Consider the following 57,671-nt stretch of genomic DNA (forward strand, 5'->3'; position numbering starts at 1 on the left):
GGAAATGGCGCGGCGGGCACACCTGTACCCATCCCGAACACAGAAGTTAAGCGCCGCAGCGGCGACGATAGTGCGCAAGTGCGACAATAGCGCTCTGCCAGGTAGGCAAAGGACCGGAAGGTCCTTTTTCTTTTGCTTAAATTTCTGGCGCTTTAAATAATCGTGGGGTTTGACGAATTTCGCTATAAGAAATCGTGGGGTCGAAGCTGATAAAATTTAAATTCGCTATAAAAAACTGTGGGGTCAGTATGCACCTGATGCATATGATTCCACAGTTTTCTAGCTTCAATACTTATATTATTTTGAAAGTCGTTCAAGTTATTTTTGCTTTCCATTCATGATGTAATATTTCATTTATTTGATGAGTACAATAATATAACCCTTTATGAATGAATATCATTTAATACATTGATCAATAGAATAAGACCTCAAATTACATTAAATAGGCAGTATTTTTGATTATTCATAAATTTTGATCTCAGGCTGAATAAATAGCAATTCACTTTAGCAATATACTTAATGAATACATGCTGATTTTCTCTAAAACAATCAAACTGAAAATGATTTCACACATATCAGGTTCTTATGACCCCACAATTATTTAAAGGGAGATCTCGACCCCACGATTATTTAATATACCAAATTTCTTTTCATGAAAATATCGATATCAAATTACGATAAAGGATATAATAAAGTTAAGAATGGAGGTAATAATATGAGTGGATTTCCAAAGGGGTTTTATTGGGGTGGTGCTACTGCTGATTTCCAATATGAAGGTGGCTTTAATGAAGGTGGTCGTGGACTACTGTCCCATGATTATGAGACAGATGGTTCCTTAGAACATCCTCGTCACCATACAATGCAATTATCAGATGGATCAGTTAAGAACTATCGTTCTAGTTTCTTTTATGCTGACCCCATTCCTCAAGATGCCAAACCAGTATTCTTAGATAATGAATATTATCCATCACATCAAGCTGTTGATTTCTATCATCATTACAAAGAAGATATTAAACTTATGGCGGAAATGGGCTTTAATATCTATCGTTTTTCTATTTGTTGGAGCAGGATATATCCATTGGGGGATGAAGAAGAACCTAATATAGAAGGTATAGCTTTCTATCGTAATGTCTTTGAAGAACTTAAAAAATATCATATTGAACCTATGGTTACGATATGTCATGATGAAATGCCTATGCATTTGGCACTTAAATATAATGGTTGGGCTGATCGTCATCTTATTGATGCCTATGTGAAATATGCGGAAACATTATTTAAAGAATTTGGTTCTTATTGTCACTATTGGCTGACCTTTAATGAAATTAATGCCGTAAGAGGCTTTGGTCCTTGTGGGACAAGGGAAAGTGATGGTTACACACGTTATTTAGCTGATCATCATATGTTTATAGCTTCAGCTAAAACAGTGATTCTTGGCCACAAATACAATCCTCATAACAAGTTTGGAGCCATGTATGCCATGAGTGGCCTCTATCCAAGAACATGTAAACCGGAAGATATGCTTCAGTCACAACTGGCCAGAAGAGAAAATTGGTATTTCATTGATACGATGTTACGTGGCTATTATCATCCCTATGCGAAGAGTGTCTGGCAACATCATGGCTTTACATCACTTGAAATAAGTGAAGAAGATCAAAAAATACTCCGTGATGGACAGCTTGATTTCTGTTCTTTCTCCTATTATCGTACAAATACAACACAGGCTGGTGATGCCTGGTTTAATGTAGGTGGAAATGACAATCCTTACTTAGAAAAAACACCTTGGGGATGGGGAGTTGATCCATTAGGATTACGTTATGTTTTAAATGAAATCTATGACCGTATTCAAAAGCCAGTCTTTGTCGTTGAAAATGGTATGGGAGCTATTGATGAGCCAGATGAAAATGACTATGTAGAAGATGATTATCGTATTCAGTATCTCAATGATCACTTTAAAGCTATGCGTGATGCTATTACGATTGATGGAGTGGATTGTTTTGGTTATACTATGTGGGCACCAATAGATTTAGTTTCATTATCAACAGGGGAAATGAAGAAGCGTTATGGCTTTGTCTATGTTGATATGGATGATAAGGGACATGGTACACTTAAACGTACGCCAAAGAAATCATTCTACTGGATGAAACATATTATTGAAACGAATGGGACTGATCTCAAATAATGATGCAAACAGAACAACTTGCGACAAAGAATATTCGCAAACTTCTATTAGAATTAGCTATTCCTTCAATCATAGCCCAGCTTGTCAATGTAGCCTATAATATGGTTGATCGTATTTATATTGGCCAACTTGCCAACGGTACGAAGGCTATGGCTGCATTATCCGTTACCTTGCCTATTATTACCTTTATTACCGCTTTTACACAGCTCTTTGGAATTGGTGGTGCACCTATTGCGGCTATTAGATTAGGTGAAGGGAATAAAGAAGAAGCAGAACGGACAATGATGAATAGCTTTGTCATGCTTGTCGTATGTGGTCTTATTCTCACTGCTATTATCCTTTTCTTTCAAAAACCCTTATTATATATGTTTGGGGCAAACAAAGAAACGATTGATCTTGGTTCATCCTATATTACTATTTATGCATTAGGGACAATCTTTGTGATGATTACACTGGGAATGAATGCTTATATTAATACACAAGGTAATGCAAAAATGGGCATGATGACAGTCTTAATTGGCGCAGTCTTAAATATTATCCTTGATCCTATTTTCATTTTTAAGCTTCATATGGGTGTTGCCGGTGCTGCACTTGCTACGATTATTTCTCAAGCTGTAAGCTGTATTTGGGTTATCATATTCTTGTTGGGTCAAAAAAGTATCTTACATTTAAGAAAAAAGTATATTCATCTCAAATATAAAACAGCTTTTGCGATTATTGCCTTAGGCATATCACCATTTACGATGAATGCGACAGAAAGCTTATTACAAATGGCATTTAATAATAGTCTCAAGCTTTATTCAGGAACAATTGGTGTTGCTGCAATGGCGATATTAGTAAGCTTATGGCAGTTCATCATGTTGCCTCTACAGGGATTATGCCAGGGGGCACAACCGATTATGAGCTATAACTATGGCGCTAAGAACTATCAGCGTGTCAAAGATACCTTTAAGCTTTGTTTGGCTTTATGTGTAGGTTTTGGCTTTATTGCTCAAATCATCATGATTCTTTTTGCGAATACATTTGTCGCCATCTTCTCTAAAGCCCCATCGACAATACGCTTTACATCATGGGCATTACGTATTTATCTTATTGGAGCTGGATTATTTGGTGCACAGATTACCTGCCAACAATCCTTCATGGCCTTAAACCAGCCTAAAATCTCCTTATTAATGGCACTGACAAGAAAGATTATTTTACTGATACCATTGATCTATATTCTACCTTATCTTATAGGTACAACACCATTTGCCTTGTCGATGAGTCATTCTATTGCATCGTTTGTATATGATGGAGGAAGAACATTTAGTGTATTGTTGGCTGAACCTATCTCTGATATTCTTGCTGCTACAATTACAACAACAATGTTTATGCGTTTTTATAAAAAGATGGATTAAAAAAGATATGGGTCACCATATCTTTTTCGTTAGAATACTTTTTCTTCCAATACTTTTGAACGATATTGCATATTCGCAACCTTATAAACTGTGATAAAGGCATCTTCATCAATTTCATGGACAAAATTCATCAGTTTCCTAAATTCTGCCTTATCTGTAATACAGACAATTTCATCATGTACATCACCATGATAGGCACCAATACATTTGTAGATTGAAGCACCAGAATGTAATTCATTAAGAATGAAGTCGCGTATTTCCTCTATCTTTGGTGATACGATACAGACCCTTTTCTTCATATTCTGATCAAAGATAAAATGATCAAGGACGATACCATTGAGATAAGATCCAAGTAATGACAAAATGACCGTCTTGGAATCATAGGCTAACAGGCTTGAAAAAGAAATCAGCAGGCCAGCAATGGATACAGCTTTACCTAGCTCAACATGAAAATAAACATTCATTATCTTAGCAATAATATCAATACCACCAGATGAAGCATTCATATTAAAGAGAATAGCTAAGCCAATACTCACCACAAATATATAGCAAACTACATCCAACAAGGCATCATGAGTAAAGGATGTAAAGTGTGGGAAAAGCATTTCAAACATCCCAATAAAGAGGGGAAGAAGAATGGATGTATAGACAGTCTTATAGCCAAACTCCTTACCCACGGTGAAAAAGCCAATAATTAATAATGAGATATTCAGAATCATCGTAATAACAGATATGGGCAGATGAACAAATTGTCGAATGACAATCGCTAATCCAGAAACAGATGAAACAGCGGCATGACTTGGAACTAGGAAGAAAAAGACAGCGGCACTAATAATGAGTGTAGCGAAAGAAAGCATCATAAGTTCTTTGAATAATTGTTTAGTTTTCATAATATTCCCCTTTTCCATGCATGATAGAATATTTTTTAAGATTCTACAATAATATATAGTATTTCAAGGAGAAAAAAGTCATTTGTGTTAAAATATAATTACTGGAGGAATACATATGAAATATGATTTTACGACGATTATGGATCGTCACAATAAAGATGCGCTTGCAGTTGACGGGCTAGGGTTAAATCCAGGCTTCACCCCTGATCGCCCAAAAGAAGGCTTTGATATTATTCCAATGTGGGTGGCAGATATGAACTTTCCGACCGTTCCAACTATTACAGAAGCCATCATTGAGCGTGCAAAACATCCTGCCTTTGGCTATTTTAGACCGACAAAAAAATATTATAAGTCTATTATTGACTGGCATAAGAACCGTAATGGGGTAACAGATTTAAAGGCAGAATATATTGGCTATGAAAATGGTGTGCTTGGGGGAGTTGTCTCTGCTGCAAATGTTCTTTGTTCTAAGGGCGATAATATTCTTGTCAATGCTCCTACTTATATTGGTTTCACAAATGCTCTCGCCAAAAAGAATGGCTATCATCTTATTGCTTCAAAATTGATAAAAGATGAAAAAAATATTTGGCGTATGGATTATGAAGATATGGAAAGAAAGATTGTGGAGAACCATATTCATACAGCTATTATTTGTTCACCCTATAATCCAGCTGGACGTGTCTGGGAGCGTGAAGAATTAGAAAAGATTATGGCAATCTATGAAAAACATAATGTCTATATTATTTCTGATGAGATATGGTCAGATCTTATTCTAGAAGGGCATAAACATATCCCAACACAACAAGTGAATGCCTATGCGAAATCTCATACTATCGCTTTCTATGCCCCAAGTAAAACATTTAATCTGGCAGGTCTTGTTGGTTCCTATCATATTGTCTATGACACTTGGCTGAGAGAACGCTTGCTTCGAGAAAGTGCCACTAGTAATTATAATGATATGAATGTACTAAGTATGCATGCACTCATTGGTGCCTACAAGAAAGAGGGGTATGAATGGCTTGATGAATTAAGACAAGTACTCACTGCCAATGTTCAATATGCCTATCAACATATTCAAGATCATTATGAAGGAATTGATGTTTCTATGCCCGAAGGGACTTATATGTTGTTTTTGGATTGTCAGGAATATCTAGAAAAGCATCATATGTCTTTAGAAGAACTTGAGAAGAAAGGCTGGGATGTTGGTGTAGCTTGGCAGGATGGTAAGATGTTTGGTGATCCTTATGGCATTAGAATGAATCTCGCTTTACCTCTTAGCCGTATTCAAGAAGCATTTAAGCGCTTAGATACATATGTTTTTAACGATTAAACCACAAGTTAATGTGGTTTTTTTCTTGAATGCATTTTGTGTTTTTTCTATTAGTGCTATGATGTTGTTATGATGAAGGAGGCTTGAAGGCAATGAAACGCGCACGTAATCAGCTTAAAAAAGATATTGTCATGATATTTATTGCAGTGATTATGATTGTGGCTGTCTTTTTTTGGAATCAAGGCATTATTGCGTCTCGTAAAGCTAATGTGCGTTATCATATTGATACGATTGCTCAATATAAAATCAAAGATGCTGTGAATGATTATATTGAAGAAAGTAGTGAATGGGCTGATTTATTTATTGATCAGAATGGCCAGTTCAATCAAAAATTTTTTGAAAAAAGCTATCATAAACCTGCCGTCCTACGCATCAACCTCTTACATGAACAACAATATCATACCGTTTACCAAACTCAAAACACACATTTAAAGGAACCTATACAACTCACTTCTTCACAACAAGAAGATATGCGCAAGAGCGCTCAAGCTATGCTTTTTGGCCCAATAGAAAATATCTGTGTCATCTATAATCCTCTTTATTATTATAATACATACAATGAAAAAGTCTTTTGGGGATTTGTCTGCTTTGAATTACGCTTTCCAGAAATGTTGGAAATTGTAAAACATGAAAATCAAATGTATGATTATACACTTACATCCAACCATCATGTCATTTTAGCCTCCTCAAAAAAACAATTACAAAATCCTGTCTCAACAACCATCCCGCTCGCAAACACAACATGGGTGATGAAGGCGTCATGGAAAGGAGGCTGGATGAATACACTTGAATATGGATTTGAAGCTCTGATTGTCGCACTCATTCTATTTTTAATCTATTATTTCATGCATGTCTATGGCAAAATCCATGAAAATGAAAAAGCAACAGCCGCCATCATTAATAATAGTAATGATGCTCTCAGTATTGTTGTGGCTGATGGGGAAGAAGTTGTGATTTGTAATAAGGGATTTAAACATTTATTGCAGGTCCATGTACCACTTACGAACGGCATCTCTTTTGGCGACTATTACCTAAACTGTCCTCTTAGCTTCCATGAAATTATAGAAAATGGTTTATCCATTATTGATATTAATAATCAATCAAAAATTGTCATCCGTTCAACAATGACTTCATGGAAAGGAAAGAAGGCCTATATCTTAAGAGCCAAAGAATATGATCCAGATTACTTTGATAGTTTAACCCTACTCCCTAATCAATATTACTTCGAAAAAGAAGCACCAAGTCGTATTACAACAATGACAAATGGTTGTGTTGCTTATTTTGATGTCTATCAAATGAAACTCTACAATATCGAAAATGGCTTTGCGGCCGGGGACTTACTGTTGAAGCATGCAGCATTCGTCATTCAAGAAATCTTCCCTCAGGACCTCTTAGCCCGTTTTACCAATGACCGTTTTTGTTTACTTACAACAACACAAGACATTATCATGAAAATCAAGAAGGTCAATGAAGCAATGAATCAATTCAGTGGTCTTTCTAAAGCTAACTTTAAGTGTGGCATCTATCTCATTACGAGCGGTGACACATTAACGGTTGCCCAAATGTGCGATCGCGCAAAGATGGCCGTTGACAGCATTCATGATGACCAGGATACAGAATTCCGTTTCTATGACCAAAAGCTCCAACAGGATATCCTGACAGAAAAATATATCACGGATCATATTGAAGAAGCCATCAAAGAAAAAGAAATCAAACTCTATTATCAGCCTCTTGTCAATACAAAAACCAAGAAGCTCATAGGCTTTGAAGTCTTAACACGCTGGCAAAGTAAAGAGCTTGGCTTCTTAAATCCTTCAAGATATATACCAATACTTGAAAAGAACCACAAGATTACCAAGCTGAATTGTTATGTGATTCATGAATTATGTCGAAGATATCAGGAAATAAGCACTTCGTTATTCCCTGTTGTACCAGTTTCCTTTAATCTCTCTTTACTTGACTTGCAGATGGCAGATATGTGTCACTATCTGATTGAGGAAACAAAACAATACCAAGTCCCTCATGATTACTTCCATATTGAATTTACAGAGAGTATTTTCTTTAAAGACAAAGAAAAAATGCTTTTTGAAATACAACGTTTTCATGATGCAGGCTTTGATGTCTGGATGGATGATTTTGGTTCAGGTTATTCAACGTTGAATCTTTTAAAGGACTTTGATTTTGATTTGATTAAAATTGATATGGAATTTCTTTCATCTAATACCAATAAATCCAAAGAAATCCTACAATCCCTTATTGATCTGATTAGGAAAATAGATGAAAAGAGTTTAGTAGAAGGCTGTGAAACAGAAGAACAGGTGCAATTATTAACGGAGTTGGGTTGTGATTATATTCAAGGTTATTACTATGGCAAACCACTTCCACTTAATGAAGCACTAGCCAATGCCTTAGAAAAACATCTTATAGAAAAATAGCTTCGAGCGTGTTCGAAGCTATTTCTTTTGGCGTTTTATACAAGATTCTCTTTCCAACAATGTACATGGAAGTGTAATTCTTCTTGGGAAAGTGATATTGTTGATGACTAAATAATGAACGAGATTGGCACCAGTTTCGCCCATTTCTTTAGAAGGGGCATGGACTGATGTAAGGGGTGGATTGGTATAAGATGCATCATCAATATCATCAAAACCAACCACAGAAATATCTTCAGGAACACGAATATGGTTCTCTTTAAGAGCGCGCATAGCACCAATCGCAATAGGATCACTGGCACAGAAAATGGCATCAGGTAATTGATGATCACAAATCATTTCAATCATCATTGAATAACCGGATTCACGGCTAAAATCCCCTTGCTTAATATAATCTGCGCATTCCAAACCTCTCACTTTACAAAAGTGCTTGAAATAATCTAGGCGTTGATCTGGATAGATTGACCCATCACTTAATTTCTCTATTCCCCCTAAGAAACCAACTTTCTTGTTGTTGAGGACATATAAGTAATTGACTACTTCTTTAATCGCATGGAAGAAATCTAAGTTAATAGTATTATAGGCAATTAAGTCAATATTCATATCAATAAAGACAATCTTCGGATTCATTGTATGCAATGTTTCCATCTCGGCATAAGAGAATTTTCCAATACATACAATCCCATCAACACGATTAAGCTTAGAAAGATAATCACCATCAGTCTTAAAGATTCGAATCATATTAATGTTATGAGCAGTACAATAACGCTCAACACCTGTTCTGATCATGAGATAGAAGGGATCATGAGATTCCTGTTCAAGAGAATACCACTGTAAGATTCCGATTGTTATATCAGCTTGTTTAGCTTTCTTTCTTTTCACATAACCTAATTCTTTTACAGCAGTATAAATTTTATTTTTTGTTTCGTCGGGCAAAATAAGTGCAGGGTCATTATTAAGTAATCTTGATACTGTGGCAGTTGATACACCTGCCTTATTTGCGACATCTTTTAAAGTTGCCATAAGCCACCTCACTACTAGTATTATACAAGATTTTAGGAAAATGAAAAGCTTATATTTAGTAAAATTATACTATAATGTTATTCTTTATATTTACTAAACATATTGACATTAATTTAGTAAATAATTATACTGTAATTGTTGGAGGTTCTATTAGAAATGAACAAATATATCAATCAAATCATTAAATATGCCCTTGAAAATCACTTAATCGAAGAAAATGAAGTAAATTATTCAGTAAATTTACTATTGGATATATTTCACTTAAATGAATTTCATGAGGAAGACGTTGATGCTGATAGCCTATATAACATCTTAGATCACATGTTAGATTATGCTATTAGTCAACATCTAATTGAAGATAGCATTACGCAAAAAGATCTCTTTGATACAAGAATCATGAATGCCATCATGCCTCGTCCTTCTACTGTCCAGCATACATTTGACACTCTTTACCAACAAAATCCTGTTGATGCGACAAACTATTTTTATGATCTTGCAATAAAATCTAACTATATTCGTAAAAATAGGGTTGATCGTAATATTAAATTCACACGCAACAATCAATATGGACATATAGACATTACCATTAATCTATCAAAACCAGAAAAAGACCCAAAAGCTATTGCAGCTGCTAAGCTCATTAAGAAGTCAAGCTATCCAAAATGTCTTCTTTGTAAGGAGAATGTAGGTTTTGCAGGTACATTAAATCATCCTGCGCGTCAGACACTGAGACTTATTGAACTTGATTTAAGTGGGGATACATACTATATGCAGTATTCACCATATGTTTACTACAATGAACATTGCATCATCCTCAATAAGAATCATGTCCCAATGAAGATTGATCATCATACCTTCATGCACCTTTTAGACTTTGTGACAATTTTCCCTCATTATATGCTTGGATCAAATGCTGACTTACCTATTGTAGGTGGATCAATATTGACACATGATCATTATCAGGGTGGTCGTTACCACTTCCCAATGGAGGATGCTAAGGTGATTAAAAGTTATACGTTTGATGGTGTGCAGGTGGATATGATGTACTGGCCATTATCAACATTACGCCTGACATCTTCTTCAAAAGAAAAGATTGTGGAACTAGCTGATAAGATTTTACTTAAATGGCGTAATTATAGTGATGAGGAAGTTGGTATTTTGGCCTATACGGATGCACCACATAATACCATTACACCAATCGCAAGAAGACAGGGAAAACTGTATCAGTTAGATTTAGTTCTACGTAATAACCGTACTACAGAAGAATATCCTTTAGGAATCTTCCATCCACATCAGGAACATCACCATATCAAGAAAGAAAATATTGGTCTTATAGAAGTTATGGGGCTTGCGATTCTTCCTGCTCGATTGAAAGAAGAATTAAATGAAATCAAGAGCTGCTTACTTCAACAACATCAGTTTGATGAATTTGAAGACTTAGACAAACATCGTGATTGGTATAAGTATCTTGAAACACTTGATATCAATGAAGAAAATATTGATGATGTTATTGAAGAAGAAGTTGCGAAAAAGTTTACGGCTGTCTTAGAGAATGCTGGCGTATTTAAGATGGATGAAAATGGTATCGAGCACTTTATGCGCTTTGTTGAAAGTTTGGAGGAGACATATGATTGAAGTCGTAAAAAGCTATGAAGACGGTAAAAAGATTTTTCGCTTAAAAAATGAAAAGCTCAGTGTTGATGTGAGTAATTATGGTGGTACTATCTTAAGTATTGTCGTTGTTGACAAGAATGGGAAGAAACAGGATGTTGTATTAGGCTATGATCATTTAGAGGACTATGCTCATTATGATGGCTATCTTGGGGCACTCGTAGGCCGTGTAGCCAACCGTATCGCCAAGGGAACATTCACGCTTAATGACAAGACTTATCAGCTTGCCATCAACAATGGTCCTAACTGCTTACATGGTGGTGTAAAAGGGTTCTCCTATTGTATCTTTGATGATGAAATTAAGAATGATCAGCTTATTCTGCATTATTTCTCTCCTGATGGAGAAGAACATTTCCCAGGAAATCTTGACCTTTATGCCACATATGAACTAAAAGAAGATGCCCTTGTCATCAACTATCATGCCACAAGTGACCAGGATACCCTGATCAATATCACGAACCACTCTTATTTTAATCTTAATGGATACCCATCATCCATTGATAATCACACCTTACAAGTACAAGCACAGTATTTTGCCTGCAGCGATGAAGATGGACTTGTCACTGGAGCACTCAGAGATGTTGATCATACACCATTTGATTTTAAAGAAGAGAAAACCATTGGTTCACAGATTCATCGAGAGGATGAACAGCTTACAATTGGCCATGGCTATGATCATCCTTTCATCTTCAATGCCAACGAAGCCCAAGTAAAACTCTATTCACCATTAACAGGTATTGAACTCACAGTCTCAACAACATTACCACAGGCACAGCTCTATAGTGCTAACTATCTTGATGGACGCCTAGGCAAGAATGGCCAACCGATGAATGCCCGTGATGCATTGGCTATCGAAACACAATATATGCCCGATAGCATTCATAAAGAAAGAAACTCAAAAACAATATTAAGAAAGGGAGAAGCCTATGATGAAACAACATCATATTGCTTCAAAGTAAGATCATGAAAGCAACAGAAATAAAAAACTATATCCTTAACCATCAGCTTGATGAAGAATTAAAAGAACTCTATGTTGATGAACATCTCTTAGAAAAACAATATCAACGCTATATCCAAGCATTGGACAAATTTATTGAACTTTATGGAGATCAAGACGTTCATATCTTTACAACATCAGGAAGAAGTGAGGTTGGTGGTAACCATACAGATCACCAGCATGGTCGTGTCCTTGCGGCTGCACTTAATTTGGATATGATTGGTATCGCCGCTAAAAATGAAGATACAATTAAAATTCTCTCTGATGACTATGATATCAAAGCAATCAACGTCAATAATTTAGAAAAGAAAGATGATGAAGCAGGTACTTCTGAAGCACTTATTAGAGGTGTGAGTGCTAAGTTGAAAGATCTAGGTTATCAGGTAGGTGGCTTCAATGCTTATTTGACTTCTGATGTTCTACAAGGTTCTGGTATGAGCTCATCAGCTGCTTTTGAAGACATGATTGGGGTTATTCTAGATGGTCTTTATAATGATATGAAGATTGATATGGTCACAATTGCGAAGGTTGGTCAGTATGCCGAAAATGTTTACTTTGAAAAACCATGTGGTTTGATGGACCAGTGTGCATGTGCTGTAGGTGGTCTTATTGCGATTGACTTCAAAGATCCATCGCAGCCTGTTGTTACACCAGTTGATGTGGATTTTGCTTCATTCCATCATTCATTATGTATCGTTGATGCCAAAGGCTCACATGCCAAGCTTACCCATGAATATGCAGCTATTCCTGAAGAAATGCATGCCGTCGCACAGTATTTTGGCAAGGAATACTTACGTGATGTGGATTTCAATGACTTCATTAGTCATTTAGCTGATGTAAGAGAAGCTCTTGATAATGATCGTGCTGTTCTTCGTGCTTATCATTTCTTTAAAGAAAATGAACGTGTTCCAAAGCTTGTCAATGCCTTAAACAACAACGACTTTGATAGTTTTAAGAAGTATATTAAAGAATCAGGTGATTCTTCTTATAAAGCCTTACAGAATGTCTTTGCGGCAAGTGATCCTATTCATCAGTCTGTTGCCTTAGCTCTAGTACATTCAGAAGCTATTTTAGGTGATAAGGGTGTTTGCAGAGTTCATGGCGGAGGCTTTGCAGGTACAATGCAGGCATTTGTGGAAGATGACTTTGTTTCAACATATAAAGAAGAAATAGAAAAGCTCTTTGGTGAAGGAAGCTGTCATGTTTTAAAAGTAAGAAAATATGGTGGCAAACAGGTATTATAAGGTCGTTGGTGCTATGTGTAGACATAGCACCATTTTTTTTAAAATGATTTTCAAATTCTGCAAGTAAGTTGTTGAAAGGAAAATGATTACATAAAATAGTGTTGTATGAAGGAGGAGATATTCATGAGTTTTCCTAAAGGATTTTTATGGGGCGGTGCAGTAGCTGCCAACCAATGTGAAGGAGCGTACTTAGAAGATGGTAAAGGCTTAAGTGCGGCTGACATGCTTCTTGGTGGAGATGTTCATACACCACGTACTTTCTTCCCATCGATTATTGAAGGTAAGTTCTATCCATCACATCAAGCAATAGATTTCTATCATCATTATAAGGAAGATATTGCCTTATTTGCAGAAATGGGCTTTAAAACATTCAGAACTTCTATTAACTGGTCACGTATTTTCCCAAATGGTGATGACCAAGAACCTAATGAAGCTGGCTTAAAATTCTATGAAGATATGTTTACAGAATGTAAGAAGTATGGCATTGAGCCATTAGTGACATTATGCCATTATGAGATTCCATGGAATATTGTGAAGAACTATGAAGGTTTCTATTCAAGAAAGACAATTGATCTTTATGTTCGTTATGCCACAACAGTTATGGAAAGATATAAGGATCTCGTTAAGTACTGGCTGACATTTAATGAAATTAATGGGGCTAGTCAGCCATTTGGTGGCTATATGGGTGTTGGCTTAGTTGCGAAAGAAGACTTAGAAACAACAGAGCCTATTCCAACATCAAAACTAAAAGATCAGCCACAAAAGAGATATGAAGCTTTACACAACGAGCTTCTTGCTAGCGCTAAGACGGTTATTGAAGGACATAAGATTAATCCTGATTTCATGATTGGCTGTATGCTTATTAATATTCCTTGGTATGCTTTAACACCAAATCCACAGGATGAACTTGCGACACAGGAAATGGATATTATCTTTAATGACTTCTGTGGAGATGTACAAGTCTTAGGACATTATAATCCAATAGGTTTAAGAATTTTAGAAAGACAGGGCATTGATACATCTTATATTACAGAAGAAGACAAGGCTTTACTTAAAGAAGGTACTGTAGATGTGTATACATTCTCATACTATATGAGTAACTGTATCACAATTGAAAAAGATTTAGAAAAGACTGCTGGTAACTTCATTGGTGGGGTTAAGAATCCATATTTAAAGGCTTCAGACTGGGGCTGGCAGATTGATCCACAGGGCTTAAGATTCAACTTAAAGAGAGTCGCTTCAAGATATCCTGGTATTCCAATCATGGTTGTAGAAAATGGTTTAGGTGCTGTTGACAAGGTTGAAGATGATGGCTCTATTCATGATAACTATCGTATTGATTACTTACGTTCACATATCGAAGAAATGAGTAAGGCTATCGATGAGGGAGTGCCACTTATTGGCTATACAACATGGGGCTGTATCGATGTTGTTTCCGCAAGTACAGGGGAATTCCATAAACGTTATGGCTTTATCTATGTCAATCGTCATGATGATGGCACAGGAGATTTTGCAAGAAGCAGAAAAGACTCTTTCTATTGGTATAAGAAAGTCATTGCCTCTAATGGTGAAGATTTAGCTTAATTAAAGAACACATCCTAGATGGGGATGTGTTTTTCTTTAGAATCATTTCATCAATTAATTAAAACAAGGCGTAATAGGGGACAGGAGTGTATTTGATTAGTATAATAAAGCTATGATTAAAGAAATAGAATATACTCAAGAAGTTCATGATTTAGTTTTAGAAGTCTTTGAGGACTGTATAGCCAAGGATTATTCTCTTGAAGGACAGGCTTATTTTAGGGCTGTGATTGATGAATATGCATATGTGAATGATCATCATGTCTTCTATGGTCTCTATGAAGAAAGTAAGATTGTCGGGGTTGTTGGATATCAGGATGATGTCATTACTTTCTTCTATGTGCTTAAAGACAAACAGGGAAAAGGCTATGGCAGACAGTTAATCACATATGTCTTAAAGAAGATGAAAGGTGAATATGTTTATGTGGATGCATCACCGTATGCTTTGGCTATCTATGAACATCTTGGCTTTAAGAAAATGGAAGAAATGAAGATTGTTGATGGGATTAAGACGATATCAATGGTCTATGGAGGTAAAAGATGAATACGTTGATTTGTTTTGAAAGATGCAGTACATGCAAGAAAGCCGAAAAGTGGCTAATAGCCCATGATATTGCTTATACAAAAAGACCTATAAAAGAAGAAAATCCAACAGTTGAAGAACTGAAGGACTTTAAAGAAAGAAGTGGCTTGCCACTCAAGCGTTTCTTCAACACATCAGGACAGCTTTATCGTTCACAGAATATCAAAGATAAGCTCAAAGATATGAGTGAAGAAGAGCAGTATGCGCTCTTGGCAAGTGATGGGATGATGGTCAAAAGACCTATTTTCGTGACTGATCAAGGTGTCCTGGTTGGTTTTAAGGAAGCAGAATGGGAAGAAATGTTAGGATAGTTTTCAAATATTGAAATTAACTTTGAAAACTCCTGTAATGCCTTACAATGTGTGTAGATATTGAAGGAGGCATAATATGGGATTTCCTAAAAACTTTTTATGGGGTGGCGCTGTTGCTGCCAACCAGTGTGAAGGAGCTTACTTAGAAGATGGTAAAGGCTTAAATGTGCCAGATATGCTTTTAGGGGGCAATGTCACAACACCAAGAACATTCTGTCCACAAATTCAAGAAGGCGTCTTCTACCCTTCTCATGAAGCTGTAGACTTTTACCATCACTACAAAGAAGATATCAAGCTCTTAGCAGGTATGGGCTTTAAAGTCTTCAGATTGTCATTAAACTGGGCACGTATCTTCCCAAAGGCTACTTTGGATGAAGAACCTAATGAGGCTGGCTTGAAGTATTATGATGATGTATTTGATGCTTGTCATCAGTATGGTATAGAACCATTAGTGACTCTTTGTCATTATGAAATACCATGGGAACTTGTGAAGAATCATCATGGTTTCTTAGATCGTGAATCGATTGATATTTTCTTACACTATGTTGAAACAGTCTTTACGAGATATAAAGACAAAGTCAAATACTGGTTAACATTCAATGAAATCAATATTGTCACACATGACTTACAGATGGGTAATCTCTATGGAACAGGCTTAGTTGAAGATGAGGACTTGGCACGTACAAAACCATGTCGAGTCAATGAACTCAAAGTCAATAAACAACATAGCTATGAAGCTTTACATAATGAATTTGTTGCTTCAGCCAAAGCTGTTATTCTAGGACACAAAATCAATCCTGAATTCAAGATTGGAAACATGATTGCTTATTCAGCAACATATCCACTTACAGCCAATCCAAAAGATATCCTATTAGCTCAAGAAGCTATGCATTATAAAAATGATTTCTGTGGTGATGTCCAGGTTAGAGGAGCTTATCCAGACTATGCCATAAAGTTCCTAGAAAGAGAAGGTATTGATCTTTCCTATATTACTGAAGAAGACAAGAAAGTCTTAAAAGAAGGTACTGTTGACATGTATACATTCTCTTATTATGCTTCTTCAGCAGTCACTGTTGATCCAAATGTAGAAAAGATTGGTGGAAATCTTTCTCATACTGCTAAGAATCCATATTTAAAGGCAAGTGACTGGGGCTGGCAGATTGATCCTGATGGCTTAAGATGGTCATTAAATAACTTGCATGACCGTTATCCAGATATACCATTGATGGTTGTGGAAAATGGCTTTGGGGCATTTGATGAAGTAAGTGAAGATGGCGCAATTCATGATCCATATCGTATTGATTATTTCAGACCTCATATTGAAGCAATGAAAGCAGCTATTGATGAAGATGGCATTCCTCTTATTGGTTATACAACATGGGGACCAATTGACTTAGTATCAGCTGGTACAGGAGAATATCGTAAACGTTATGGCTTTATCTATGTTGATCGTCATGATGATGGTACGGGTGATTTCTCAAGAAAGCCAAAAGATTCTTATAACTGGTATAAGAAGGTTATTGCTTCTAATGGTGAAGATTTAGCTTAATGTTGAGCAGGATGTAAATCCTGCTTTTTTGCGTAAAAAAACACCTTGCTTCAAGGTGCTTTAAGAATTGTGGGTTATAAATTTGTGGCGAAAAAACCACATGCTTGCGTGTGGGATGAAAGCCGCTTTTCTTTGACTTGCTAAACACATAGAACAGGTATATAATCTATGTATAATATAAACACAGAAAGGAAGTATATGTTTACTTTAAAATGTGAATATTGTGGTTTTGAGCAAGTAATCAAAAAGCGAATAGATAAATATACATACTACGAATTAACACATTGCAAGCATTTGTGGTGTCCTTGCAATAAATGCAAAAAGGAACATCCAAGACCAAGGCAATTAGAAAAAGGAATGGTTAAACATGGCTGGGTGCTGGGAGAATGGGACTGCTTACTTACTGAAGAAGATGCTGCATACGTTCAACCTCGTCAGAATTATGGAATTTGGAGCAAAATAGTAAATCCAACCATTGAAGATTGCAAAGCAATTATAAGAGCAAGAGAATTAAGAGATATAGGATTAAGGATATTACAGGAGGATTCTAATGGCAAGACCTAAGAGCGATAATGTACAAATCAATATTTCCATTCCTTCCGAATGGAAAACAGAGCTTGAAAACCTTGCGCGTATCTATTCTGTTGAGGAAGGTGAAACTATCACATTCCTTGACTTGATGCGTAGAGGTATTCAGGAAAAATATCAGTTAGGAGAAAAAGGCAATGAGCGAAGAACAATATCATAGCGCTTCGCATTGCAAGTATCTGATACAGTATCATATTATCTGGTGCCCGAAATTCAGGTTTTCAGTATTAAAGGGTAATGTAGAAGATACACTTAAACAGATACTACATAAAATCTGCGATGATTATAGCTATCATATTAAGTCACTTGAAGTAATGCCCGACCATATACATATTTTTATAGATGTCCCACAGACTGTCGCTCCGTGCGATGTCGTAAGAACCCTTAAAAGCATCAGCGCTATTGAATTATTTAAGACATTTCCGCAATTAAAACAGTTCTATGCAAGATGCGGCGTTTTATGGTCAAGAGGATATTTTGTATCGACAGTAGGTCACATAAGCGAAGCTACGGTAATTAAGTACATTGAGGAACAGAAAGATCATGATTGATGAAGAGTACAATAAGATTCTGAAACAATATCATAAACTATCTGGCAGGCATATTTTAGTTGCTGAGACCGATATGCCTTATTCCGATGTGCTAAAAGTCGTGGCTCTTTCTGATAAAATTCGTAAAGCAGGCAATGAACTTGTAGGTATTATGAGAAAGAATTATGACCAGCTTCTGCGTACAAAAAGATATCGCAAACTGCTATCTTTATATGGTAATACAGAAGGCAAGGATAAACGTAAGATGCTTGCCAATCAACTCAATGAGATGCAGAAATCTTATGATGTAACATGGGATTATTGCAGAAAGTCCATGATTCCGATAGGCAAGAAATATGGAATAGATGCTGTATTTGCCTTGACTAAAGCCGAAGATGTATGGCGCGGTATCGAAAAATGTTTATACGATAATGGCAAAATTATTCATTTTTCAAAATATGGAGAACTGCCTTGTATCAGAGCAAAACAGATAAATCGTGGCATTCCAATGTCTGTTAAAAATGGCAAACTGCAATTCAAGCTTGGTAAGACCGTCTTTGGGATACAGATAAATGACAGATTCCAACAGGATGAAGTAAATTCGGTTCTATCATATCTTGCTGAACCTGAGATTACGGATAACAAGGCGGTCAACACTCTCATAGAAGATGCTTGCTGCATAGATACATACAGACCTTGCTACGTTACGCTTGTTCCAAAAATGATAAGAGGTAAATACAGAGTGTATCTCCATCTTACTATCGAGGGCAGAGCAAAGCCCAAATATGATAAGCATGGCAATCCTCGTCACGAGTATGGCAAAGGGATGATAGGTGCCGATATTGGAACACAGACGGTTGCTTACACATCTGATACGGAAGTCGGTCTGAAGAATCTATCAGAGCGTGGTAATAGTATTCGGACTTCCGAAAGAAAAGAGCGACTGCTCTATCGTGCTATGGACAGGTCGAGACGAGCAGCTAATCCTCAAAATTATAATGATGATGGCACTGTTAAGAAAGGTCGCAAGACTTGGAAGCATTCAAACCATTACAAGAAGTTAAAAGCAAAACATTCTGAATTATGCCGTATCAATGCTGTAAACAGGCAACTTGCAATCAATGAAGACGCTAATCACCTGCGAAGTCTTGGAGATACATTCGTCACAGAGCCTAAAAATGCAAGCAAACTCATGAAACGAGCTAAAGAAACCGCTAAAAACGATAAAGGCAAGTTCAACAAGAAAAAGCGGTTTGGCAAATCCATAAAGAACCGATGTCCATCTGGATTCCAAACAACGGTGGAAAAGAAATTCAAAGTAACAGGCGGCACATATATAGAAGTACCAAACAATTATAGAGCCTCACAGTACGACCATACGGTTGATGACTATATCAAAAAGAAACTATCTGACCGATTGTATAAGCTACAGGATGGTACTGAGGTACAAAGGGATTGGTATTCATCATTCCTGCTCTATTGTTACAATTATAAGACGCAAGATATAGATAAAAATAAATGCATTACAGAATTTGATGATTGCTACAAGAAAGAAAAAGCTCTAATCACATGGATTAAGGCTCATAAAATTAAAGTATTAAACAGCGGGATTAAAATAGCTTAATAACTTAATAATAAGGGAGATTGACTGTACTTCCTTGCTGAAAAGCAGAAATTTACCGCTAATGTGGTCGTTGGGCTGCTTGGTAATGAAAGTTCTGATTCAAATAGATTTACACTTGTAACTCCAAAGTCTGAGAATGATGTACGATTACAAGCTACACTTGGCAATCAGAACCCCACGGGCTTGCCCGTGGGAGCAGTCAGGATTGTATTCTTATTATGATGATTTTTAGCATAATGCTTAGAGTAAATCATCGCATAAAGTGTATTGAGGATGTAGTCAAAAGCTATTTGTGAGTAGAAGGTTCCAATGGAATCAGAGCTTCTTTCTAAATCTTCAATAAGAATGTACTCATCTGCATAGTCCATAAGCTTTGAATTACGATGGGCAGTGATGGCAAGAATCTTTGTATTTTTCTTTTTAAGAATCGACAAATATTCTTTAAACCCCTCACCTGAATAACTAATAAACAGAGCACAGTCATCTTTTGAAGCATATTTTGCGTAAGGCAATGGGTCGGATAAATAATTCACATCAAGCATATGTTTACCAAGCTTAATCATCTTATTCGCAAAGCTCTGTCCCCTTATTTCCGAGTCGCCAATTGAATAGAAGTAGATCAGATGCGCCTCATCAAGCAAGGCTGTCATGCGCTCAAGGGCGTGTCTGTCCAGCTCCTGATAACAATGATCGATGGTTGCTTGAGTAAGATTGGCCATCTTGTGGGCAATTGTTTGTGCCGACTCAGTGGAATCAATGGGATAGTTGAAATCAACATAGCTTTGTTGATGGCGGGCTTTTTCAAGCTCCTGGACAAAAGTTAAACGAAAGTCTTTGTAGCCATCAATACCAATACGCTTACAAAAACGTATGATTGAGGCATTGGATGAATAGGTTGCCTTGGCAAGATCATTGATGGATAATGTCGCAATCTCCTCTTGATGTTCTAGAATGTAATTGGCAATCTCCTGTTCACTGTTTGAGAAAGAGGTTGTCTTGATCTTATGTAATATACTCATATTATCACCTAATTTATTAAACCATTTTTTGAAAGAAAAGTACAAATATTCAAACTTTAAAGTCGTGAATATTGTACTTTCTTTTCAGAATCACCGATTTTGTAGAAGGGTATTTTTTTCTATGTTAGGGTGTTAGCGAGGTGAGAGAGATGTATAAGAATTTCGCAAAATTTACGAATGAAGATGCCTGGCATTTTGGTGAAGAAGTTCTAAATATTGTCAAACAAAGACAACTCAAACCTGTAAGAATCAGAGTGGTCAAAGATGGCGATATTATTTTCCAGTATATGATGGAGGGCAAGAAGGGTGACGAATGGTTGAACAAGAAACAAAGAACAGTTGAACATACACATCAGTCATCACTCTATGTTTATAACCACCAACAGTACTATCCAGAGCTTCTACAAGAAGACTATGCAATCTGTGGTGGGGGATATCCTTTATTGATTGAAAATGTGTATCGAGGCTGCTTGATTGTTTCAGGTCTTGATCATCAAGATGATCATAAGTTGATTTTAGAGGCGTTAGGAGGAATGGATAAATGAAACTCGGTATTTTAGGAACAGGTATGATTGTTAAAGACTTATTATCAACTATCCATGAACTTGCTTTTGATAAAGTTGTCTTGTTGGCAACAGAACAAACACAAAAAGAAGCGCAGGAGATGGTTGAAAGTTATGGCTTAGATGATGTTTATGTTAATTGTGATGAACTCTTAAAGAGTGATGTGGATACGATTTATGTGGCTTTACCTAATCATCTACACTATGCCTTTGCGAAGAAAGCACTTGAAGCAGACAAGAATGTCATTGTTGAAAAGCCCTTTACTTCCAACAGTAAAGAAGCACAAGAACTTGTGGATCTTGCTAAAAACAAGCAATGCTTTCTCTTTGAAGCGATGACTGTGCATTATATGCCAGCCATGCTACAGCTTAAGAAAGATGTTATGCAGCTTGGCAAAATGAAAATCATCTCATTGAACTATTCTCAATATTCTTCACGCTATGACGCATTCAAGCAGGGGCAAATACTCCCAGCATTTGATTATCATAAATCTGGTGGTGCGCTCTATGATCTTAATGTCTATAATATTCATTTTGTCCTAGATTTATTTGGCCAGCCAAAAGAAGTCAACTATTATCCTAATATTGAAAGAGGCATTGATACATCCGGTGTATTAATCCTCGATTATGATAACTTCAAAGCCGTCCTTATAGGGGCAAAAGATTGTCGTGCACCACTCATGAACACCCTTCAGGCTAACCAGGGACATGTTGTTATCACAACACCCGTCAGTAGATTGAGGGATTATCAGGTTTCCCAAAATCAACATGAAGAACATAAAACATTTACTTCGCAAACACATGCAATGTACTATGAATTTAAGGAAATGAAGAGAATGATTGAAGATAACGATCATGTAAAAGCAGACGCAATGTTGAAGCTTTCATTAATGGCAAGTCAAGTTATGACAGAGGCAAGAAGAAAGGCAGGTATTGTATTTGATGCAGACAAGGATTAATGTAGGATTCATTGGTGCAGGTAAATCAACACACCGTTATCAGGCACCATTTATTCTTAGACGTAATGACAAATTCACAATCAAGACAATCTGGGCAAGAAATCTTAATCATATCAAATGGGAAAGAATTCCCAATGTCAATTATACCGATGACTTAGAAAGCATGCTCAATGATGAGGAAATTGAACTCATCGTTGTTTCAACGCCAGTCATGCACTATGAATATGCCTTAATGGCACTAGAACATGGCAAGCATGTGCTTGTCGAAAAGCCTTTCGCAAACACAAGTGAAGAAGCTAAAGAGATCTTTGATCTTGCTAGTCAGAAGGGATTGATGGCTATGTGCATCCAGAATCGACGTTTTGACTCAGACTTTCTAACGACACAAAAAGTCATTGAATCAGGTAAGCTAGGTGATATCTATGAAGTAGAGATGCATTATGATTATTATCGCAAGGATGTTGTTGATGCGACTGATCATTTCGATAGCTATCTTAGCTTCTTATATGGCCATGCCTGTCATACGCTTGATCAGGCACTAAGCTATTTTGGCAAGCCCAATGATTATCATATGGAAGTTAAGCAGATTATGGGCAAAGGCAGAATGAATGATTATTTCGATATTGATTTCTATTATGACAATGCCCTCAAGGTGACAATTGCTTCATCCTATATGCGCATTAAGCCTCGTTCTCGATTTACCGTCTATGGTACAAAGGGAATGTTTGTGAAAGTCACAGAGGACTGTCAGGAAGCAGACCTGAAACGTTTTTATATGCCAACTCCTGAACATCCAGACTTTGGCATGGACCGTGAGGAACATTATGGCACGATCACTTACTACAATGAACATCAGGAATATGTCGAAGAGAAGGTGCCAACAGTAACGGGTGACTATAGCCGTATGTATGATGCCATCTTTGAGACAATAAGAAACCACAAGCCTCAGCTTGTTACCCCAGAACAGACATTACTACAATTGAAATTACTTGAAGAAGGCATTAAGCAGTGTAGCTAGATATAAGAGAGGAGAGATGAGATATGAAGAATATTGAAGATATGACTGAATGTGAGAAACTCGATGCGGGTCTACCTTATTCATTTTGGGATGAAGAGGTCAATTTGAGAAAAGAGAATGCAATGAAGAAAACGCAGGAATTGCATGCGATTGATCCTCAAGATTCACCAGCAATTGAAAATTGTCTAAGAGCGTTATTTGGATCTTGTGGGGATGCACCCTACACATGCCCGGGATTTCAATGTGATAATGGTAAGAATATCAAAGTTGGTCATAACTTCCTTGCTAATTACAATGTGACAATCTTAGATATTGGTCCTGTTCAGATTGGCAATGATGTCATGATTGATCCAGGAACACTCATAACAACAGTCAACCATCCTCTTTCACCAAAAGGAAGAAGAAATCATTTGGGCATTATGAAGCCAGTCATCATCGGAAATGATGTATGGATTGGTGGGAATGCGACAATCCTTCCTGGTGTAACGATTGGAAATAATGTCGTTGTTGCAGCTGGTGCAGTTGTGACGAAAGATGTACCTGATAATTGTGTTGTGGGCGGTGTACCTGCTCGTATCATCAAGGAAATTGAAGACGATACAGAAGATTAAAACGATAACTTTTCATAAGAGCCATGATTTGCAGGGGGGGTGTCAATAAACTGCAAATCTTATATTCATTGTCATACTTACCTCCCTTGTATGACAAGTTTCAAATTCAAACAAATTCATCAAAACATATAAATATTTCATCATATATTATTCTCTTTTATCATGTTATTGAACTTGGCATGGGGTTCTTTATAAGTAAGAATATTTTCGACATACTATTTAAGATTATGTAAGATTTATATGAAATGGACATAGACAATTCTTGGCACCACCATGTATATCATGGTTCTATTAATTAAATTAATATAAAACAAAGCGGGCATTCTGAAACCAGAATGCCCTTTAGTGGATAATGTTTAAAAGCTACATATGTAGTTGTTTTTTATTGTAGGGGGAAGAAAGAATTCCTATAATGAAAGACAAAGGAGGTATTGTGAATGATTCTAAATACAGGCAATCGAACAGATATACCGGCATTTTATAGTCAATGGTTTATGAATCGTATTCATGAGGGCTATGTTTTAAGTCGTAATCCTTATAATGAAGATCTTGTATTGCGTTATCGGCTTTCACCGGATGTGGTTGACTTGATACAGTTTTGTACAAAGAATCCAACACCATTATTACCTTATATTGATGAACTTAAAAGAAGCTATCGTATGTACTTTATGGTCACCATTACACCCTATGGCACAGAAATAGAACCTCATGTACCTAATAAGAATAGAATTATTGATGCCACAAAATCCTTATCAAAAAAACTTGGCAAAGAGAATGTAATATGGCGTTATGATCCTATTTTTATCAACGATAAATATACCCTACACTATCATATCCATATCTTTGAAGAAATGTGTAAGAAGTTAAGTGGTTATGTTGATGCATGTATCTTTTCCTATATTGATCTCTATAAGAAAACAGAAAAAAACTTCCCTGAAGTCAGGGAAGTGACACGAGAAGAGAAGGAAGTTCTCGCCCAGAGTTTCAGTGCAATAGCCTCAAGATATGCCATCAAGCTAAGAACATGTCTGGAAAATGATGCCTTCTTGAATAAGTACAACATTGATACTTCAGGTTGTGCTACAAAGGATAAGCTTGAAGCAGCAACCAATCTCCATTTCAACATTCCTAAGAGTGATATGATGGCAAGAACTGGATGTCAGTGTCTTCTAGGCAATGATATTGGGGCTTATAATACATGTTTTCATGAATGTCGGTATTGTTATGCGAATTATGATAATAAGCTTGTAGAAAAGAATATGAAGCTCCATGATCCATCTTCACCACTTCTTATTGGTCATGTAAAACCTACTGATATGATTCGTGATGCCAAACAGATCAGTTATATTGATCATCAAACAACCATTTTTGATTTTTAGTAAGTTTTTTTGTATGATGGTGATGAAAGTGAGAATAATTTATGAAAGCATTATTTTTTGATATCGATGGGACACTCATCGATCCTAATAAAGGTATAATGAATGTACCTGAATCTGTAAAAAGTGAACTTCAGCGAATAAAGAGTCTAGGCCATAAGCTCTTTATTGCGACAGGTCGACCAAAAGCAATGTTGAATGAAGATCTACTGAGTTTACCAATGGATGGCTATATTCTTTACAATGGTGGAGTCATTGAAGTGGAAGACAAAGTAATTTATGAAAACAAGATGGATTATGAATTAGCGAAAGCAACATGTGATATGTTGGAAAAGCTTGGCTCTGACTACATGTTGGAGACAGCACACCATATCTATATCGATCCCGCCTTCCATGAGCTCTATGACTTCTTTAAGGAATTAGGCATGGAGAAGATGTTTTCACAAGACTTTGATCGTGATGAAGTCTTACATCGTACAATTAAAGTAGAAGCTAATGTCAAACATCAAGATTATGATCTTCTAGAACATCATCTTGAACATGATTTCGGTTATATGATCAAGAATGATGAACATGGCAGTGATCATTGTTTTGAATTCTATTCACCAACAATCTCTAAAGCCTTAGCAATAGAAAGAGTCTTGAATTATTACCAGATTCCTAAAAAGCAGAGTTATGGCTTTGGTGATGGTGAAAATGATATTGAAATGTTTAACTATGTCAAACACTCCATTGCCATGGGTAATGCTTCAGCTGATGTTATGGCTGCTGCAGATATTACAACCGATACTATTGAGAATGATGGATTGGCAAAGATCTTAAAAGTCATTATTCCAAACTAAAACAAAAAGAAGTCTTTCTTGGGAGGAAAAAGGCTTCTCATTGTTGTCGAAATATTTAAAAGGGAAAATTTATGAACATCAGGAGTTTTCTCCTGACACTTAGTATAGTAAAGTAGAATTATGAACTGAATGTGTACAAATTTCATAAATAAAAAGTTTATGAAAAAATATTTAATGAAAGAAGGGTTAAGCATGTTGTCATTTGAAAATGATTATAGTGAAGGTTGTCATCCACAAGTATTAGAAGCACTTGTAAAGACAAATATGGAACCATTACCTGGCTATGGCAATGATTATTATAGCGAAGAAGCAAAGAAGAAAATCAGAAAAGTCTTACATAATGATGATACAGATATTTATTTCTTAACGGGTGGCACACAAACCAATGAAACCATCATCACATCGCTCTTAAAGCCTTATGAAGGTGTAATTGCGGCAGAAACAGGACATATTGCCGTCCATGAAGCAGGTGCTATCGAAAATCATGGGCATAAAGTCCTCACTATTCCTAGTTATGAAGGCAAAATCAAAGCCAGTGATTTAGAAGCTTATGTTGCAACATTCTATCAGGATGGCAATCATGAACATATGGTCTTTCCAGGTATGGTCTATATTTCTTTCTCAACGGAATATGGGACAATTTATTCACTTGAAGAATTAAAGGACATTGCGAAAATCTGTAAACAATACAAGATGCATTTCTTTATTGATGGCGCAAGACTAGGTTATGGCTTAATGGCAAAAGAGAATGATGTGGATATAACGGATTTAAGTGCACTTTGTGATGTCTTTACAATTGGTGGGACAAAGGTTGGTGCACTTTGTGGCGAAGCTGTTGTTTTCACGCATCATAATGCCCCTTGGCACTTTATCCCTATTATCAAGCAACATGGGGCCTTATTAGCCAAAGGAAGACTGACAGGCATCCAGTTTAATGCGCTCTTTACGGATGATCTCTATTTTAAGATATCTGCTCATGCCATTACACAAGCCAACAAACTCAAGAAGCTATTACAAGATAAAGGCTATCAGTTCTACCTCGATTCACCTACAAACCAACAATTTGTGATTGTGGACAATGAGAAGTATGCATCACTCTTGAAGAATGTACGTGTCTCATACATGGAAAAGTATGATGAGACACATACGGTCATTCGTTTCTGTACATCATGGGCTACAACTGATGAACAATTATTAGAATTAGAGAAACTCTTATAAGATATGATTTTGGTCATATCTTTTCTTTTGGAATTGTATTTGTTTTTTTAGAAATACTTTGTTGAAGTATAGTGTTTTGATAGAATAAGAAAATAAAGGAGTATGAACATGGCAAAAGAGACAAGTAAGACATTACGAAATGATGTGATTTATAGTATTTATGTACGCAATTATAGTGAAGAAGGGACTTTTGAAGCTGTTAGAAAAGATTTGAATCGTATTCAACAGTTAGGTGTGGATATTATCTGGTTGATGCCCATTCATCCCATTGGCAAGATGCATCGTAAGGGAACACTAGGATCACCTTATGCGATACAGGACTATCGTGCTATTAATCCAGAATTTGGTACAATGGAAGACTTTATCAATTTATGTGAGGCCATTCATGAAAGAGGCATGAAGGTTATCATTGATGTTGTCTATAATCATACATCACCCGATTCCTATCTTGCGAAAAACCATCCTGAATGGTTCTTTCATAAAGCAGATGGTACATTAGGTAATCGTGTTGGTAACTGGTGGGATGTTGTCGATTTGGATTATAGGCATCAAGAACTATGGGATTATCAGATTGAGACACTCAAGATGTGGGCAAAGTATGTGGACGGATTTAGATGTGATGTGGCTTCTATGGTGCCTATAGATTTCTGGTTAAGAGCGCGTCAAGAAGTCAAGGATGTACGTCCGGATGCATTGTGGCTTGCAGAAAGCGTCGATCCAAACTTTGTGACCTATAATCGCAGCCATGGTATAGAGTGTGCGAGCGATAGCCAGATCTTTGAAGCTTTCGATATGAGCTATGATTATGATATCTTTAATACCTTTAAGAACTATGTCATCGGCAAAGAAACACTAGAAGCCTATAGTCAGGCTATTAACTTACAGGAAATGATTTATCCTGATAATTATGTCAAGGCTCGTTTCTTAGAAAACCATGACCGCAATCGTGCCCATTCACTCATTCGCAATGAACAGGCTTTAAAAAATCACTTAGCTTTCATCTATTTCAATAAAGGTACAACACTCCTTTATAATGGACAGGAAGTCGCAAGCATTCACACACCAGCCCTCTTCGATCATGATCCCATTGAATGGAATACGGACTTAGATTTAAGTGACTATATGCATAAACTCTATGACATGAAAAAGAACAGTATCTTAACGAACTCTACTTATAGTACAACAGTGATTCGCAAGGATGTTTTAATGGCCATTCATTTAGAAAATGCTTCTTCTCCTTATGATTCTACAGAACATCCATCATTAGTAGGTATCTTCCAGTTTGATGGTCAGCCAACAGCCTGTGATGTCTCTAAAGCTCACTTGCATGATGGCATTTATCAGAATCTTATCGATGGCAAGAGCTATGAAATAAGAGAAGCAACACTTTATACGGATGGTGAACCTATCATTATTCAAAGCAATTGCGGACAAGAAATTATTCATTAGATGATCATCCATAGGCTGGTCATCTTTTTTGTGCTATGATGAGGGAAAAGGAGAATGAAGATGAACGAGGAAAATCTTGTCACATATTATAATAAATTCAACGAAGATAAACGCTTAAAGACAAAGCATGCCCGCGTGGAATACAACACAGCTATGCATTATATCAACGAGTGTTTGGATCAATGTCAAACCCACCGTATTCTTGATGTGGGAGCAGGAACAGGAGCTTATGCCATTCCTTTATTTCAGGCAGGCAATGATGTCCATGCGATTGAACTTGTCAAACACAATCTTCGTACAATGCAGAAGAAATGTCGTAATCTTGATGCAAGAGAAGGCAATGCCATGGATCTTTCAAAGTTTGAAGATGATTCATTTGATATCGTTTTATTGTTTGGACCAATGTATCATTTAATTTCCCATGAAAATAAACTGAAAGCCTTAAATGAAGCCAAGAGAGTTGTCAAAGATACTGGCTTTATTCTAATCAGCTATTGTCTTAATGAATATGCGATTATTGAACATGGTATTAAAGAAGGCTTTTTAAAACAGGCTGTAGAAAAGGGAGAAGTTGATGCAAACTTCCATGTCATTTCTAAAGAAGATGATCTCTATTCCTATGTCCGTATTGAAGATATCAACAAGCTTAAAGATGAAGCGGGATTGACAAGATATAAGATTATTGGTCAGGATGGTGCCGCCGAGTACTTAAAAAGAGAAATCAATCATATGGATGAAGAAAGCTTTGCCTGCTTCATGGCTTATCACTTGGCTAACTGTGAACGTTATGAATTACTTGGAGCAAGCAGACATGCCCTGGATATATTAAGGAAGTGAGTCTATGATTTATAGTAAGTTACCGGTCGTCTTTCTCAATACAATAGCTTCAGAAAAACAAGGCTCGACCAATGGTGAAATTGCTTCCATATCATTACCCATCTAGATGAAGTCAAATATATGGGTATTAACCAGCTTGCTCAGTCTTGCCATGTGGCTAATAGTTCAATCTCTCGCTTTGTGAAAGCTATTGGCTTGAAGAATTATAATGAGTTAAGGGAACTGATGCTTTCATCCTCACTTCATTTTGAATGTGAAGATTCCCTAGAGAGCTATACAAACCATCTTCAACATGCCATCAATGATGCCTATCAAACCATTAATCATCATGAAATCGATAGACTTTGTCAGAAAATCAAGACATATAAAAAAGTTGCTGCCTTTGGCTTATTAAAAGCCGAAACAGCAGCAATGAATTTTGTCGATGAAATGATGATGCTAGGTAAATCTATCTATACCAACGTTTCCTACTTTGAACAAATAGATTATATCCTCAATGCCTCAGAAGAAGATTTAATCATTATTTTCTCTTATACAGGTGCTTATTTTTATTATCCTGGGTTACGAAGTGATCTCAAGAAACCCCATATCGTCTTCATTAGTCCTGCTTGTGATCAATATCCTGATTATATCAATCAGGTCATTGATTTTCGCTCGGATGGTTCATTGGTAGGACATCCCTATACATTAATGTTGGTAGGAAGTTATATCAGTCAGGTCTATGCGAGAAGCTAGGCCTTTTTCTCTATTTCTACCATCCCTTTAATCACATCAGGTGAGAGATGAACAATCTCGGCAATCTTTTCAATCGACATGCCAGATTTATACATTCCTTGAATGATATCCATCTTTTCTCCCATCACATCCTCACGTATACTCTGAACTTCAACACGGGCATTCTGTATTTCTTTACGGGATTCTTTGATTTCCTGTAATGTCTCGATATTATGATATGTTCGTTTTTGATCTTTTTTCATAAATAAAACCCTTTCGTTTGTTGTAGGCGGAAACCCACTGCCTTTAGGCGGTGGGAGGAGCCTTGTATATTTTAATCACTAACCTTGGCTTTCAATATATTTTTGTATAGTTGCTGACGATACTTCTCCAATACTACAGGCAAAATATCCATCAGGCCAAAATATCTTTTTTTCCAATACTGACTTGATAGACGCGAAGTGTATTTTTGCCACAAATAATGTGTAGTTTCTTGTCTGACAGCTTTCACAATATCGCAAACTCTATCAGTCGTGTCATAACTCAGCAGAAAATGCATATAGTCTTTATCGGTTTCCATAGCAATGATTTTGTAGCCTTTTGTATTTGCTATATCGAAAATCTTCTGCTTAACATCGTCAGCAACAGATCCGTTTAATAGTGGCTTGCGGTATTTGGTTACAAGAACTATATGCACTTTTAGACTTTATTTCCGTCTGTTGCGATGATTATATCTATTATCCATAGGTCACCTCTGATCATCATTGATTTTCACTAATTATTATTTTATAATATATCTAGTGAAGAATAAATGAAAGGAGTTCATCTATGGAACAGATGACTATAACAGCAAAAGTCCAAATAGTTGCTGCCGATGCTGAAAAGGTTTTGCTGGATAAAACCATGTCTGTCTATCGTGATGCCTGTAATTATGTTTCAAGCTATGTATTCCAGTCTCACGATTTAAAACAGTTTTCGCTGAACAAGGCTTTATATTCTGTTCTGAGAAAAAAGTTTGGTCTTAAATCACAAATGGCTCAGTCTGTTTTTAAGACAGTTATTGCGAGATATAAAACCATTCTTGAAAATCAGAAGGAGTGGATAAAACCTTCGTTCAAGAAACCACAGTATGATTTGGTCTGGAACAGGGATTATTCTTTAACGCAGAACTGCTTCTCTGTGAATACTCTTGACGGCCGTGTTAAACTTCAATATTTCGCTGAAGGCATGTCTAAATATTTTGACCATACGATATACAGGTTTGGCACAGCCAGGCTTGTAAATAAGCATGGGAAATATTATCTTCACATACCTGTAATTTTTGATGTCGAAGAAAGCAATATTTCTGACATCTGCAATGTTGTAGGCATTGACAGAGGCATTAATTTTGTTGTCGCTACTTATGACAGTAATCATAAGTCTGGATTCGTCAGCGGTAAGGCCATCAAGCAGAAACGAGCTAACTATTCCAAGCTTCGTAAAGAACTTCAGATGCGTCAGACTCCATCTTCAAGACGAAGAATTAAAGCTATTGGTCAGCGAGAAAACCGTTGGATGCAAGATATTAACCATCAGGTATCAAAGGCACTCGTTGAGAACAGCCCAAAGCATACACTCTTTGTGTTGGAAGATTTGTCAGGTATCCGTAATGCTACAGAACGTGTCAGAACAAAAGACCGTTATGTTTCCGTATCGTGGTCGTTCTATGACTTAGAACAGAAACTCATTTACAAAGCAAAACAAAATCAATCTTCTGTAATTAAAGTGGACCCTCGATATACGAGTCAGTGTTGTCCAATATGTGGACATACTGAAAAATCTAATCGCAATAAGAAGATACATTTGTTTACTTGTAAAAATTGTGGCTATAAATCCAATGATGACCGCATAGGAGCTATGAATCTGTATCGTATGGGAATAAACTATCTTGCTGATAGCCAAGTACCTAATACAGTTGTAACAGAGTAAACTCTGCTGCAAAGGGTGTTGTCAACCACCCTATGATGTAACGCCACTTTAGATAGCAATATCTATCGGGGTTAAAGGTCGGAGGTGTGAGCCGTTAGTACGACTGGGCAGTTACAAGCCCATGACCTTTAGGTCGTGGGTAGTTGACGTCTGTATCCTCGTAGAATCATTATACTACAAAAAAGAAGTGAAAGATGTCTTTCACTCCTTTTTCATGAAAAAGCCCATATAAATAGTATGTTCTATTCAAATTGTCTTGATTTTGGGTTATATTTCATATCTTTTGATAAAGTAACAAGGATAATATCTTCATTATGAAGACGATAGGCATCAATAAATTCATCTAAAGTATGTTTATTGTCTTTAAGTTCTCTATTTAATAATTCAACTAAAGCATCCGCATAATTAATTGTCATAATTGACCTCCTAACCATATTTGGCTGTAAGACAATATACCATGGCGTCAATAAATGTAAAGAGGGTAAGAAGATATATAACGCTTACAAATAGATGTTAACGTTTTTTTGTGATTTGAAATTAAAAATTTGATATTGATAATATACAAATGTGATAAATATTTAACGCGACTATACATATAAGCGCTTAGAATTTCCTGATAAGAAGAAAAATATTTTTGAAATTAGTACAAAATAGAATATATTGTTCGAAAATTCATACAATATATGAAAAAATATTGACGTTTTGCCTTTGAAAGTTTAGCATAGTTCTATGATTTATAAAAATCATTTGTGTTAATTGAAGAGAATTCTTGTTTGTAGAGAATGAAATGCATTTTCTTAGCAGCAGTAAGTCCATAGTGGGAGAAGATAACATGCGTGCACTCATAAGTGTTGTTTTCAGTTGACAAAGAGTATGTATCAAAGTAGATGCTTTGAATTTAGGAAGAGAGGGATAAAAGTGTCAAAGTACATCCTAAAGCGTGTCATTCTTGCGATTGTCTCAATCGTAATTGTCAGCGCCATTACATTCTTCGCCATGAACTTAATTCCTGGCGGTCCATTTAATAAAGAAAAGGCTGTAAGTCCTCAGGTTATTGAAGAATTAAATAAACGTTACAACTTAGATAAACCTGTACCACAACAGTATGTTCTTTATATGCAGAACATTTTAAAAGGTGACTGGGGCGTTTCATTAAATAACGGTCGTCCTATCTGGCCTGATATTACTTCTAGATTTGCGGTATCCGCAAAACTTGGTTTTTCAGCCGTCTTTATCGCCACAATTATTGGTGTCATCCTGGGATCAATTGCTGCCTTAATGCGTAATCGTTGGCCCGATCGAATCATTGTCTTCTTTACAACACTCGGTACAGCGATGCCATCATTCGTCTTAGCGACATTATTATTGTTGGTGATCTGTTTACAGTTAGGCTGGATTCCAGTATTCGATGCCGATAATCCAAACTATATTCTCCCAATTATCGCCTTATCCGTTTATCCAATGGCTTATATCACACGTCTTACAAAGACAAGTATGTTGGATGCATTAAACCAGGACTATATCCGTACAGCTAAGGCTAAAGGTGTTGCAAGATCAAAATTAATCTTCGTTCATGCTTTGCGTAATGCCTTAATTCCAGTTGTCACATATTTAGGCCCTGAAATTGCTTATATCTTAACAGGTTCTATGGTTGTTGAAAGTATCTTTACAATTGGTGGCTTAGGTTCAGCATTCGTTACTTCAATCAATAACCGTGACTATACAATGATTATGGCTGTGACAATTTTCTTAGCCATCTTAATGGTTGTTGCGAACTTATTAACTGATATTGCTTATAAGTTTATCGATCCTCGTATCGACTTTAATAACTAGGAAAGGACTTCGAACATGGAAAAAGAAAATGTTGTATATAAGAAAAGACAGATTCTCTCTAGCCAGGTAGATTTGTCTAAGTTCAATAAAAAAGAATTTGAAAAAGCAACAGATGAAGAAAAGAAACAACAAGATGTAATGGGCGAGTCTACAACCTTCTTTAAAGACGGTATGAGAAGACTTCGTAAGAATCCTCTTGCGATGGGTTCAATTATTATCTTAGTTGCATTAATTCTTATTATCTTAATTACACCTCATATTGTACCTTATAGCTATTCAGAAATGATTACAGTCAATGGTGTACGTGATAAAGGTACTGCTAACTTAGCACCATTCCAGTTCTCACCACGTGAACAGGCTTATATGACTCAGACAGGTAAGAATCTCTTCCCACATATCTTTGGAACTGATTCACTTGGCCGTGACTACTTCATTCGTTGTGTCTATGGTACACGTGTCAGCCTTTCAGTAGGTATTGTGGCAGCAATCATGGTCTTGATTATCGGTCTGATCTATGGTTCGATTTCAGGTTATTTTGGTGGTCGTGTCGATATGATTATGATGCGTATTGTCGATATTATTTACTCATTACCTGATATGTTGTTGATTATCTTATTATCAGTTGTCTTCAAACAGGTCTTAAGTGGTTATATCAAAGGTACAGTCTTTGAATCTTTAGGTAGTAATATGTTGGCAATGTTTATTGTCTTTGGTTTATTGTATTGGGTAACGATGGCACGTTTAGTACGTGGACAGATCTTACAGATTAAAAACAATGAATATGTCTTAGCAGCTAAAGCTATTGGTACACCAAATAGACGTATTCTTCTTCGTCATATTATTCCTAACTGCTTATCCGTTATCATTATTACAACTGCTCTTCAGGTACCAAGTGCCATCTTTACAGAAAGTTATCTTTCATTCTTAGGTTTAGGTGTTTCTGCACCAATGCCATCACTTGGTTCACTTGCGAATGATGCACGTCAGGCTATGCAGTCTTACCCATCTCGTTTGATCATTCCAGCAGTTATCATTGTCTTGATCGTATTAGCCCTTAACCTTTTAGGTGATGGTTTAAGAGATGCGTTCGATTCTAAGTTGAATTAAGGAGTTTACTATGAGTGAAGATACAAATGTATTATTAGATGTTGAAAACCTTCATACATCTTTCTTTACCGAAAATGGTGAAGTTAAGGCTGTCAACGGTATCTCTTTCAAGCTTGAAAAGGGAAAGACATTGGGTATTGTCGGTGAATCTGGTTCTGGTAAATCAGTAACAGCCTACTCTATCATGCAGATCTTAGCTGAAACAGGTCGTGTAACAGAAGGTAAGGTCTTATTCAAAGGTGACAATATCTTAGAATATTCAGAAAGTGAGATGCAGAAGTTCCGTGGGGAAAAGATTTCAATTATCTTCCAGGACCCTATGACATCTTTAAACCCAGTATTTACTGTTGGCTACCAGCTTGAAGAAGCCGTCCTTCTTCATACAAACAAAACAAAAGCTGAAGCCAAAGCACGTGCTATTGAAATGTTGACACTTGTTGGGGTTAATGAACCAGAATCACGTGTAAAACAATATCCACATGAATTATCAGGTGGTATGAGACAGCGTGTTATGATTGCCATGGCATTATGTTGTGAACCTGATGTACTTATTGCCGATGAACCAACAACAGCTCTTGATGTTACTATTCAGGCACAGATTCTTGAATTAATGCAAGATTTGCAGAAGAAGCTCGGAATGGCTATTATCATGGTTACTCATGACTTGGGTGTCATTGCTTCAATGTGTGATGAAATTCTTGTTATGTATGGTGGACGTGTATGTGAACGTGGTACTGCTGATGCCATCTTCTATGAACCAGCCCATGAATATACAAAAGGCTTACTTGCTTCTATTCCAAGAAAAGACAATATGAACGAGAAGCTTGTACCTATTGGTGGTACACCAATCAACTTATTGAACATGCCTAAGGGCTGTGCGTTCTGTCCTAGATGTAAGAATGCCATGAAGGTCTGTCTGGAAAAACAGCCTGATGAATATTGGGTTGGTGAAGATCATCTTGCAAGCTGCTGGATGAATATCAAAGACCTTTATGAATCACAGGAAGGAGTTCACTAATGAGCGAAGAAAAGAATATTCTTGAAGTCTCTCACTTAAAGCAGTATTTCACTGTTAAGCAGGGCTTTAAGAAAAAGACATTAAAAGCCGTTGATGATATCTCATTTGCGATTAAGCCAGGTGAAACACTTGGTTTAGTAGGTGAATCAGGATGCGGTAAGACAACTGTAGGACGTACATTACTTCGTCTTTATGAACCAACTGCTGGTAAAATCACTTTTAATGGAGAAGTGTTATTTGATAGTGGCGAAGAGTATGATGAAAATGATAAAATAATTCTAGATGCGAATGGAAACCCTCAAAAACATAAATCTGTTTCTAAGAATATGCTTCCATATCGTAAAGAGATGCAGATGGTTTTCCAGGATCCTTATTCATCATTGGATCCACGTATGACTGTTGAAGATATTATTGGTGAACCATTAGATGTTCATCATCTCTATAAATCAAAAGAAGAACGTCGTAAGAAGATTCTTGATTTAATGGAATTAGTTGGTTTGAATGCTGAACATGCGATGCGTTATGCCCATGAATTCTCAGGTGGACAGAGACAGCGTATCGGTATTGCGAGAGCATTAGCTGTTAATCCAAAATTCATTGTCTGCGATGAAGCGGTATCAGCCCTAGACGTATCTATTCAGGCTCAGGTTATCAACATGTTTGAAGAGCTTCAGGATAAACTTGGGGTGGCATATCTCTTTATTGCCCATGACTTACTTGTCGTACAACATATCTCAGACCGTATTGCCGTCATGTATTTAGGGAAGATGATGGAAATTGCGGATGCTGATGAATTGAACAACAATCCAATTCATCCATATACATTAAGCTTACTTTCTGCGGTACCTATTCCAGACCCAGAAACAGCTAGACATTCAAAACGTATTGTTCTTGAAGGTGATGTACCATCACCATTGAACATGCCATCAGGTTGTCCATTTAGAACAAGATGTCGTTACGCTACTGAACAATGTGCCAAGGAAATGCCACAATTAAAAGATCGTGGTAATGGACACTTTGTCGCATGTCATAATCGTTAAGATTTGACAAAAATTGGTTTAAAACTCGCGGGGGGGTTTTAAATAAAGGATTAATTTTTAGAAGGAGGAAAGTTTATGAAGAAATTAGTTACTTTAGTTCTTTCAGGTGCTATGGCTTTCTCTTTAGCAGGCTGTGGCTCTTCAAAGAAAACAAGCAATGCAAATGCTACTAAAACTAACAGTGACACAAGTACTTTGTTCATCAATTTGGCTTCAGAACCAGATAAGTTAGACCCTGCTCTTAACACAACTATTGATGGCGCTGCACTTGCAGTCAACTCATTTGTAGGTTTATTAACTTACGGAAAGGATGGCAAGTTAAAGCCAGCATTAGCCAAGGCTATGCCAACTGTATCTGAGGACGGGAAGACTTATACAGTTGAATTAAAAGAATCTAAATGGTCTGATGGTACTGAATTAACTGCTAAAGATTTCGTTTATAGCTGGAATAGAGCTGTAAACCCTAAAACTGCATCTGACTACTCATACTTATTTGATGTAGTAGCTCGTGCTGCAAACTCTACTGATGCTAATCCAGTATTGGATGTAACTGCTGAAGGTGATTACAAGTTAGTCATCAAATTAAATGCTCCTACTCCATACTTCGATCAGTTACTAGCATTCCCAGTATTCATGCCAGTTCCACAGGCTGCTGTAGAAAAGGCTAACCCTAATGGTGACAAGCCAGGTGCTTGGGCACAGGAAGCAGGATTCGTATCAAATGGTGCTTATACGCTTACTAAGTGGAAACACAACGAATCAATGACTTATGAAAAGAATAACAACTACTATGATGCTAAAAATGTATCTATCAAGAAATTAAACTTCATGTTATCTGCTGATGATACTGCTACTTATGCAGCATATAAATCAGGTGACCTTGATTTCATTGATAGTGTACCAAATGATGAATTAAAGAACGTTCTTAAGAGTAAAGAATTAAAGACTGTTGACCAGTTAGGTACATACTACATTGGCTTCAACGTTAACTCTGATTTATTCAGTGGTATGACTCCAGAACAGGCTACTTCATTCCGTAAAGGTGTCTCTGACTTAATTGACAGAAAGTATATCGTTGATACTGTAGGTCAGACTGGTCAGGTTCCAGCAGGCGCATTCGTACCAAAAGGTATGCATGATGGTAATGGTAAAGTTTACAAGTCTAACTACTTCGATGCAACTAAGACTGGTTCAAGCAACATTGAACAGGCTAAGAAAGATTTCAAGGCTGCCGGCTTAGAAGTTAAGAATGGTAAAGATAAGAGCTCATTCAAAGTTACTAAGAATGGTCAGGAAATCACTATTCCTTACATGATCAATACTAACACTGGTCACCAGAAAGTTGCTGAATGTATCCAGCAGGATTTAGCAGTTGCAGGTATCAAGGTTAATATCGATACAGAAGAATGGAATGTATTCATTCAGGACCGTAAAGATGGTAAGTTCACAGTTGCACGTGAAGGTTGGGTAGCTGACTATGATGACCCTATCAACATGTTAGAAATCTTCTCAACTAAGTCAGGTAACAACGATGTACAGCTTGGTAAAGGTAATTCAACAGCTGCTCCAGATTGGAAGCATTATGATGAATTAATCAACAAGATCTACTCATCAACTGATAACGCAGAACGTGCTAAATTATTACATGAAGCAGAAAAAGAATTAATGGCTACTTATGCAGCAGTTCCAATCTACTTCTACAACGATATCTACATGCAGAAATCTAACGTTACTGGTGTTTACTCAACAGTATTCGGTAACAAGTACTTCATGTATGCTAAGAAAACAAAATAAGTTTTAAAGCACTGATCCAGGGGGAAACCTCTGGATCTTTTTTGCCATTAATGTCATGAATAGACCACTCATGTTCACTCTATTGTGTTTTGTCATGAACATGTTAGGATGATAATACAAGGAGGAAAGAAATGTGAAAAAGAAGATAATGTGGGTTTCAATCATATATGGCATTCTATTATTATTTGCAGTAGTAGGGGTGAAAAATAGATTTCGTCCTTTGCCTGCCTTTCAATGTGGCATCCAGATTATTCCCTTTCTAGACGCATACAAACAATATGTAGAAGGGACACTCATAGCTCATTATCTTATCGGTGATCTGTTTTTGAATTTTATCCTGTTTATGCCTTTAGTTGTTGCTTTATTGGTCATTGACAAAGATATATCGTTTAAAACAATCACGATATCAATATTGAGTGTTTCTACAGCAGTTGAAATACTGGAAGTTGTCTTACGGTTTGGATCTTTTGATACGCAGGACATTCTGATGAACTTTCTTGGGGTGCTATTAGCTTATTTTATTGTAAAAAAATTAATAAAGATTAGAACAAATTAGGAGAAGTGATTATATGTTTAAAAGATTTGCTTTTAGTTTTTTCTCGTTTTGTCTCGTTGCAATATTGTCCATGTCTTCAGTTTTTGCATCAAATGAAAATCAATATATTGATGCTAAAGGAAATTATTACAATCCAATTACAAAGGAATCTTTTACCTGGAAAAATGATTCTGTCACTTTAGACAGTGCTCGTACAGCAAAAAGTTTTACATTTACAATTAGAAATTCTTTAACAAGTGGATATTTTCGTTTATCTCGATCAAATGCTAAAATAATAATGACAACAGCTTATTTTTGTAACTATTTAGGGGATATGCGAAGTGGAAATAGCGGCCATAGATATACAATTGATCTTCAAAGAAAAGCTACATTGTTTTCTAGTAATCCTGCACATTTTACATGTCCTACTACAAATGTTACTAAGAACTTGGGCGGTGGCTTTAGTAAAACAGACCAATATAGTATTTATATTACTAATAACGATTCTTTGTCACCGGGACTTTATATTCATGGTGAAGGAAAGGTAGTAGCCTGGTAAATAAATGTAGGATTTCTTACGAAAAATAATTCTCATGTTTACTTTTATTTGATAGGGTACTTCTCTCAGTTAGAGAGATTCCCTATTATATATTTTATATGGAGATTTTATTGATATGAATATCGCATTATTAGATGATAATATTGATTATCATCAATTTCTATCCAATATAATTCATGATGTCCTTAAATCAGAAGACCTCACTTATACAATTGATTGTTTTAGTGATACAAAGCGTTTTATGAATAAATGTGAGCAGTATGATGTGGTCTTTCTGGACGTAGAACTTGGTGAAGAGAATGGCATTGATATCGCAAAGAAGATCACCCAAAGCGATATTATCTTTGTCAGCTCGCATAAGAATTATGTTTTTCATGCCTTCCATGTATCACCCTTCAGCTATATTCTTAAACAGGATGAAAAGCAGGCAAGAAGTGAAATTAAAAGATATGTTGCTTATTATAAACATATGCATCAATCAATCACCATTCAAAATCAGGATATCTTACTTAGCCATATTTCCTATTTCTCTCAATATGAGCATGATCGTATCACTCATATTCATTCCAAAGAGATTATTGAAAAAGGAAAAACACTAAAAGAGATTCATGCATTATTACCTAACTATTTTATCCAAATTAATCGTTCAGAGATTATTAATATGTATCATGTTGAGAATGTTAAGAGGGATGTTGTATTGATGGATGATGGGACACAATTATATGCCTCAAGAAGAAGGGAGAAAATCCTGATGAAAGCTTTTATTGAAATGTTGGAGAATAAGTTATGATATGGAATGTAGAAGTCTTTATGGATATGTTTGGCTACTCCCTTCAAGCCTTGTTGCAGGCATCTGTTATTTATAATGAGATACGTGTTGAAGAGAGAAGGCAATCCTATTGGGTATTTGTAGGAATCTATTTTATTTCGTTGATTGTACGCATATTTATGCCTGCTTATTACTGGTGGATCAGTATATTAGTTGTCGGCGTGTTGTTTGTATATGGGAAAAGCGTCAGCTCGTTTCATCCAATAGAAGTATTATTAACCATTCTATTCTATCAAGCCTTTGATTATGGCTTAGTTTTGATTTCAAGTTTACTGAATTCTCATATATTTTATATGAATGATCTTTCTGAAAACTTCATGTCATTAATTGGCTTTTCTCTAGTAGCTTATTTCGCATATAAGAATAGGGATGAGTTTCAGCCTCATATTCTTATAACTTCATCACTAAAGATGGGTACGGTACTATTTATCATTGATTATTTGTTGGGGTCATATATGATCTGGAATCTCCATATAAAAACAAATATTCTGTACTTGGTTATCGTAATGGTATTGATGACCAATATTGTTGTGATGCGTATGCAGTTTTATAAGCAGGTTGCGGAAGTGAATGACTATATGCAAAGTAAGATTCTTGCCTTCAACAGTCAACGTATTGCCATCTATATGCAGGCTGTTAGCACAATGCAAAGAGAGAATGCTAATCTTCGCCATGTTCTTTCAAATATCAATGTCTTGTTGAAAGAAAAACATGATATGCCCATTGATCTTCCTGAATATATCTATGATGCATCAAAGACTATGACAACAATCTTGAATGGGGCGATGACTATTATGCCTGATATAGACTGGCGTCTTCACCTTCTTTCCTCATTAGAGGGAATACCTGAAAATCAGTTAAGAATGTTGTTGTTGGGGATTGTTGATTATGTCATGGTGACACTTCAAGGTAAACAAGTCATCTTTTCTACAAGAGAAACAGACCAGATCTATTTTATTCATGTGGAATATGTTGGAAACAAAGAACATCATCAAGATGAATTAATGGCTATTATTGATCAAATGAAAGGAACAATACGCTTTGAAAATACTGGTATCAGTATCCTTCTTAATAAATGATTGAGTAGGATATAGAGGAATGATAAAATATTTCTAGGTGATAATCATGTTGGAATATTTTAAATTTACACTTTCATCCTACGGGGAAGGATATTTAGAAACTGAAGTCTTCTTAAAAGATAATCCTCATTATCATGTTGTGGGGACAAAGTTTGAGGAATTTGAAAGAAATATAAGTGAAAAAGAAGCCAATTACTTCAATACAAGAATGACACTATTAAATCTAGATCATTTAGAACGCCAATATATGCATTCGGAAAAAATGCTTCTAGATGGTCAAACATGGTCCATTGAATATCAATATACAAATAAGCCAAGAGAGAGTATCTTTGGTGATAATAGTTATCCTGATTGTTGGGAGAAGCTCTTGGATATTCTTGATGAGCTTGTCGAAGAAGTGCCTTATGTTGACCCTGAGCGTATTGAGAATTTCACAATGCACTATCATCATAGACTGGTGATTGAGACGAATGAACAGGTTGATTATGAGGAAGACTTAGCGATTAGCCGTAAACATCAAACACTCATCTATACAAAGAATATTGCTCCTGATTGTGTCATTACCCACCAATATGAAACAAAGCATTCGATTAGTACGTTGTTGGATCATTTAAATGATGATATTCCTGATATGCAGAGTGCTGAAGTGGGGGAATATGAGGAAGGTATAGTCATTGATATCACATGGCATAATGGAGATCAGTTCCACTATCAGCTTCCTTACAACCGCCATTATATGCCTGGTGACTGGTATAAAGTGATGGCTCATATTGAAGAATATATGCGTGCTTTTGGATTCTTTGGCAGTATCTTTGCGCAAAGTATCTATGAACATGGTGTTAGGGACGGGGAATATATTTATTGTTCGGTTATTTTTGAAGAAAATGGTCGTAGTTATTATTATGTCACTGATGATGACTCTATTAGGATAGGTGATCATGTACTTGTTCCTGCAGGTCCTCATAATGATGAAGTAGAAGGGATTGTTGATAAGATTACTTATCATTATCGTGGCAGTGTCCCTTATCCTTATGAGAGCTGTAAACATATTATTAAGAAAATGAAGCATTAAGGCAGATTTCTGCCTTTTTGTTTACAATAATAGTTTTAAAATAACTATAAAGTCTATACTAAGATGAGAGTTTTGAAGTAAAATAGAGATGGGTGATGGATATGGAAGAATTGCTGAGTATTGGTGATATGGCTAAAATCAACCATGTTACAGTCAATACATTAAGACTTTATGACAAGTGGGGCTTGTTGAAACCTGCCTATATTAATCATGAAACGAACTATCGTTACTATGATGTGAAACAGAATGCCAGATTAGACCTTATTGCCTATATGAAAGAATTAGGCATGAACTTAAAGGAAATCAAAGAACTTCTTGATAAAGAAGATCTCAATCTCATTGAAGCCATTCTGATTAAGAAAAAAGCAGCTATTGATCAAGAAATAGCCGAACGTGTTAGACAGCGTGATGCTATTAAGCGTACAATCTACTCTCTTGAGCGCTACCGCAAATCACCAACACCGGGCACACTCACAACCGAATTTATCGATGAAAGATCCATCTATAAAGCCCATGTTTCTAAGAATTTCTATGATTATGGTCTTGATGCCTATGAAATGATTCTCAAAGAATTCAAAAATAATCTTATTCATGAAAATCTTCCTGAAGTCTATTATTGTAATGTCGGTACATTCTTATCAAAAGAAAACTTTCTCCAACAACACTTTGAAACACATACAAGCTTTATCTTTGTGAATGAACATTTTCCCTTAAAAGAGAAGGTGGAGAAATTAGAGAGTGGGATGTATGCTTGTATTTATCTTGATGATTTTATGGATGAAAAGGAGTATGCGAAAAGACTGCTTGATTATTGTGAAAGAAATCATTATGAGATTATTGGGGATTATATTTGTGAAGTATTGATTGAATTAACTTTCTTTAATCAGAATAATCGTTCGATGTACTTGCGCTTACAAGTCCCTATTGCCTTTAAAAAAACACTTGACCCTCATCAATGATGAGGGTTTAACCTACTAAGTAGGAGGTGACTTAATAATGAGAAAAGTCAGAGTTGTACAGTACGGTTGTGGTAAGATGAGTAAATTTATCTTACGTTATTTAGTGGAGAATGGATGCCAAATTGTGGGTGCGATTGATAATAATCCTGAAATCGTTGGCATGGATGTCGGTCAGTTTGCCGGGTTAGGTTTGGATCTTGGTGTTAAGATCAGTGATAATGCGGATGAGGTCTTGGATACATGTGATCCTGATATTGCGATTGTGACATTGTTCTCTTTAGTTAGTGATTGTTTCCCACATTTTGAAAAATGCTTGTCAAGAGGTATTAATGTAGTCTCAACATGTGAAGAAACAACATATGCCTGGACGACAAGTGCAGCATTAATGAATAAGCTTGATGTCATTGCGAAAGCCCATAATTGCACATTCCTTGGTACAGGTATGGAAGATGTTTTCTGGGTAAATATGGTAGGGATGGTCGCAAGTGCCTGCCATAAGATTACTAAGATTGAAGGCGCAGTCTCTTATAATGTTGAAGACTATGGACTCGCTCTTGCTAAGGCACATGGTGTTGGCTTAACACCTGATGAATTTGAAGCAAGTATTGCTCATCCAGAAGTGATTGAACCAAGTTATGTTTGGAATTCTAATGAAGCTCTAGCACAGAAATTAGGATTGACAATTAAGTCACAGACACAAAAATGTGTTCCATATTTCCATGATGAAGATCTCTATTCATCAACAATGAAAGCCACAATTCCAAAGGGTAATTGTATTGGTATGGCTGCTGTTGTTACAACCGAAACAATGCAGGGCATTACCCTTGAAACACAGTGTATAGGTAAGGTCTATGGACCTGATGATGGTGATATGTGTGATTGGAAGATCTTAGGTGAACCTAATACAGAATTCCATGTTGTGAAACCAGCAACACCAGAACATACATGTGCAACAATCGTTAATAGAATTCCTAGTGTTCTCAATGCTCCTGCCGGTGTTGTGACAATGGATGAACTTGAAGATATGGATTATCTTGCTTATCCAATGGAATATTATATTTAATCATATCAACACTCCTTATTCGGGAGTGTTTTTTTATGCAAAAAAAGACAGTCAACAAGGCAATTAGCGTCATGGTATAAAAGGGCTTTCATAAGTAAGATAGTAAGCGAAGTGGAGGTAAGATATGTATTATTTAGCTGTTGATATTGGTGCAAGTAGTGGAAGACATATCTTGTGCAGTGTAGAAAATCATAAAATGCAGATAGAAGAAATCTATCGCTTTCAAAATAATGTGGAAGAAAGAAATGGTCATTTCTTCTGGAATACGGACTATCTCTTTAATGCGATTGTTGCAGGTTTAAAGAAATGTAAGGAAATAGGCAAGATTCCTGTAAGTATGGCTATTGATACCTGGGGTTGTGACTATGTTCTCGCCAACAAGACAAGTGAAGCTTATGCCTATCGTGATCATCGTTCGCTTAAAGGTGTTGATGAAGTCAGTCAGCTCATCAGTGATGAAGATCTCTATAAGAGAACAGGTATCCAGCATCAAAGCTTCAATACGATTTATCAATTAAAGAGTGAAGAAAACTTAAATGAAGATGATGCATTCTTGATGATCCCAGATTATTTCAATTATCTTCTTACAGGTAAGAAGGTCAATGAATATACGAATATGTCAACAACAGGATTATTAAATATTCGTACAAATACAGTTGATCAAGATTTACTTAGTCAGCTTGATATCCCTAATATCTTTCAGGAAATGGTAGAACCAGGAACAATTGTGGGTTCATTAAAGGAAGATATCAAGAAGGAAGTCGGCTTTGATTTACAGGTTGTTGTATGTGCATCCCATGATACAGGAAGTGCCTATATGGCATCCGTTGCATCAGATGGCATTATTCTTTCATCAGGAACGTGGTCACTTCTTGGTATCGAAAGTGATATGGCTTATACGACAAGTAAGGCAAGAGAAGCCAACTTCACAAACGAAGGTGGGTACAATCATACATATCGCTTCTTGAAGAATATTATGGGCATGTGGATTATTCAGGAAGTTGCCCGTAATCTAGACAATCAATATAGCTTCCAGACATTACAGGATCTAGCACGTACATCGAATTATGAAAATACCTTTGATGTCAATAAGCAGCGCTTCTTAAAGCCTGAACATATGATTACGGAAATTCAGAAAGACTTTGAAGAACGCAACATTGTACCACCAACAGCAGTAGAAGATATTGCTTATTGCGTATTTCATTCATTAGCTTTATCTTACAAGCTTGCGATTGATGAACTTGAGGATATTACTGGGAAGAAGTATAAGACAATCAATATTATTGGTGGTGGTTGTCAGAATCTCTTACTTGATGAAATGATTGCGAAAATGACATGTATGAAAGTGATTGCAGGGCCTATTGAAGCAACAGCAATCGGTAATATCGTTGCTCAGATGATTGCTTTTAATGAAGTCAAAGATATTGATGAAGCAAGAGAAATGATCAAAGAACCATTTGATATGAAAGAATTTGAGGAGAAATAGAAAATGGCAGTATTAGAACAGGAATTTGTGAAAGGTTTTATTAGATTATGTAATGGTGGTTTCTTACAGGGCTGGCATGAAAGAAATGGCGGTAATCTGACTTATCGTATGAAGAAAGAAGAAGTCGAAGCTGTCAAAGATGAATTAAGTGATAAAAGAGAATGGCAGGAAATTGGTACAGAAGTACCAGGTCTAGCCAATGAATATTTCTTAACAACAGGTTCAGGTAAATATTTCAGAAATGTTATTCTTGATCCAGTACATTCTATTGGAATTGCAAGAATTGATGAAACAGGAACGAAATTCCAGGTTGTCTGGGGCTTAGAAAATGGCGCTAGACCAACAAGTGAATTCCCTTCACATTTAATGAATCATGAAGTCAAGAAAGCTATTAATGAAAACTATCGTGTTATTTATCATGCCCATACTACAAATCTTATCGCTTTGACATTTGTCTTGCCATTAGATGATAAAGTCTTTACAAGAGAACTTTGGGAAATGGCAACAGAATGTCCAGTTGTCTTCCCAGATGGTATTGGTGTTGTTGACTGGATGGTTCCAGGAGGCAAAGATATTGCCATTGCGACAAGCAAATTAATGAAGAAATATGACGCTGCTGTTTGGGCACATCATGGATTATTTGCGGCTGGTTATGATTTTGACTTAACATTTGGTCTTATGCATACAATTGAAAAATCAGCTGAAATATTAGTAAAGGTTCTTTCTATGACACCACATAAGAGACAGACAATCCAGCCTGATCAATTCAGAGCCCTTGCCAAGGACTTCAATGTGACATTGCCAGAAAGATTCCTATATGAAAAGGAGGAAGCATAAATATGTTAGTAGATACAAAAGCAAGAGTAGGGGTCTTTGCGATTGCTCTTCAGGCCTACCTACCACAATTTCCATCACTCGTACCAGAATTCAATAACCAATATCAGGCTTTTAAAGCCAGCCTCCCAGAAACAGTGGAAATTGTCGATGGTGGTGTTGTAACGACAAAGGAAGCCTCTCAAGAAGTCGGTGACAAACTCCGTGCTGCCGATGTTGACTTAGTGTTCGTCCAGCTATTAACTTATGCAACAAGCTATAATATGCTTCCTGCTGTTAAAGATTTAGATGTTCCTGTTGTTCTTGTAAATTTACAGAAACTTAAGGCTCTTGATTATAAACATACTGATATTGCTTCATGGCTTGGTGAAGGCTATGCTTGTGGGGCTGTTGGGGAAATGGTCGCTGACTTAAACCGTTATGGCAAACGTTCAGATGTCATTACCGGTGTTGTTGAAGGTGGCGATGAAAAAGCCCAGGCAGAAATTGAAGACTGGTGCAAGGCTGCACAGACAAGAAGACGTTTCAGAGACACAAATATTGCCCAGATTGGTAGACCTTATCCAGGTATGATGGACCTCTATATTGATGAAAGCAATCTCTATCGTCGTATGGGCCTTTATACAAAACAGTTTGACTGGGAAAAGATGTGGGCTATTGCCGACAACATCGATGATGAAGAAGCTATCCAAAATAAAGTTCAAGATATCTTGGATACATTTGATATCTTAGGTTCTTACAAGAAAGAAGATATTTATGAAATGGCAAGATATGTCATTGCCTTTGAAAAATGGGTTAAGGATGAAAAGCTAGGCTTAATTGCTTCCCACTATGATGGTTTTGCGAAAGGTCAGGCTGGTGTACTTGATGCGATGCTTATTCCTGCTTTCTCAATGTTGATCAAACAGGGTACAGCATGTGCTGTCGAAGGCGATATGAAGGTTGCAATGGCTATGTCCATTCTTAAGACGATTTCTGGAACAGGACAGTTAGCAGAAATGTATTCGATTGACTTTAATGATGATATTGCGATTATTGGTCATTCAGGCTCAGGTGATGCAGCTATTTCAGATAAGAAGCCAACAATGAAGATTGTCGATGTCTTCCATGGTAAGACTGGTGGAGGCTATCTCACACAGTTCTATCCATATCTTGGTCCTGTAACTTATTTAGCAATTACGCAGGATGGTGAGGGACACTTTAAGTTTGTCGTTGCTGAAGGGGTTAATGAAGAAGGTCCAATTCTTTCCTTTGGTGATACAAATATGCGTACACGCTTTAGTTGTGGAGCACGTGAATTTGTGACAAAATGGTCACTTGCAGGACCTACACATCACTTTGGTGCTGCAAAAGGCAGACATATTGAAACATTAAAGAAAGTCGCAAAGATCTTTAATGTTGATATTGAAGTTATCACACAATAGTCAGAAAGCACGTAGAATTCTACGTGTTTTTCTTTTATCTTAGTTTGTTTAGAAATAGATATGGGTTATTATTTTATTAAGGAGTAAATGATTATGGATGAATATATCTCAATACAATAAAGATGTTATTTAATGAGATATGTTTCTAACTGTTGACATAGATCATGCATATAGTAAAATATATTTTAGTAAAACGTATTTTAGTAAAATGTATTTTACTAAGTGAGGTGATTCTATGTTTATTGGAAGAAAAGCTGAATTAAAAGTGTTGGAAGAAACTTATGAGAAAAAGGGATTTCAAATGACAATCGTGTATGGCCGTAGAAGAATAGGTAAATCAACGCTTATTACCGAGTTCATGCGTGATAAGAAAGCGTCTTACTATATGGCAAGTCAATCATCACTTGAAGATAATGTCAGAAAGTGGAGTGTACAGTTTATAGAAGATATTATTCCTGAAATGCAAGGTGTCCAATTTCAAGAACTTAGCACATTCTTTCAGTTTGTAGCACGTATTTGTAAGGATGAAAAGATTATTCTTGCGTTGGATGAAATTCCCTATATTGCTGAAACAGAATCGTCATTTTTATCACAATTTCAGAGTGTGATTGATACTATTCTTGTTAAGACAAATATTTATTTAATTATTTGTGGATCAGCCATAAGTTTTATGGAGAAAGAAGTCATGAGTGAGAAAAGTCCTTTATTTGGAAGACGCACAAATCAAATCTTCTTAAAACCATTTGATTATCTAGAATCAGCACAGTTTGTTCCTCATTATACAAATGAAGAAAAAGCAATTGTTTATGGTGTAACTGGTGGTGTGGCAAAGTACTTAACACTCTTTGATGACTCATTATCTCTTGATCAAAATCTTATCAATAACTTCTTTACATCATCAGGCTATTTATATGAAGAACCACGCAATTTATTAATGCAAGAGTTTAGAAATGTCCATACCTATAATACAGTCATTGAAGTAATGGCGTCTGGCGCAAATAAATTCAATGAAATATCAGACAAAGCTCATATATCAACAGCTTCTTTAACCTACATTATCAATAATCTCATAACAGTTGGTATTGTCTCAAAAGTATATTGTATGACTGATATAAAGAATAAGAGAAAAATCCAATATAGAATAACTGATGGTATGTATAATTTTTGGTATCGATTTGTCCTTAATGGAAGATCATCGATTGAGTTTCATAAAGGTGATGTCTACTATAATGCATATGTAAAGAAGAACTTACATGACTTTATGGGTGATATTTTTGAAAATATGTGTCAGTACTATCTTATGATGCAATCATTGAATGGCCATATTCCTTATATGATTACTCAGGTTGGTAAATGGTGGGGAGTAGGTCATGACCATATTCCTACTGATATCGATGTAGTAGGTATTGATGAAATGGGTAAGAAAGCTATTTTAGGTGAATGTAAGTTTAGGAACAGTCTTCTTGATCAAGCTGTCTATGATGATTTAATGAGGAAAAAAGGTCTTATTAATAAGAAATATCAAGAAGTGCTCTTTATTTATTTTTCATTATCTGGATTCTCTCAAGGCGTTTTAGAAGGCTATGATAAAAAAGAAGTCAAACTTGTTACGTTGGATGATTTATATAAGGTGACATAGTTCTTTTTAGTGATGTGTGGTTCTTTCTTGAAAAGGGAAAATTGTTCGTAATACAATAGGAGTAGGAGGTTTTCTTATGGTTACACTTGACTCATCAATAGCCGATATTTACGCTTCACCGGTAGGGCATGATGTCTTAACGATGGCATGCCATTATGCAAAAATACCAACCTGGATACTACGAACACCCCTTGCGAAAACAATCAAGATCAAGTCTCTTTCACGTTTCACAAAAGATCTTGATGAGAATTTCTATCAAACATTAATAAAGATGATTAATGCCGAACAAGATACACCACCATCAATTGATGGTGAAATCAAACATACATGGTGGAAAGAAGCTGTTTTCTATCAGATTTATCCACGGACATTTATGGATAGTAATCATGATGGTATTGGTGATCTTCAGGGAATTATTGATCGTCTTGATTATTTAAAGGATTTAGGTGTTGATGCATTATGGTTGTCACCTATCTATGATTCACCACTAGATGATAATGGATATGATATACGTGATTATTATAAGATTCATGAAGATTTAGGCACGATGGAGGATTTTAAGAGATTGCTTCAGGAAGTGCATAAAAGGGATATGAAGCTGATTATGGATTTAGTAGTCAATCATACAAGTGATGAACATCCATGGTTCCAAGAAGCACTAAAAGACCCCAACTCACCTTATCGCAACTACTATTTTCTTTATCCCAAAGATAATGATACACCACCTAATAACTGGGAATCTTTCTTTTCAGGAAGTGCTTGGAATAAGTATGAAGAAGAGAAATTATGGGGACTTCATCTCTTTAGTAAGAAACAGATGGATCTTAACTGGGATAATCCAGATTTGAGAGATGACATCATTCGGATGATCAATGATTATCTTGATTTAGGTGTTGATGGTTTTAGAATGGATGTCATTAATTTGATTTCTAAGACAAAGGGTTTACCCGATGGAAATGTAAAGCTAGGTAAGATGATGGGATATTGTGGTATAGAGCATTATTTCTATGGACCACATCTTCATGAATATTTACGTGAAATACATGAAAAAGCCTTCAAGCCACATAATGCTTTCTCTGTTGGCGAAGTACCAGGTTTATCAATGGCTTTAAGTCAGATGGTGACAAGTGATGAGCGAGGAGAGCTGGATATGGCTTTTAGTTTTGACTTGTTGGAAAGTCCGGGGCATACACGTTATGAAGACTATCGCTATGATCTTAATGCTTATCGTGATCAAATAGATGAATGGATGACACAATATGGCAATCATTGTTGGATGGCGCTTTTCTACAACAACCATGATAATCCACGAATGGTCAGCAAGGTTGACGAGACCCACCAATATGACAAACAAATAGAAACACTCTTAGCCATCATGCAGATGACTCTCAAAGGCACACCATTTATATACCAGGGTGATGAAATGGGCTTAACTAACTATAACTTTACATCCATCAATCAAATTCATGATATTGAAGGTATTAATCTTTATCATGAACTTATCAAAACAATGAGTGAAGAAGACGCTTTTGCAATCATCAAAGCTGGTACACGTGATCATACCCGAATGATGCTCCCTTGGAACAAAGCACCTAAAGAAACAATGGGTTCTCTCTATCAGGATGCACATGTTTCGATGATCCAAATCTATAAAGAACTCATTCATCTTAGAAAAACACATCAGTCTCTCATCTATGGCACATATCATTGTTTAAGCTCACAACATAATACTTATATCTATGAACGTTCATACAAAAATGAAAGATGTATCATTGAATGTAACCTCTCCAATACTGTCCTCAAAGCTCATCATTATCCTGATATGCAACGTATTTTCCCACGAAAAGTTGAAAATACAAAAACACTAGGCCCTTATGAGGCAAGAATATATATGATGGATACAAACCATGAATCTCATTAACTGGTATATTAAGAATCACTTTCTCATAGGTACAATGGTAAATGGGGAAATGTATATTGGGCGTATTGAGGATATTGTTGAAGAAGAGGATGCTTATATTGTATGTACGGAACATAGTTGTTTTCGTTGTTTGAAAAAAGATCAAAAGAAATAGGTTGGAGTGATCCAACCTATTTATCGTTGAGGTAAACTTGCATAATAACCAGGTTGATTATTTTGAAGTTTCCACCAATATTGTAGATTTTGTGTTTGGCCATTGGCTGTTCTAGAGCTTTGAATAATAGCTTTCATCGTGCGATTAGTAGGAATCTTATACATATAATTATTCTGTTCAGGATTACTTGTCATCGTCTCAAGAACATCTTCATATTTCCCTATTTTTACAGCAATATATGTTGTAGTCGTAAAGCTTGTGCCATAACATGTTCCCGATTCACTGAGTACATTACCATTTTCATCAGCAATCGTATGTCCTTTATTTTGTGTCGTTGATAAAGACATTTGTTGGATATAGAAGAGATAGCCATTTTGCACAACGAGATCACCGGGCATATAAGTAGAAAAGATATCGAACTGGGCTGGCTGAGGTGTTTCTGTTGGTGCATTCATATAAGATGTATTTGCGATTTTTTCCCACCCGGCATAAGCATAATTATTGCCTAGCTTGATATAAGCGCCCGGAGCTAACATCATGCGCACTGTGGGATTATCATTATTCCCCGACGTATAATTCAGAACGACATTAAAAATTGGATCATCAGCAGTGATATTCGTATTTGTTTTGAAATAATCCGTTGTCTCGTTTGTGACAGGTGCACATGTGATAACTTGGTTTTTATTGGAAGATTTAAATTTGAAGCTGTAGTGTGTTTGGAACCAGCTTTTATATTTTTCAACATAATCCTTATGCACATATAACTGAGTGCCATCCGAGAGTTTCATAATATAGCACTGAGGAATAGCACTTGTTTCCTGGATATCGCTGCTTTTCATGCTTCTTGTATAGAAATCAAAATCATACATCGAAGTACGCATATAGGTAAAACCGTTAAAGGAAACAATATCCCCTGGCTGATAGTTAGGAATATTTGTAGCCTGGAACTGTCCTTTATTTCTATTTTTATCAGAAAGAAGGTTGAGTTTATCAGCTATTGTATAGGTTGCTTCAACAACCGGTTGAACATTTAATTTCTTTTCATTTGCGAAATAGATAATATGATTCTTATCAATATGACCATTCTTACCATCCGTCAATTTACCTTCATTTGTATTGTCAGTAATCTTTTCTTGATAGTTTTTAGTGACAATATTACTGAGGGCAATCGTATTCATCTTCTGGTATTTCTCTTTATAGGGATCATCACTAGCAGTATTATCAAGTATTGTTGTGAGATCTAAGCTCATGGCTTTCTTATTTTGTGTATCAACATGAACTTGATAAGATAAAGAAAGCTTAGTATTTTGAGAACCATAGAAGCCTGATGCCTGACTGCCACCAAACATCATTTCACCATCAACGACAAGTCTGCCTGCACTATTGATAAATAGATAATGCCAGTTCTCATTGTCATTGAGTTTTGTCGCAGGAAGATTAGCTGTATTTGCGGGAACGGTTAAACTACTAGAAGCATTAGCAATTGTCTTAATACGCAAGTCTGAAGCATCTTTAAGGATATCGCTGATATAGGATATGACATTATCATTTGTCTCTTTACTTTGGCTTTCTTGCGCTGATTGGTCAAAGAGACGGAATGATGTCACAAGTAGCGATAAGACAATCCCAAGAATAATAGAACCAACCGCAACTGAGACAATAACTTCAATTAATGTAAAACCTTTTTCATTCTTCATCTCCATCACGCTCCTTGATTCTTCCAACTCTCATTTAAATACATCTGATTGTCTTTCCATTCATCAAAATAATGAATGGCATTTTTATCATAGGCATAGGGATTATCTTTTTTGATTTCATGAGTTTTTGGATCATAGGCACCAATCCAGGTAAAAGGGTTGGAATCTAAATAGACGAAAGCTTGAATCTCATCCCCATTATTTTGGAGAAAAATATCGCCGTTCAAGTAGGTTGTAAAGAGTGGGGCGGAAGGATTATACATGTCAAGAAGCTGCCAGCCTGATTGATATGTACCAGGAGCTTTATATGTATAAGGTTCCCAGTTAGTCTTAAGATTATTATCAGTGACAAGAACATACTGACGATCTTCATATGTGACAAAGTCACCTTTTCGATAGCTTGAAGCTTTACTTAATGACCATTCGCCTTTATCATTCGTGCTATTTTTAAACTGGAGACGGTCATAGACAGTATTGGTGAGTTGTTGTGTGGTTTTGTCTGCGAGAGGAATATCATTGGTGAGATTGAAGTAAGCAACAATGACATCATCATAGGATTTAGATGTATTGGTTGTAAGACTGAGATTGTTGATGCTTGCTTCTTCTTTGTCATCAATTGTACATTTTAAGGTATAGTGATCAGTACTAGTGGCTTTAGGATTTAAGACAGCTTGATATTGTGTATCAGATAATGCTTTGATTTTATTAGAAGCTGTGTAATAGCGATAGGTTGTTGTGATTACAGTCGATAATGCAGCAAAGACCATGGTTGCAATCGCAAAAGCAACAAGACTTTCAATTAATGTAAAACCTTTTTCATTCTTCATTGCCATCACCTCTTATTTCAACTTTCCCATTTGCCATTGGCTGTCCGTTTCTTTATCTTTCAACATTGTCAGTGTTGATGTGGCTTGGCCTGTTTTATAGGTGGCATTGATTGTGATTTTAAGTGTTTTTGCATCAACTATTTCGACAGTACCATTCATTTGTACATCTTTATAGATATCAGCATTCTTACCATCTTTCGTTAATGTAAAATTGGATAATGTTTTGGTATGATCTTTAGGAATGAATTGTTGGTAATCTGTTTGACTATCAGCATTGTGAATCGTTTTCCCAATAATCTCACAAGCTGACGAAGCGCATAGTGAGGCCTGTCTTGTATAGATTTCTTTATAGCTATGCATATAGTAGCTATAGGCCATTGACAACATGGTACCACTTAAGATCATAACGACGAGTGTGATCACAATAACGGCTGTAATTGTTGAACCACGATTATTTTTCATCAAAAATCACCTTCCATTCCCCTTATTGGACCTTATTTTAACACACTCTTTTTACATGAAATATGTGATTTTATTATATGTGCACTTGTTTGGAATTATGTGTATTTCTTTGATATAGTTTTCAAGAAGAGGTGGATGAACATGATGTTATTTTTACTTGTGACAATACTTATTATTGGATTCTGTATATTTGGAACCATACATATATTAAGACAAATAAGAAAACAAACATTCTTTCAACATAATAAAACTGCACGATGGCTCATCACATTGATTCCTATTATACTTATAGGAATAGGGTTGAGATTTGATTATGTGAATACATTTATTGTTCTTTTACATATCATTATTATTTGGTTGATCATTGATGCTTTATGCCATCTCATCAGCAAAATTAAACATCAACCAATCAAGGCTTACTGGACAGCAATCTTAACGTTCATTCTTTGTTTTGGCTATTTAAGCTATGGCTATTATCAAGCTCATCATGTTGTTACAACGCATTACAGTTTGACAACATCGAAAGCCATCGATAAAAACTTGCGTATAGTCCAGATTTCAGATAGCCATATTGGAGCGACATTCCATGCTCAGGGCTTCAAGAAACATATGCAGACTATTCAAAACTTACATCCTGATCTTGTCGTTGTCACAGGGGATTATGTCGATGATGATACAACAAAAAAAGATATGCTTGCTTCAACAAAAGCACTTGGTCAAGTTAAGAGTACTTATGGCACATACTTCGTCTATGGTAATCATGATAAAGGATATATGAACTATCGTAATTTCTCTAACCAAGATCTCGTAACAGCACTAAAAGAAAACAATATTCATATTCTTAATGATGAAAGTGTCCAGATCACACGACATATTACAGTCGTTGGTAGACAGGATGCACAAACAACATCCAATCGTAAAAGTGCTGAGGTATTAATGCAATCCATTGACCCTAAGCAATATGTCATTATGTTGGATCATGAACCAACTGATTATACAAATGAAGCCAATAGTCATCCTGATCTTGTCTTAAGTGGTCATACTCATGGTGGACAGATGTTCCCAATTGGCATTACAGGCGAATTGTCAGGCGCTAATGATATGACTTATGGCCTCAAGACAATCAAAGATACAACCTTTATTATCAATTCAGGGATCTCTGACTGGGCTATTCAATTTAAGACAGGTGGAGCTAAAGCTGAAATAGGTGTCATTGATATTAAAAAATAGAGTGTTAGGCTTGATTAATCTATAATGTTCGTGTAGACTAACATTATAGAAGGGAGATGTGTTTATGCGAAAAACAGTATTAAAGCGCATCTTAGTATTAGAAAGAATAGCGCAGACACTTAAAGTGAGATAAATAGAAAAGAGGCACCTCAATTGAGATGTCTCTTTGTTTTTAGAGCCAATGTTTATTAAATGGATGTTTGTCTGAAGGCTGTCCGCTTCTACCTTCCTTAAGCACAATTTCTCCCATGCCAATCGCATGTACAGGGCAAACAAGTGAACATAGATGACACCCAACACACTTCTCATGATCACATGTTGGCTTTCTAGTCTCGCTGTCAAAGCTAATAGCCTGATGGGCACCATCAAAGCAAGAAACATAACAACGCCCACAACCAATACAAGCATCAAGATTGAATTCAGGATAAACCTTATAATCACGATCCAATGCTTCAGCAGGAATGATATTCTTATTAGCTAAACCAACAAGATCACTAAGGTGATCAACACCTTGTTCTTCCATATAATGCATTAAACCATTCTTCATATCTTCAACAATACGATAACCATATTGCATAATGGCTGTTGTAACCTGAAGAGTTGTAG

54 protein-coding genes, 1 rRNA gene and 1 pseudogene (1 of these 56 running past the window's edge) are annotated in these 57,671 nt (G+C 36.2%); 46 read left to right on the forward strand and 10 right to left on the reverse strand.

Annotated features, from left to right (window positions below; translation table 11 throughout):
• The 3 genes from rrf to FYJ79_RS02540 all read left to right on the forward strand — a co-directional run.
• A 5S ribosomal RNA gene (rrf, locus tag FYJ79_RS02530) occupies positions 1 to 103 on the forward strand; the annotation flags it as partial.
• A 612-nt stretch (positions 104 to 715) separates the two neighbouring features.
• Positions 716 to 2,179 (forward strand): family 1 glycosylhydrolase, encoded by a 1,464-nt coding sequence (locus FYJ79_RS02535; protein WP_154514397.1) that lies wholly within the window; start codon positions 716 to 718, stop codon positions 2,177 to 2,179.
• Positions 2,179 to 3,576, forward strand: a complete 1,398-nt coding sequence (locus FYJ79_RS02540) for an MATE family efflux transporter (protein WP_229771292.1) — start codon at positions 2,179 to 2,181, stop codon at positions 3,574 to 3,576. The genes FYJ79_RS02535 and FYJ79_RS02540 overlap by 1 nt, the downstream gene beginning before the upstream one ends.
• Positions 3,577 to 3,605: 29 nt before the next feature.
• On the opposite strand, the gene FYJ79_RS02545 is transcribed toward FYJ79_RS02540, so the two are convergent.
• A complete protein-coding gene (locus FYJ79_RS02545) occupies positions 3,606 to 4,466 on the reverse strand; it encodes a YitT family protein (RefSeq protein ID WP_229771293.1) in 861 nt (286 codons plus the stop codon).
• 115 nt (positions 4,467 to 4,581) lie between these two features.
• Between FYJ79_RS02545 and FYJ79_RS02550 the strand changes: the two genes are divergently transcribed.
• Both FYJ79_RS02550 and FYJ79_RS02555 read left to right on the forward strand, forming a co-directional pair.
• On the forward strand, positions 4,582 to 5,796 hold the full coding sequence (locus tag FYJ79_RS02550) for a MalY/PatB family protein (RefSeq protein ID WP_154514399.1): 1,215 nt from the start codon (positions 4,582 to 4,584) through the stop codon (positions 5,794 to 5,796).
• Positions 5,797 to 5,888: 92 nt separating this feature from the next.
• On the forward strand, positions 5,889 to 8,231 hold the full coding sequence (locus FYJ79_RS02555) for an EAL domain-containing protein (protein WP_154514400.1): 2,343 nt from the start codon (positions 5,889 to 5,891) through the stop codon (positions 8,229 to 8,231).
• An 18-nt stretch (positions 8,232 to 8,249) separates the two neighbouring features.
• Here FYJ79_RS02555 and FYJ79_RS02560 read toward each other — a convergent pair whose 3' ends face one another.
• The gene (locus tag FYJ79_RS02560; protein WP_154514401.1) at positions 8,250 to 9,251 is read right to left on the reverse strand and encodes a LacI family DNA-binding transcriptional regulator; all 1,002 of its coding nucleotides are present in this window, start codon (positions 9,249 to 9,251) and stop codon (positions 8,250 to 8,252) included.
• A gap of 156 nt (positions 9,252 to 9,407) precedes the next feature.
• On the opposite strand from FYJ79_RS02560, the gene FYJ79_RS02565 reads away from it, so the two are divergent.
• The 11 genes from FYJ79_RS02565 to FYJ79_RS02615 all read left to right on the forward strand — a co-directional run bounded on the left by FYJ79_RS02565 (position 9,408) and on the right by FYJ79_RS02615 (position 19,929).
• The gene (locus FYJ79_RS02565; protein ID WP_154514402.1) at positions 9,408 to 10,886 is read left to right on the forward strand and encodes a UDP-glucose--hexose-1-phosphate uridylyltransferase; all 1,479 of its coding nucleotides are present in this window, start codon (positions 9,408 to 9,410) and stop codon (positions 10,884 to 10,886) included.
• Positions 10,879 to 11,889 carry an aldose epimerase family protein gene (locus FYJ79_RS02570; RefSeq protein WP_154514403.1) on the forward strand — a complete coding sequence of 337 codons (1,011 nt, stop codon included), beginning with the start codon at positions 10,879 to 10,881 and terminating at the stop codon, positions 11,887 to 11,889. The genes FYJ79_RS02565 and FYJ79_RS02570 overlap by 8 nt, the downstream gene beginning before the upstream one ends.
• Complete coding sequence (locus tag FYJ79_RS02575) at positions 11,886 to 13,163, forward strand: galactokinase (protein ID WP_154514404.1); 1,278 nt, start codon at positions 11,886 to 11,888, stop codon at positions 13,161 to 13,163. The genes FYJ79_RS02570 and FYJ79_RS02575 overlap by 4 nt, the downstream gene beginning before the upstream one ends.
• 123 nt (positions 13,164 to 13,286) lie before the next feature.
• Positions 13,287 to 14,747 carry a glycoside hydrolase family 1 protein gene (locus FYJ79_RS02580; RefSeq protein WP_154514405.1) on the forward strand — a complete coding sequence of 487 codons (1,461 nt, stop codon included), beginning with the start codon at positions 13,287 to 13,289 and terminating at the stop codon, positions 14,745 to 14,747.
• Between the two features lie 112 nt (positions 14,748 to 14,859).
• Positions 14,860 to 15,288 carry a GNAT family N-acetyltransferase gene (locus tag FYJ79_RS02585; RefSeq protein ID WP_154514406.1) on the forward strand — a complete coding sequence of 143 codons (429 nt, stop codon included), beginning with the start codon at positions 14,860 to 14,862 and terminating at the stop codon, positions 15,286 to 15,288.
• On the forward strand, positions 15,285 to 15,638 hold the full coding sequence (locus FYJ79_RS02590; RefSeq protein ID WP_154514407.1) for an arsenate reductase family protein: 354 nt from the start codon (positions 15,285 to 15,287) through the stop codon (positions 15,636 to 15,638). Before FYJ79_RS02585 ends, FYJ79_RS02590 begins: the two co-directional genes overlap by 4 nt.
• Positions 15,639 to 15,714: 76 nt before the next feature.
• The gene (locus FYJ79_RS02595; RefSeq protein ID WP_154514408.1) at positions 15,715 to 17,187 is read left to right on the forward strand and encodes a family 1 glycosylhydrolase; all 1,473 of its coding nucleotides are present in this window, start codon (positions 15,715 to 15,717) and stop codon (positions 17,185 to 17,187) included.
• 198 nt (positions 17,188 to 17,385) lie between these two features.
• Entirely contained in the window at positions 17,386 to 17,751 is a 366-nt protein-coding gene (locus tag FYJ79_RS02600) for a hypothetical protein (RefSeq protein WP_154514409.1), read from the forward strand.
• Positions 17,738 to 17,935: a hypothetical protein gene (locus FYJ79_RS02605; RefSeq protein WP_154514410.1), complete on the forward strand. Its 198-nt coding sequence runs from the start codon at positions 17,738 to 17,740 to the stop codon at positions 17,933 to 17,935. Before FYJ79_RS02600 ends, FYJ79_RS02605 begins: the two co-directional genes overlap by 14 nt.
• On the forward strand, positions 17,913 to 18,326 hold the full coding sequence (gene tnpA, locus FYJ79_RS02610) for an IS200/IS605 family transposase (RefSeq protein WP_154514411.1): 414 nt from the start codon (positions 17,913 to 17,915) through the stop codon (positions 18,324 to 18,326). The genes FYJ79_RS02605 and tnpA (FYJ79_RS02610) overlap by 23 nt, the downstream gene beginning before the upstream one ends.
• The gene (locus FYJ79_RS02615; protein WP_154514412.1) at positions 18,319 to 19,929 is read left to right on the forward strand and encodes a hypothetical protein; all 1,611 of its coding nucleotides are present in this window, start codon (positions 18,319 to 18,321) and stop codon (positions 19,927 to 19,929) included. Before tnpA (FYJ79_RS02610) ends, FYJ79_RS02615 begins: the two co-directional genes overlap by 8 nt.
• A gap of 167 nt (positions 19,930 to 20,096) precedes the next feature.
• Here FYJ79_RS02615 and FYJ79_RS02620 read toward each other — a convergent pair whose 3' ends face one another.
• Positions 20,097 to 20,948: a MurR/RpiR family transcriptional regulator gene (locus FYJ79_RS02620; RefSeq protein WP_154514413.1), complete on the reverse strand. Its 852-nt coding sequence runs from the start codon at positions 20,946 to 20,948 to the stop codon at positions 20,097 to 20,099.
• A 149-nt stretch (positions 20,949 to 21,097) separates the two neighbouring features.
• On the opposite strand from FYJ79_RS02620, the gene FYJ79_RS02625 reads away from it, so the two are divergent.
• The 10 genes from FYJ79_RS02625 (at position 21,098) to FYJ79_RS02670 (ending at position 30,556) form a co-directional block, all read left to right on the forward strand.
• The gene (locus tag FYJ79_RS02625; RefSeq protein ID WP_154514414.1) at positions 21,098 to 21,493 is read left to right on the forward strand and encodes a heme-binding protein; all 396 of its coding nucleotides are present in this window, start codon (positions 21,098 to 21,100) and stop codon (positions 21,491 to 21,493) included.
• Entirely contained in the window at positions 21,490 to 22,470 is a 981-nt protein-coding gene (locus FYJ79_RS02630) for a Gfo/Idh/MocA family protein (protein WP_154514415.1), read from the forward strand. The genes FYJ79_RS02625 and FYJ79_RS02630 overlap by 4 nt, the downstream gene beginning before the upstream one ends.
• Positions 22,454 to 23,488 (forward strand): Gfo/Idh/MocA family oxidoreductase, encoded by a 1,035-nt coding sequence (locus FYJ79_RS02635; RefSeq protein WP_154514416.1) that lies wholly within the window; start codon positions 22,454 to 22,456, stop codon positions 23,486 to 23,488. Before FYJ79_RS02630 ends, FYJ79_RS02635 begins: the two co-directional genes overlap by 17 nt.
• Before the next feature lie 23 nt (positions 23,489 to 23,511).
• The gene (locus FYJ79_RS12740; RefSeq protein WP_326803141.1) at positions 23,512 to 24,099 is read left to right on the forward strand and encodes a sugar O-acetyltransferase; all 588 of its coding nucleotides are present in this window, start codon (positions 23,512 to 23,514) and stop codon (positions 24,097 to 24,099) included.
• 437 nt (positions 24,100 to 24,536) lie between these two features.
• A complete protein-coding gene (locus FYJ79_RS02645) occupies positions 24,537 to 25,478 on the forward strand; it encodes a DUF1848 domain-containing protein (RefSeq protein WP_154514417.1) in 942 nt (313 codons plus the stop codon).
• Between the two features lie 41 nt (positions 25,479 to 25,519).
• Entirely contained in the window at positions 25,520 to 26,317 is a 798-nt protein-coding gene (locus FYJ79_RS02650; protein WP_154514418.1) for an HAD family hydrolase, read from the forward strand.
• A gap of 192 nt (positions 26,318 to 26,509) precedes the next feature.
• Positions 26,510 to 27,535: a threonine aldolase family protein gene (locus FYJ79_RS02655; RefSeq protein WP_154514419.1), complete on the forward strand. Its 1,026-nt coding sequence runs from the start codon at positions 26,510 to 26,512 to the stop codon at positions 27,533 to 27,535.
• Positions 27,536 to 27,643: 108 nt separating this feature from the next.
• On the forward strand, positions 27,644 to 28,984 hold the full coding sequence (locus FYJ79_RS02660; protein WP_154514420.1) for an alpha-amylase family glycosyl hydrolase: 1,341 nt from the start codon (positions 27,644 to 27,646) through the stop codon (positions 28,982 to 28,984).
• A gap of 60 nt (positions 28,985 to 29,044) precedes the next feature.
• Complete coding sequence (locus tag FYJ79_RS02665; RefSeq protein ID WP_154514421.1) at positions 29,045 to 29,821, forward strand: class I SAM-dependent methyltransferase; 777 nt, start codon at positions 29,045 to 29,047, stop codon at positions 29,819 to 29,821.
• 120 nt (positions 29,822 to 29,941) lie between these two features.
• Positions 29,942 to 30,556 carry a MurR/RpiR family transcriptional regulator gene (locus tag FYJ79_RS02670; protein ID WP_154514422.1) on the forward strand — a complete coding sequence of 205 codons (615 nt, stop codon included), beginning with the start codon at positions 29,942 to 29,944 and terminating at the stop codon, positions 30,554 to 30,556.
• Here FYJ79_RS02670 and FYJ79_RS02675 read toward each other — a convergent pair.
• Together FYJ79_RS02675 and tnpA (FYJ79_RS12870) are read right to left on the reverse strand one after the other, a co-directional pair.
• Positions 30,553 to 30,798, reverse strand: coding sequence for a hypothetical protein (locus FYJ79_RS02675; RefSeq protein WP_154514423.1), 246 nt, complete (start codon positions 30,796 to 30,798; stop codon positions 30,553 to 30,555). The genes FYJ79_RS02670 and FYJ79_RS02675 overlap by 4 nt on opposite strands.
• A gap of 78 nt (positions 30,799 to 30,876) precedes the next feature.
• Positions 30,877 to 31,232, reverse strand: a pseudogene (gene tnpA / locus FYJ79_RS12870) (IS200/IS605 family transposase).
• 131 nt (positions 31,233 to 31,363) lie between these two features.
• Between tnpA (FYJ79_RS12870) and FYJ79_RS02685 the strand changes: the two are divergent.
• Entirely contained in the window at positions 31,364 to 32,503 is a 1,140-nt protein-coding gene (locus tag FYJ79_RS02685) for an RNA-guided endonuclease TnpB family protein (RefSeq protein ID WP_154514424.1), read from the forward strand.
• 242 nt (positions 32,504 to 32,745) lie between these two features.
• Here the strand turns inward: FYJ79_RS02685 and FYJ79_RS02690 are convergent, their stop codons facing one another.
• Complete coding sequence (locus tag FYJ79_RS02690; protein ID WP_154514425.1) at positions 32,746 to 32,919, reverse strand: hypothetical protein; 174 nt, start codon at positions 32,917 to 32,919, stop codon at positions 32,746 to 32,748.
• A 502-nt stretch (positions 32,920 to 33,421) separates the two neighbouring features.
• Between FYJ79_RS02690 and FYJ79_RS02695 the strand changes: the two genes are divergently transcribed.
• The 18 genes from FYJ79_RS02695 (at position 33,422) to FYJ79_RS02780 (ending at position 52,849) form a co-directional block, all read left to right on the forward strand.
• Positions 33,422 to 34,336 (forward strand): ABC transporter permease, encoded by a 915-nt coding sequence (locus FYJ79_RS02695; protein WP_033163108.1) that lies wholly within the window; start codon positions 33,422 to 33,424, stop codon positions 34,334 to 34,336.
• A 15-nt stretch (positions 34,337 to 34,351) separates the two neighbouring features.
• A complete protein-coding gene (locus FYJ79_RS02700; protein ID WP_154514427.1) occupies positions 34,352 to 35,443 on the forward strand; it encodes an ABC transporter permease in 1,092 nt (363 codons plus the stop codon).
• Positions 35,444 to 35,453: 10 nt separating this feature from the next.
• Positions 35,454 to 36,461 (forward strand): ABC transporter ATP-binding protein, encoded by a 1,008-nt coding sequence (locus tag FYJ79_RS02705; protein WP_154514428.1) that lies wholly within the window; start codon positions 35,454 to 35,456, stop codon positions 36,459 to 36,461.
• Positions 36,461 to 37,501 carry an ABC transporter ATP-binding protein gene (locus FYJ79_RS02710; protein ID WP_154514429.1) on the forward strand — a complete coding sequence of 347 codons (1,041 nt, stop codon included), beginning with the start codon at positions 36,461 to 36,463 and terminating at the stop codon, positions 37,499 to 37,501. The genes FYJ79_RS02705 and FYJ79_RS02710 overlap by 1 nt, the downstream gene beginning before the upstream one ends.
• A 75-nt stretch (positions 37,502 to 37,576) precedes the next feature.
• A complete protein-coding gene (locus tag FYJ79_RS02715; protein WP_154514430.1) occupies positions 37,577 to 39,295 on the forward strand; it encodes a peptide ABC transporter substrate-binding protein in 1,719 nt (572 codons plus the stop codon).
• Between the two features lie 133 nt (positions 39,296 to 39,428).
• A complete protein-coding gene (locus FYJ79_RS02720) occupies positions 39,429 to 39,851 on the forward strand; it encodes a VanZ family protein (protein ID WP_154514431.1) in 423 nt (140 codons plus the stop codon).
• Positions 39,852 to 39,864: 13 nt separating this feature from the next.
• A complete protein-coding gene (locus FYJ79_RS02725; RefSeq protein WP_154514432.1) occupies positions 39,865 to 40,389 on the forward strand; it encodes a hypothetical protein in 525 nt (174 codons plus the stop codon).
• Between the two features lie 115 nt (positions 40,390 to 40,504).
• On the forward strand, positions 40,505 to 41,179 hold the full coding sequence (locus FYJ79_RS02730; protein WP_154514433.1) for a LytR/AlgR family response regulator transcription factor: 675 nt from the start codon (positions 40,505 to 40,507) through the stop codon (positions 41,177 to 41,179).
• Positions 41,176 to 42,297: a hypothetical protein gene (locus FYJ79_RS02735; RefSeq protein ID WP_154514434.1), complete on the forward strand. Its 1,122-nt coding sequence runs from the start codon at positions 41,176 to 41,178 to the stop codon at positions 42,295 to 42,297. The genes FYJ79_RS02730 and FYJ79_RS02735 overlap by 4 nt, the downstream gene beginning before the upstream one ends.
• Positions 42,298 to 42,343: 46 nt before the next feature.
• The gene (locus FYJ79_RS02740) at positions 42,344 to 43,369 is read left to right on the forward strand and encodes a hypothetical protein (protein ID WP_154514435.1); all 1,026 of its coding nucleotides are present in this window, start codon (positions 42,344 to 42,346) and stop codon (positions 43,367 to 43,369) included.
• A 101-nt stretch (positions 43,370 to 43,470) separates the two neighbouring features.
• Complete coding sequence (locus tag FYJ79_RS02745) at positions 43,471 to 44,328, forward strand: MerR family transcriptional regulator (protein ID WP_154514436.1); 858 nt, start codon at positions 43,471 to 43,473, stop codon at positions 44,326 to 44,328.
• A 37-nt stretch (positions 44,329 to 44,365) separates the two neighbouring features.
• Positions 44,366 to 45,391: an NAD(P)H-dependent amine dehydrogenase family protein gene (locus tag FYJ79_RS02750; protein WP_154514437.1), complete on the forward strand. Its 1,026-nt coding sequence runs from the start codon at positions 44,366 to 44,368 to the stop codon at positions 45,389 to 45,391.
• Positions 45,392 to 45,515: 124 nt separating this feature from the next.
• Positions 45,516 to 46,877 (forward strand): rhamnulokinase, encoded by a 1,362-nt coding sequence (locus FYJ79_RS02755; protein ID WP_154514438.1) that lies wholly within the window; start codon positions 45,516 to 45,518, stop codon positions 46,875 to 46,877.
• 3 nt (positions 46,878 to 46,880) lie between these two features.
• A complete protein-coding gene (gene rhaD / locus FYJ79_RS02760) occupies positions 46,881 to 47,714 on the forward strand; it encodes a rhamnulose-1-phosphate aldolase (RefSeq protein ID WP_154514439.1) in 834 nt (277 codons plus the stop codon).
• Positions 47,715 to 47,716: 2 nt separating this feature from the next.
• Positions 47,717 to 49,135, forward strand: coding sequence for an arabinose isomerase (locus tag FYJ79_RS02765; RefSeq protein WP_154514440.1), 1,419 nt, complete (start codon positions 47,717 to 47,719; stop codon positions 49,133 to 49,135).
• Positions 49,136 to 49,370: 235 nt separating this feature from the next.
• Positions 49,371 to 50,774 carry an ATP-binding protein gene (locus FYJ79_RS02770; RefSeq protein WP_154514441.1) on the forward strand — a complete coding sequence of 468 codons (1,404 nt, stop codon included), beginning with the start codon at positions 49,371 to 49,373 and terminating at the stop codon, positions 50,772 to 50,774.
• A gap of 76 nt (positions 50,775 to 50,850) precedes the next feature.
• A complete protein-coding gene (locus tag FYJ79_RS02775) occupies positions 50,851 to 52,695 on the forward strand; it encodes an alpha-glucosidase (RefSeq protein WP_154514442.1) in 1,845 nt (614 codons plus the stop codon).
• On the forward strand, positions 52,682 to 52,849 hold the full coding sequence (locus tag FYJ79_RS02780) for a hypothetical protein (RefSeq protein ID WP_154514443.1): 168 nt from the start codon (positions 52,682 to 52,684) through the stop codon (positions 52,847 to 52,849). Before FYJ79_RS02775 ends, FYJ79_RS02780 begins: the two co-directional genes overlap by 14 nt.
• A 20-nt stretch (positions 52,850 to 52,869) precedes the next feature.
• Here FYJ79_RS02780 and FYJ79_RS02785 read toward each other — a convergent pair whose 3' ends face one another.
• From FYJ79_RS02785 to FYJ79_RS02795, 3 genes are read right to left on the reverse strand one after another with little or no spacing between them, the layout of a single operon-like run.
• On the reverse strand, positions 52,870 to 54,546 hold the full coding sequence (locus FYJ79_RS02785) for a PilW family protein (RefSeq protein ID WP_195836992.1): 1,677 nt from the start codon (positions 54,544 to 54,546) through the stop codon (positions 52,870 to 52,872).
• Positions 54,547 to 54,551: 5 nt separating this feature from the next.
• Positions 54,552 to 55,373, reverse strand: coding sequence for a prepilin-type N-terminal cleavage/methylation domain-containing protein (locus tag FYJ79_RS02790; RefSeq protein ID WP_195836993.1), 822 nt, complete (start codon positions 55,371 to 55,373; stop codon positions 54,552 to 54,554).
• 12 nt (positions 55,374 to 55,385) lie between these two features.
• Positions 55,386 to 55,835 (reverse strand): hypothetical protein, encoded by a 450-nt coding sequence (locus tag FYJ79_RS02795; RefSeq protein ID WP_154514446.1) that lies wholly within the window; start codon positions 55,833 to 55,835, stop codon positions 55,386 to 55,388.
• A 141-nt stretch (positions 55,836 to 55,976) separates the two neighbouring features.
• Between FYJ79_RS02795 and FYJ79_RS02800 the strand changes: the two genes are divergently transcribed.
• The gene (locus FYJ79_RS02800; RefSeq protein WP_195836994.1) at positions 55,977 to 57,065 is read left to right on the forward strand and encodes a metallophosphoesterase; all 1,089 of its coding nucleotides are present in this window, start codon (positions 55,977 to 55,979) and stop codon (positions 57,063 to 57,065) included.
• Between the two features lie 172 nt (positions 57,066 to 57,237).
• On the opposite strand, the gene preA is transcribed toward FYJ79_RS02800, so the two are convergent.
• Positions 57,238 to 57,671, reverse strand: partial view of an NAD-dependent dihydropyrimidine dehydrogenase subunit PreA gene (preA, locus tag FYJ79_RS02805; protein ID WP_154514448.1) — the end only. Its footprint extends 826 nt past the window's final position; only the last 434 of its 1,260 coding nucleotides appear in the window; its start codon lies off the right edge, out of view — the gene reads right to left on this strand; it ends in the stop codon at positions 57,238 to 57,240.

It is taken from the genome of Sharpea porci (genome assembly GCF_009695655.1).
GTDB lineage: Bacteria > Bacillota_I > Bacilli_A > Erysipelotrichales > Coprobacillaceae > Sharpea > Sharpea porci.

Coding starts and splice junctions, on each gene's coding strand:
- FYJ79_RS12740 (WP_326803141.1), top strand. CDS start 23,512: ATGAAGAATATTGAAGATATGACTGAATGTGAGAAACTCGATGCGGGT.
- FYJ79_RS02770 (WP_154514441.1), top strand. CDS start 49,371: ATGTTTATTGGAAGAAAAGCTGAATTAAAAGTGTTGGAAGAAACTTAT.
- FYJ79_RS02565 (WP_154514402.1), top strand. CDS start 9,408: ATGAACAAATATATCAATCAAATCATTAAATATGCCCTTGAAAATCAC.
- FYJ79_RS02570 (WP_154514403.1), top strand. CDS start 10,879: ATGATTGAAGTCGTAAAAAGCTATGAAGACGGTAAAAAGATTTTTCGC.
- FYJ79_RS02790 (WP_195836993.1), bottom strand. CDS start 55,373: ATGAAGAATGAAAAAGGTTTTACATTAATTGAAAGTCTTGTTGCTTTT.
- FYJ79_RS02785 (WP_195836992.1), bottom strand. CDS start 54,546: ATGAAGAATGAAAAAGGTTTTACATTAATTGAAGTTATTGTCTCAGTT.
- FYJ79_RS02690 (WP_154514425.1), bottom strand. CDS start 32,919: ATGACAATTAATTATGCGGATGCTTTAGTTGAATTATTAAATAGAGAA.
- FYJ79_RS02715 (WP_154514430.1), top strand. CDS start 37,577: ATGAAGAAATTAGTTACTTTAGTTCTTTCAGGTGCTATGGCTTTCTCT.
- FYJ79_RS02725 (WP_154514432.1), top strand. CDS start 39,865: ATGTTTAAAAGATTTGCTTTTAGTTTTTTCTCGTTTTGTCTCGTTGCA.
- FYJ79_RS02750 (WP_154514437.1), top strand. CDS start 44,366: ATGAGAAAAGTCAGAGTTGTACAGTACGGTTGTGGTAAGATGAGTAAA.
- FYJ79_RS02670 (WP_154514422.1), top strand. CDS start 29,942: ATGGGTATTAACCAGCTTGCTCAGTCTTGCCATGTGGCTAATAGTTCA.
- rhaD (WP_154514439.1), top strand. CDS start 46,881: ATGGCAGTATTAGAACAGGAATTTGTGAAAGGTTTTATTAGATTATGT.
- FYJ79_RS02595 (WP_154514408.1), top strand. CDS start 15,715: ATGGGATTTCCTAAAAACTTTTTATGGGGTGGCGCTGTTGCTGCCAAC.
- FYJ79_RS02580 (WP_154514405.1), top strand. CDS start 13,287: ATGAGTTTTCCTAAAGGATTTTTATGGGGCGGTGCAGTAGCTGCCAAC.
- FYJ79_RS02575 (WP_154514404.1), top strand. CDS start 11,886: ATGAAAGCAACAGAAATAAAAAACTATATCCTTAACCATCAGCTTGAT.
- FYJ79_RS02625 (WP_154514414.1), top strand. CDS start 21,098: ATGTATAAGAATTTCGCAAAATTTACGAATGAAGATGCCTGGCATTTT.
- FYJ79_RS02800 (WP_195836994.1), top strand. CDS start 55,977: ATGATGTTATTTTTACTTGTGACAATACTTATTATTGGATTCTGTATA.
- tnpA (WP_154514411.1), top strand. CDS start 17,913: ATGAGCGAAGAACAATATCATAGCGCTTCGCATTGCAAGTATCTGATA.
- FYJ79_RS02600 (WP_154514409.1), top strand. CDS start 17,386: ATGTTTACTTTAAAATGTGAATATTGTGGTTTTGAGCAAGTAATCAAA.
- FYJ79_RS02560 (WP_154514401.1), bottom strand. CDS start 9,251: ATGGCAACTTTAAAAGATGTCGCAAATAAGGCAGGTGTATCAACTGCC.
- FYJ79_RS02650 (WP_154514418.1), top strand. CDS start 25,520: ATGAAAGCATTATTTTTTGATATCGATGGGACACTCATCGATCCTAAT.
- FYJ79_RS02660 (WP_154514420.1), top strand. CDS start 27,644: ATGGCAAAAGAGACAAGTAAGACATTACGAAATGATGTGATTTATAGT.
- FYJ79_RS02635 (WP_154514416.1), top strand. CDS start 22,454: ATGCAGACAAGGATTAATGTAGGATTCATTGGTGCAGGTAAATCAACA.
- FYJ79_RS02705 (WP_154514428.1), top strand. CDS start 35,454: ATGAGTGAAGATACAAATGTATTATTAGATGTTGAAAACCTTCATACA.
- FYJ79_RS02735 (WP_154514434.1), top strand. CDS start 41,176: ATGATATGGAATGTAGAAGTCTTTATGGATATGTTTGGCTACTCCCTT.
- FYJ79_RS02540 (WP_229771292.1), top strand. CDS start 2,179: ATGATGCAAACAGAACAACTTGCGACAAAGAATATTCGCAAACTTCTA.
- FYJ79_RS02605 (WP_154514410.1), top strand. CDS start 17,738: ATGGCAAGACCTAAGAGCGATAATGTACAAATCAATATTTCCATTCCT.
- FYJ79_RS02775 (WP_154514442.1), top strand. CDS start 50,851: ATGGTTACACTTGACTCATCAATAGCCGATATTTACGCTTCACCGGTA.
- FYJ79_RS02675 (WP_154514423.1), bottom strand. CDS start 30,798: ATGAAAAAAGATCAAAAACGAACATATCATAATATCGAGACATTACAG.
- FYJ79_RS02590 (WP_154514407.1), top strand. CDS start 15,285: ATGAATACGTTGATTTGTTTTGAAAGATGCAGTACATGCAAGAAAGCC.
- FYJ79_RS02620 (WP_154514413.1), bottom strand. CDS start 20,948: ATGAGTATATTACATAAGATCAAGACAACCTCTTTCTCAAACAGTGAA.
- FYJ79_RS02710 (WP_154514429.1), top strand. CDS start 36,461: ATGAGCGAAGAAAAGAATATTCTTGAAGTCTCTCACTTAAAGCAGTAT.
- FYJ79_RS02730 (WP_154514433.1), top strand. CDS start 40,505: ATGAATATCGCATTATTAGATGATAATATTGATTATCATCAATTTCTA.
- FYJ79_RS02550 (WP_154514399.1), top strand. CDS start 4,582: ATGAAATATGATTTTACGACGATTATGGATCGTCACAATAAAGATGCG.
- FYJ79_RS02655 (WP_154514419.1), top strand. CDS start 26,510: ATGTTGTCATTTGAAAATGATTATAGTGAAGGTTGTCATCCACAAGTA.
- FYJ79_RS02585 (WP_154514406.1), top strand. CDS start 14,860: ATGATTAAAGAAATAGAATATACTCAAGAAGTTCATGATTTAGTTTTA.
- FYJ79_RS02615 (WP_154514412.1), top strand. CDS start 18,319: ATGATTGATGAAGAGTACAATAAGATTCTGAAACAATATCATAAACTA.
- FYJ79_RS02685 (WP_154514424.1), top strand. CDS start 31,364: ATGGAACAGATGACTATAACAGCAAAAGTCCAAATAGTTGCTGCCGAT.
- FYJ79_RS02645 (WP_154514417.1), top strand. CDS start 24,537: ATGATTCTAAATACAGGCAATCGAACAGATATACCGGCATTTTATAGT.
- FYJ79_RS02545 (WP_229771293.1), bottom strand. CDS start 4,466: ATGAAAACTAAACAATTATTCAAAGAACTTATGATGCTTTCTTTCGCT.
- FYJ79_RS02780 (WP_154514443.1), top strand. CDS start 52,682: ATGAATCTCATTAACTGGTATATTAAGAATCACTTTCTCATAGGTACA.
- FYJ79_RS02665 (WP_154514421.1), top strand. CDS start 29,045: ATGAACGAGGAAAATCTTGTCACATATTATAATAAATTCAACGAAGAT.
- FYJ79_RS02700 (WP_154514427.1), top strand. CDS start 34,352: ATGGAAAAAGAAAATGTTGTATATAAGAAAAGACAGATTCTCTCTAGC.
- FYJ79_RS02765 (WP_154514440.1), top strand. CDS start 47,717: ATGTTAGTAGATACAAAAGCAAGAGTAGGGGTCTTTGCGATTGCTCTT.
- FYJ79_RS02535 (WP_154514397.1), top strand. CDS start 716: ATGAGTGGATTTCCAAAGGGGTTTTATTGGGGTGGTGCTACTGCTGAT.
- FYJ79_RS02795 (WP_154514446.1), bottom strand. CDS start 55,835: ATGAAAAATAATCGTGGTTCAACAATTACAGCCGTTATTGTGATCACA.
- FYJ79_RS02555 (WP_154514400.1), top strand. CDS start 5,889: ATGAAACGCGCACGTAATCAGCTTAAAAAAGATATTGTCATGATATTT.
- FYJ79_RS02740 (WP_154514435.1), top strand. CDS start 42,344: ATGTTGGAATATTTTAAATTTACACTTTCATCCTACGGGGAAGGATAT.
- FYJ79_RS02630 (WP_154514415.1), top strand. CDS start 21,490: ATGAAACTCGGTATTTTAGGAACAGGTATGATTGTTAAAGACTTATTA.
- FYJ79_RS02755 (WP_154514438.1), top strand. CDS start 45,516: ATGTATTATTTAGCTGTTGATATTGGTGCAAGTAGTGGAAGACATATC.
- FYJ79_RS02745 (WP_154514436.1), top strand. CDS start 43,471: ATGGAAGAATTGCTGAGTATTGGTGATATGGCTAAAATCAACCATGTT.